40 protein-coding genes, 5 tRNA genes, 1 pseudogene and 2 riboswitches are annotated in these 49,267 nt (G+C 59.7%); of the genes and pseudogenes, 23 read left to right on the plus strand and 23 right to left on the minus strand.

From position 1 onward, the window contains the following. The 9 genes and pseudogenes from AB5Y90_RS16125 to AB5Y90_RS16165 form a co-directional block, all read right to left on the minus strand. Window positions 1-128: pseudogene (locus tag AB5Y90_RS16125) on the minus strand (IS3 family transposase); the annotation flags it as partial. A gap of 114 nt (window positions 129-242) precedes the next feature. Continuing rightward, window positions 243-318, minus strand: a tRNA-Ala gene (locus AB5Y90_RS16130). A gap of 34 nt (window positions 319-352) precedes the next feature. Next, window positions 353-428: transfer RNA gene (locus AB5Y90_RS16135), tRNA-Ala, on the minus strand. Window positions 429-476: 48 nt separating this feature from the next. Then, window positions 477-552 (minus strand) — tRNA-Ala (locus tag AB5Y90_RS16140). A 63-nt stretch (window positions 553-615) separates the two neighbouring features. Continuing rightward, window positions 616-691, minus strand: a tRNA-Ala gene (locus tag AB5Y90_RS16145). A 28-nt stretch (window positions 692-719) separates the two neighbouring features. Further along, window positions 720-795: transfer RNA gene (locus AB5Y90_RS16150), tRNA-Ala, on the minus strand. 788 nt (window positions 796-1,583) lie between these two features. After that, complete coding sequence (locus AB5Y90_RS16155) at window positions 1,584-3,500, minus strand: glycoside hydrolase family 19 protein (RefSeq protein WP_368167240.1); 1,917 nt, start codon at window positions 3,498-3,500, stop codon at window positions 1,584-1,586. A 79-nt stretch (window positions 3,501-3,579) separates the two neighbouring features. Then, the gene (locus tag AB5Y90_RS16160) at window positions 3,580-6,561 is read right to left on the minus strand and encodes a M66 family metalloprotease (protein ID WP_368167242.1); all 2,982 of its coding nucleotides are present in this window, start codon (window positions 6,559-6,561) and stop codon (window positions 3,580-3,582) included. 73 nt (window positions 6,562-6,634) lie between these two features. Then, entirely contained in the window at window positions 6,635-9,247 is a 2,613-nt protein-coding gene (locus AB5Y90_RS16165) for a glycosyl hydrolase family 18 protein (protein WP_368167243.1), read from the minus strand. 104 nt (window positions 9,248-9,351) lie between these two features. Further along, a riboswitch (cyclic di-GMP riboswitch) is annotated at window positions 9,352-9,439 on the minus strand. Between the two features lie 315 nt (window positions 9,440-9,754). Here AB5Y90_RS16165 and AB5Y90_RS16170 point away from each other — a divergent pair. Continuing rightward, complete coding sequence (locus tag AB5Y90_RS16170; RefSeq protein ID WP_368167244.1) at window positions 9,755-10,990, plus strand: diguanylate cyclase; 1,236 nt, start codon at window positions 9,755-9,757, stop codon at window positions 10,988-10,990. A gap of 126 nt (window positions 10,991-11,116) precedes the next feature. Here AB5Y90_RS16170 and AB5Y90_RS16175 read toward each other — a convergent pair whose 3' ends face one another. Beyond that, on the minus strand, window positions 11,117-13,711 hold the full coding sequence (locus AB5Y90_RS16175) for a glycosyl hydrolase family 18 protein (RefSeq protein WP_368167246.1): 2,595 nt from the start codon (window positions 13,709-13,711) through the stop codon (window positions 11,117-11,119). Between the two features lie 102 nt (window positions 13,712-13,813). Further along, window positions 13,814-13,901: riboswitch (cyclic di-GMP riboswitch) on the minus strand. A 234-nt stretch (window positions 13,902-14,135) separates the two neighbouring features. Then, on the minus strand, window positions 14,136-17,591 hold the full coding sequence (locus tag AB5Y90_RS16180) for a PAS domain-containing hybrid sensor histidine kinase/response regulator (protein WP_342401009.1): 3,456 nt from the start codon (window positions 17,589-17,591) through the stop codon (window positions 14,136-14,138). 215 nt (window positions 17,592-17,806) lie between these two features. Here AB5Y90_RS16180 and AB5Y90_RS16185 point away from each other — a divergent pair, with 215 nt between their 5' ends. The 3 genes from AB5Y90_RS16185 to AB5Y90_RS16195 are packed head-to-tail and all read left to right on the plus strand — an operon-like array spanning window position 17,807 to window position 19,797. Next, on the plus strand, window positions 17,807-18,355 hold the full coding sequence (locus AB5Y90_RS16185; RefSeq protein WP_368167247.1) for a DUF2975 domain-containing protein: 549 nt from the start codon (window positions 17,807-17,809) through the stop codon (window positions 18,353-18,355). 7 nt (window positions 18,356-18,362) lie between these two features. Then, the gene (locus AB5Y90_RS16190) at window positions 18,363-18,572 is read left to right on the plus strand and encodes a helix-turn-helix transcriptional regulator (RefSeq protein WP_005335250.1); all 210 of its coding nucleotides are present in this window, start codon (window positions 18,363-18,365) and stop codon (window positions 18,570-18,572) included. 7 nt (window positions 18,573-18,579) lie between these two features. Next, window positions 18,580-19,797, plus strand: coding sequence for a hypothetical protein (locus AB5Y90_RS16195; protein ID WP_368167249.1), 1,218 nt, complete (start codon window positions 18,580-18,582; stop codon window positions 19,795-19,797). Between the two features lie 76 nt (window positions 19,798-19,873). On the opposite strand, the gene AB5Y90_RS16200 is transcribed toward AB5Y90_RS16195, so the two are convergent. After that, window positions 19,874-21,028: a 3-phenylpropionate MFS transporter gene (locus tag AB5Y90_RS16200; protein WP_368167250.1), complete on the minus strand. Its 1,155-nt coding sequence runs from the start codon at window positions 21,026-21,028 to the stop codon at window positions 19,874-19,876. A 289-nt stretch (window positions 21,029-21,317) separates the two neighbouring features. Next, window positions 21,318-23,423 carry a TonB-dependent hemoglobin/transferrin/lactoferrin family receptor gene (locus AB5Y90_RS16205; RefSeq protein WP_368167252.1) on the minus strand — a complete coding sequence of 702 codons (2,106 nt, stop codon included), beginning with the start codon at window positions 23,421-23,423 and terminating at the stop codon, window positions 21,318-21,320. Between the two features lie 193 nt (window positions 23,424-23,616). Here AB5Y90_RS16205 and AB5Y90_RS16210 point away from each other — a divergent pair, with 193 nt between their 5' ends. The 3 genes from AB5Y90_RS16210 to AB5Y90_RS16220 are packed head-to-tail and all read left to right on the plus strand — an operon-like array spanning window position 23,617 to window position 25,589. Further along, entirely contained in the window at window positions 23,617-24,588 is a 972-nt protein-coding gene (locus AB5Y90_RS16210) for a ChaN family lipoprotein (protein ID WP_368167254.1), read from the plus strand. Window positions 24,589-24,613: 25 nt separating this feature from the next. Beyond that, a complete protein-coding gene (locus tag AB5Y90_RS16215) occupies window positions 24,614-25,168 on the plus strand; it encodes a cysteine hydrolase family protein (RefSeq protein ID WP_368167255.1) in 555 nt (184 codons plus the stop codon). Window positions 25,169-25,205: 37 nt separating this feature from the next. Then, a complete protein-coding gene (locus tag AB5Y90_RS16220) occupies window positions 25,206-25,589 on the plus strand; it encodes a hypothetical protein (RefSeq protein WP_005335256.1) in 384 nt (127 codons plus the stop codon). Between the two features lie 87 nt (window positions 25,590-25,676). Here AB5Y90_RS16220 and hutZ read toward each other — a convergent pair whose 3' ends face one another. Both hutZ and hutX read right to left on the minus strand, forming a co-directional pair. After that, on the minus strand, window positions 25,677-26,234 hold the full coding sequence (gene hutZ / locus AB5Y90_RS16225) for a heme utilization protein HutZ (RefSeq protein ID WP_005335257.1): 558 nt from the start codon (window positions 26,232-26,234) through the stop codon (window positions 25,677-25,679). Continuing rightward, window positions 26,231-26,743, minus strand: a complete 513-nt coding sequence (hutX, locus tag AB5Y90_RS16230) for a heme utilization cystosolic carrier protein HutX (RefSeq protein WP_005362516.1) — start codon at window positions 26,741-26,743, stop codon at window positions 26,231-26,233. The genes hutZ and hutX overlap by 4 nt, the downstream gene beginning before the upstream one ends. A 170-nt stretch (window positions 26,744-26,913) precedes the next feature. Between hutX and AB5Y90_RS16235 the strand changes: the two genes are divergently transcribed. The 5 genes from AB5Y90_RS16235 to pepE all read left to right on the plus strand — a co-directional run bounded on the left by AB5Y90_RS16235 (window position 26,914) and on the right by pepE (window position 32,191). After that, entirely contained in the window at window positions 26,914-27,765 is an 852-nt protein-coding gene (locus AB5Y90_RS16235) for a hemin ABC transporter substrate-binding protein (RefSeq protein ID WP_075115016.1), read from the plus strand. Further along, window positions 27,762-28,793 carry an iron ABC transporter permease gene (locus AB5Y90_RS16240; RefSeq protein WP_331379059.1) on the plus strand — a complete coding sequence of 344 codons (1,032 nt, stop codon included), beginning with the start codon at window positions 27,762-27,764 and terminating at the stop codon, window positions 28,791-28,793. The genes AB5Y90_RS16235 and AB5Y90_RS16240 overlap by 4 nt, the downstream gene beginning before the upstream one ends. 11 nt (window positions 28,794-28,804) lie before the next feature. Next, window positions 28,805-29,617, plus strand: coding sequence for a heme ABC transporter ATP-binding protein (locus AB5Y90_RS16245; RefSeq protein WP_368167257.1), 813 nt, complete (start codon window positions 28,805-28,807; stop codon window positions 29,615-29,617). A gap of 230 nt (window positions 29,618-29,847) precedes the next feature. Next, a complete protein-coding gene (locus tag AB5Y90_RS16250) occupies window positions 29,848-31,209 on the plus strand; it encodes an endonuclease/exonuclease/phosphatase family protein (RefSeq protein WP_368167259.1) in 1,362 nt (453 codons plus the stop codon). A gap of 244 nt (window positions 31,210-31,453) precedes the next feature. Continuing rightward, complete coding sequence (pepE, locus tag AB5Y90_RS16255) at window positions 31,454-32,191, plus strand: dipeptidase PepE (RefSeq protein ID WP_368167260.1); 738 nt, start codon at window positions 31,454-31,456, stop codon at window positions 32,189-32,191. A 120-nt stretch (window positions 32,192-32,311) separates the two neighbouring features. On the opposite strand, the gene AB5Y90_RS16260 is transcribed toward pepE, so the two are convergent. From AB5Y90_RS16260 to dnaB, 3 genes are all read right to left on the minus strand, one after another. After that, the gene (locus AB5Y90_RS16260) at window positions 32,312-32,731 is read right to left on the minus strand and encodes a secondary thiamine-phosphate synthase enzyme YjbQ (RefSeq protein ID WP_047437090.1); all 420 of its coding nucleotides are present in this window, start codon (window positions 32,729-32,731) and stop codon (window positions 32,312-32,314) included. After that, window positions 32,731-33,804, minus strand: a complete 1,074-nt coding sequence (alr, locus tag AB5Y90_RS16265; protein ID WP_136501453.1) for an alanine racemase — start codon at window positions 33,802-33,804, stop codon at window positions 32,731-32,733. Before alr ends, AB5Y90_RS16260 begins: the two co-directional genes overlap by 1 nt. Window positions 33,805-34,003: 199 nt before the next feature. Continuing rightward, window positions 34,004-35,398, minus strand: a complete 1,395-nt coding sequence (gene dnaB / locus AB5Y90_RS16270; RefSeq protein ID WP_026035132.1) for a replicative DNA helicase — start codon at window positions 35,396-35,398, stop codon at window positions 34,004-34,006. A 363-nt stretch (window positions 35,399-35,761) separates the two neighbouring features. Between dnaB and AB5Y90_RS16275 the strand changes: the two genes are divergently transcribed. Continuing rightward, window positions 35,762-36,622, plus strand: a complete 861-nt coding sequence (locus AB5Y90_RS16275) for a Tim44 domain-containing protein (protein ID WP_005335275.1) — start codon at window positions 35,762-35,764, stop codon at window positions 36,620-36,622. A 425-nt stretch (window positions 36,623-37,047) separates the two neighbouring features. On the opposite strand, the gene slyD is transcribed toward AB5Y90_RS16275, so the two are convergent. Beyond that, complete coding sequence (slyD, locus tag AB5Y90_RS16280) at window positions 37,048-37,719, minus strand: peptidylprolyl isomerase (RefSeq protein ID WP_005348264.1); 672 nt, start codon at window positions 37,717-37,719, stop codon at window positions 37,048-37,050. A gap of 143 nt (window positions 37,720-37,862) precedes the next feature. Then, window positions 37,863-38,066, minus strand: coding sequence for a YheV family putative zinc ribbon protein (locus AB5Y90_RS16285; protein ID WP_005335287.1), 204 nt, complete (start codon window positions 38,064-38,066; stop codon window positions 37,863-37,865). Between the two features lie 39 nt (window positions 38,067-38,105). Here AB5Y90_RS16285 and AB5Y90_RS16290 point away from each other — a divergent pair, with 39 nt between their 5' ends. The 3 genes from AB5Y90_RS16290 (at window position 38,106) to AB5Y90_RS16300 (ending at window position 40,870) form a co-directional block, all read left to right on the plus strand. Continuing rightward, window positions 38,106-38,765, plus strand: coding sequence for a hypothetical protein (locus AB5Y90_RS16290; protein ID WP_368167263.1), 660 nt, complete (start codon window positions 38,106-38,108; stop codon window positions 38,763-38,765). Between the two features lie 152 nt (window positions 38,766-38,917). Beyond that, window positions 38,918-39,817 carry a chemotaxis protein gene (locus AB5Y90_RS16295; RefSeq protein ID WP_204380156.1) on the plus strand — a complete coding sequence of 300 codons (900 nt, stop codon included), beginning with the start codon at window positions 38,918-38,920 and terminating at the stop codon, window positions 39,815-39,817. Between the two features lie 66 nt (window positions 39,818-39,883). After that, window positions 39,884-40,870 (plus strand): hydrolase, encoded by a 987-nt coding sequence (locus AB5Y90_RS16300; protein WP_368167265.1) that lies wholly within the window; start codon window positions 39,884-39,886, stop codon window positions 40,868-40,870. Here AB5Y90_RS16300 and AB5Y90_RS16305 read toward each other — a convergent pair. Beyond that, window positions 40,849-42,000, minus strand: a complete 1,152-nt coding sequence (locus AB5Y90_RS16305; protein WP_368167266.1) for a membrane-associated sensor domain-containing protein — start codon at window positions 41,998-42,000, stop codon at window positions 40,849-40,851. The two genes, AB5Y90_RS16300 and AB5Y90_RS16305, sit on opposite strands and share 22 nt — an antisense overlap. A gap of 97 nt (window positions 42,001-42,097) precedes the next feature. On the opposite strand from AB5Y90_RS16305, the gene AB5Y90_RS16310 reads away from it, so the two are divergent. From AB5Y90_RS16310 to AB5Y90_RS16320, 3 genes are read left to right on the plus strand one after another with little or no spacing between them, the layout of a single operon-like run. Then, a complete protein-coding gene (locus tag AB5Y90_RS16310) occupies window positions 42,098-42,322 on the plus strand; it encodes a YheU family protein (RefSeq protein WP_005335298.1) in 225 nt (74 codons plus the stop codon). Window positions 42,323-42,374: 52 nt separating this feature from the next. Further along, window positions 42,375-43,244 carry a phosphoribulokinase gene (locus tag AB5Y90_RS16315; protein ID WP_005335299.1) on the plus strand — a complete coding sequence of 290 codons (870 nt, stop codon included), beginning with the start codon at window positions 42,375-42,377 and terminating at the stop codon, window positions 43,242-43,244. A 16-nt stretch (window positions 43,245-43,260) separates the two neighbouring features. Then, window positions 43,261-43,794: a DUF4136 domain-containing protein gene (locus AB5Y90_RS16320; protein WP_005335300.1), complete on the plus strand. Its 534-nt coding sequence runs from the start codon at window positions 43,261-43,263 to the stop codon at window positions 43,792-43,794. A 141-nt stretch (window positions 43,795-43,935) separates the two neighbouring features. Here AB5Y90_RS16320 and AB5Y90_RS16325 read toward each other — a convergent pair whose 3' ends face one another. Beyond that, the gene (locus AB5Y90_RS16325; RefSeq protein ID WP_040067985.1) at window positions 43,936-44,232 is read right to left on the minus strand and encodes an MliC family protein; all 297 of its coding nucleotides are present in this window, start codon (window positions 44,230-44,232) and stop codon (window positions 43,936-43,938) included. Window positions 44,233-44,325: 93 nt separating this feature from the next. Then, entirely contained in the window at window positions 44,326-44,730 is a 405-nt protein-coding gene (locus AB5Y90_RS16330; protein ID WP_076494982.1) for an OsmC family protein, read from the minus strand. Between the two features lie 300 nt (window positions 44,731-45,030). Between AB5Y90_RS16330 and crp the strand changes: the two genes are divergently transcribed. From crp to AB5Y90_RS16350, 4 genes are all read left to right on the plus strand, one after another. Further along, complete coding sequence (gene crp, locus AB5Y90_RS16335; protein WP_005335304.1) at window positions 45,031-45,669, plus strand: cAMP-activated global transcriptional regulator CRP; 639 nt, start codon at window positions 45,031-45,033, stop codon at window positions 45,667-45,669. A 125-nt stretch (window positions 45,670-45,794) separates the two neighbouring features. Next, entirely contained in the window at window positions 45,795-46,595 is an 801-nt protein-coding gene (locus AB5Y90_RS16340) for a putative RNA methyltransferase (protein WP_368167269.1), read from the plus strand. A 337-nt stretch (window positions 46,596-46,932) separates the two neighbouring features. Then, the gene (locus AB5Y90_RS16345) at window positions 46,933-48,057 is read left to right on the plus strand and encodes a porin (protein WP_368167271.1); all 1,125 of its coding nucleotides are present in this window, start codon (window positions 46,933-46,935) and stop codon (window positions 48,055-48,057) included. An 83-nt stretch (window positions 48,058-48,140) separates the two neighbouring features. Next, window positions 48,141-49,228 (plus strand): IS3 family transposase gene (locus AB5Y90_RS16350; RefSeq protein WP_368166423.1). Its coding sequence is split into 2 segments (ribosomal slippage): window positions 48,141-48,393 and window positions 48,393-49,228, totalling 1,089 coding nucleotides; the frame shifts between segments, so codons are not numbered across the junction. Window positions 49,229-49,267: the final 39 nt, after the last annotated feature.

Raw genomic sequence — 49,267 nt, forward strand, 5'->3', positions numbered from 1 at the left:
CGGCCCTGAATGCCATAACGCACCTGAGCCTGTTTGTAGGTGAGCTCGCCTTTTTCAATCTGCTCGACCAGCGCCAGTTTAAAAGTCAGCGAGTAATCGCGCTGTGTCCGTTTCACACCTTGTCCCATCGGGTTCTCCATTTATTGGGGGGGAAAGCGTGTAAACCATATTCAGGACGGGACAAGAGAAAACAAAAAGGCCACCGCGATGCGGTGGCCTTTTTGTTTCTTGTAACAACAATTTGGTGGAGCTACGCGGGATCGAACCGCGGACCTCTTGCATGCCATGCAAGCGCTCTCCCAGCTGAGCTATAACCCCGATTTTTGTGAATGACCGGCTGTCACTCTGAATTTGGTGGAGCTACGCGGGATCGAACCGCGGACCTCTTGCATGCCATGCAAGCGCTCTCCCAGCTGAGCTATAACCCCAAATTCGGTACTGAATAAATGGTTCTGGCGGCCATTCATCCTAAATAGTGGTGGAGCTACGCGGGATCGAACCGCGGACCTCTTGCATGCCATGCAAGCGCTCTCCCAGCTGAGCTATAACCCCACAAAGGTCGGCTTGGGTGATACACACCACACTGCCCTGGGTATTCAATCACAATCAAGAATCTGGTGGAGCTACGCGGGATCGAACCGCGGACCTCTTGCATGCCATGCAAGCGCTCTCCCAGCTGAGCTATAACCCCTTTGATTCCAGATTGTTCGAGGAGAATTTGGTGGAGCTACGCGGGATCGAACCGCGGACCTCTTGCATGCCATGCAAGCGCTCTCCCAGCTGAGCTATAACCCCAACTCACCTCGGCGCCACCGAAGTTATCTCCGGCAACGGAGGCGCATGATAGGCATCACCCGCTTTGCTGTCAACCCTAAAATAACCGCGACTGATTCGTTTAGTCAAAATTGCAGCAGTTCGCTGTTTTTACCAGCAAGACGCGTGCTATCTCTCTGTTTTATGTCACAAATCGGCTCAAGCACCTATAAAGGAGAGGCCGTGCAGCAAGCCTCTTTCCCCGTGCAACGCCCCCGCTCTCAGGCATCTTTTGCAGGCTGATCGTCAGCTTCTCCCCCGTCACCTCGGGAAAGCCTTTCCATAAAGGGCATTGCATTTGAAAACCCTTTCCATGATTTTTGTAAATTTACAACACGGAAAGTTGATCTGGCTCACAAATGACCATAGGATCAAACCGTGACCCAGGTCACATACCATAACCATAAATGACAGAGCGATGAGGTAAACCATGTTTGAGAATCTGGCAGTCCTGTTCCACCTGCGCGGTGCAACTACCAAGAACGGCGTTGTAGAGAAAGATGCCTATGCCCCCTCCACCCGTGAATACTACTTCCGCTACGGCAAGTAATTGCTGAAAGCCTTTCACGGAAAATGTAATAAAAAAACAACACACATCATCACACAGCCCTTTCGAGGCGCTGTCCTGTCCGGGCCAGATGTTCCACGGCCAAACCTGAACTCCACCAAACAAGAATGGGGCCCGCAGGCCCCATCTTTTATTGCTCCGGATTGTCATTGCACTGAATAGTGCACTGGCTTGTCGGCAAGCCTTGTAACCCTGAAACGGCTCAGAGCTTGATCCAGGCATCGGCCCAGGCCGTACCCTTGCCCGGCTCATAAGCCCAGGCAGCACCTGCACACCAGCCGGTGTAGGGGTGCGGTTTGCACTCGTAGCTGGCACCGCCGTTGCTGACCAGCTCGCCCGCCTTGTAGGGAGTCCCCTCTTTATAGGCCGGATAGTCAGGCGGCGTTACGCCCCCCTCCTCTCCTTTCACCAGCAGGCTATGGGTGGTGCTGCGGCTCAGATTACCTTCATCTGTGACCGTCAGTTTGATTTCCAGCTTGGTATCGCTGGCCGGCTTGGGCAGGGTCAACTCCAGAGTGACCTGATCCAGTGCCGGGGCAGAGGCTCCAGCCGGGATAGTCCAGGCATAGGAGAGCGACTTGCCTTCCGGATCGCTAGAGTGCTGGCCAGAGAGAGTCACCTTGCTGCCACCTTCGGCCTGCGCCGGGCCAGTGATATTGGCCACCGGCGGCAGGTTGGTGCCACCGCCGTTATCCTCGATCACCACCTCCGGATAGAAGTGCTGAACGCAGCGGCTGTAATCCCCTGCCTTGAAGGCGCTGAAACGGGTCTGGTAGCCCACCAGCTTGCACGCATAGCTCTTGCCACCGTTGGGGTTCTCTGCCACATAGCTCCAGTCCTGCTCCCAATAGATGGGCAAGGCACCGGCGCCATTGTCGTCAAACACCTTCATGTTCTTGCAACCCAGCACCTCATCGGATGGCACCGCCACCCCGAGGTAGTTGGCAAACTCGCGGTAGTAGTTGATGCGATTCTGGGACTGGGCGTGCTCGACCGGGCCGCCGCACTCCACCCCACCGTTGATGATCTGGGTGGTGACCCCGAAGCCCGGCACCAGACCGTTCTGCTTGTCATGGTCATTCGGCTGCCAGGTGCCATCGATGACATGGAGCATGGAGGGCTTGGGCGGCTGCGGATAGGTATAGAAGAACACCGCACTGGCGAGGTTCAGCCAGGTGTCGGCCACCAGATCGGGGCGGTCGAGCAGGGTGCGTACCGTGCCGAACATCGCCTCGGAGAAGGGGCCGTAGTTGTAGTTGTAGGAGAGCTGTTTGGCGCCGCGGCCAAAGTAGCTCTTGAACTCGCCATTGTCGAACGTACCGCACGGCCACTGCTGACCCTGCCACACATCGGGACGGCACTCGGCGTTGTAACCGCCGCGCATGGTCTCATTCCATCCCATCTCGCGCACGTAGACCAGCGCCTGACGCCACTCGGCTTCCGGGCGCCAGTGTTCATGGCCGCCGGTCTCCTGGGCGAAGTGGGCGAACATGGTTGCCAACGTCTTACGGCAGATGGCATCGGCATCGCGGCCATCGCTGTAGTCGCTGCACAGGGCCGGGAACTTGGCCGCCGCCTGCAACAGGCCACGATAGGTGTACTCGGGGGCGCGTAGCGGGAAGAGGTAGTTGAACTGGCTCTCGCTCAGAAGGCTTTCGACCCGCTTGACGTTGCCCAGGTTGTCGGCACGGCCCGGCTGTACCGCCTCGACCACCAGATTGTCCCGAGTAGCGATGGAGGCCTTGACCGCTTCCATCGCCGGGAAGTCGGTCAGCGCCTTCTCTTTGGCATCCAGCTCGGCCTGGCTCATATAGACGGGGGTGGTACTGCCATCCGGCGGGGTTGGCGTCGGCGGATTGGGCTTGTCATCGCCACCGGTGTCCGGCGGGGTCACTTCCCCTTCGCCGACAAGCTTCCACGGGGTATCCCACTCATTGGCGGCCGCCATGCCGGGAGTCTGACCCGGGTTGACCCACCACTTGGCCTCAAAAACCTGGCCGTTGTAATTGACCTGGCTGCCGCCCGGATAGGATTTGTTGATGTCGTATGCCTCGGCCGCCCACAGGTGGCCGCTCAGCATCATGCCGGCAAGCAGAAGGGTGATGCGGTTTTTTTTCATTATTGTTGCTCTCTATGGTTTTGTGGCAAAAGGCAGAGCCCGCCTGAACAGGCTCCGCCATCTTCATCATGGACTCAACCTAGGGGCAGCTTGCCGCCCCGACATCCAGCCAGACATCGTGCTTGCCCGGCTCGTTGCCTTGAGTCCACCACTTGGCCTTCCACTGACGGCCATTGTGGTTGGTCAGCTCACCGCCGCTGTAGGCAACGGCGGCGCTCCAGCCCAGCTCAACCTGACTCGCCAGCGCCCACTGATCGGCGGCGCGGCCCGGTTCATTGCCCTGAGTCCAATACTTGGCACGCCATACCAGCTGGTTATGGCTCACCTTGTCGCCGCCGTTGTAGACCTTGCTGGCCTGCCATGCGGGAACGCTGGCCGCTTCCGGATCTGTGGTGTTGCAAGAGCCGTCGACCACGGGCGCCAGCGTCAGCACGACGCGCCCTTCACTCTGATGTACCCCGTCCGAGACGTTCACACTCAGCTCATGCTGCTCGCTGGTGGTGACAGCCGGCGGTAACAGACGCAGGTTGGCACTGGTCTCGCCTTCCGCCTGCCAGCCCGCTGGGAAGTGCCAACGGTAGCTGAGCGCATCCCCCTCGGGATCCCTCGCCTCGGCAGTGACGGTCAGCCACTCACCGCCGATGCCGCCGAGCTGCGCCGGTACGGTCACCACCGGAGGCCGGTTCTCAACCACGCCCTGCTCCAGCGGCCGCCCGTTGACGGTAAAGGAGAGTGACTGCTGCGGTGGCAGCAAGCTCTGCTGTACCAGTGTCTGGCCACGGCACTGGATAGTGGCGCGACCTGGCTCGCTGGCGGTGGGCAGGTTGATGTGGAACTTGTTCATGACGCTGCTGGCCGCCCGGTGATTGGCCAGCCTGAAGCGCTGTAGACCATCGCGGGTCTCCACCTGCAACTGACAGTCATTGCCGGACAGGGTGCTGCTGTCATCCGGATAGGTGAAGCCGTAGGCACCGTGCAGCGCCGGATAGATATAGCTGCGCAGGGCTCCTTGCGGATCGTAATAGCCCACTAGGGTGGTCACCGGCGCGCCGAACTGCTCGGGCTTGCGCGCAACCTTGGTATCGATAGGGGAGACCTCCACCCAGCTCTGGCCATCCGAGGTGAAGCTCTTCTTGAAGCCCCTGCTCACCAAGATATCCTTGCCGTTGATAAAAAGGTGGCTGTTGTAACCGGCCCCGTGATCGATGGTCAGACTGCGCCCCCGGTTGTCCGCAGAGGCAATCGGCACCCGGATATCACGGGTCCAGCGACCATCCCACATGGCGACCCTGACCAAGCCGTAATCCGCCAGCAGGGCACTCAGTCCTGCCTCGCTCAGGGCATCCATGGGGGCATCGACCTTCTCGATCCCCTCGATTGTGTGCTGATAGGGCTCCATCCTGGCCGTCGCACTGTTCCACTTGCTAAAGCCGGTGGCCGAGTTGGCATCGAACACTGCCTTGCTCTCCAGAAAACGCTGGATGATGGCGGCGGAATTGGGGGTATAGAGGGTGAAACGGTTGGCACCGGAGAGGGGGCGGCCGCCCGCCATCGCATCGTGGCCAAACTTGCGGCCATCGAACGGAGGCTGGCACTGGTCATCCAGACAGGCATCCTCATTGGTGCGGGTCGGCGAGAAGTTGGGGATGAAACGGTGTTTGTCACTGTCCCAGCCCCAGCTGGAGTTGAGCTGATCGGCACTGCGATGAACCGAGCCGCGGAAACCATCCACATAGTGGCCAAGGCCGAAGTTGTGGCCCACCTCGTGGCTGAACTCGTTGCCCAGCGAATCATCCAGCGTGACGATGCCACCGCCACCGGAACCACCGTGCACCTGAACTCCATTGGCATACTTGCCGCGACTGTTGTGCGCCGTCAGCTGGGCCACCACAAAGGGATGGCTTCCCTCCCCTTCACCGGCGCTGCTGTTGATGCCGTAGTTGGCATTGTCGATCCCGTGGGAGATAAGCTCCTTGCCGATGCGCTGACGCATGGTGCCGCCATGCCAGCCCCCTTCGCTCGGGTCAAAATCGGTCAGCAGGGTGCCGTTGGGCAGCATCACCTCAGGCAGGGAGAGCGGTGCATACTGACTGACAATCATCCGGCTGGCCGGAATGGTCTGGAAGTATTCGCGATGGGCTTCCTTGTCATTGGCAAAGGCAAAGCGATCCCGTGGTGTGGTGAGCATGCCGATGTCGATGGTGTGCAGCAGCAGCTCGCCGGGGGCGCCGACCTTGATGTCACGCAGTTCACCACTGAGATTGCCCTGACGAACGGAGAGGGTCAGTCCGGGCTGGATCCACTCGGCAGGCAGCTCGCCGCTCCAGGTATCCGCTGCATAGGTGATGCGGTTGTTCTCCAGCTCCCCCTCGCGGAACCACTGCCCATTGGCAAACTTGAATTGCAGGGTCTGGCCACGGGAGACGGTCACCTGTCGCTCGCCATAGAAGGCCGTCGAGTTATAACCGGCGCTGGAGCGGATCCGCACCATCTTGCCCTCCAGCTCCGGGCTCACGGGCAGGTAGATATCCCGAACCCAGCGGCCGTCGGCAGTCTGGATCTCCACCAGCGCGCGACCAGTCAGCCGATCCTTGAGAAAGGCGCCGCTCTTGTCGTTCAGTTTGGCCAAATCAGCACTGCTGCTGATGACGGCAGTGGTGCCGCTCTCCGGGATGAAACTCACTCCCCCTTCTGGAGCCCCCGCGAGATGGTAGACCGTCTCTGGCAGCGCCGATGGCGGCGACAAGGTCAGGGTGCCAAGCAGCTTGCCGCTGCCGTCACGGGCCTCCACCGTTATGGGGGTCACCCCGTCGGCCTGGAGTGGTTTCACCAGCAGCAGGCTCTTGCGCAGGCTGGTCAGGATGGGTTGGCGATCCCCCTCCTTGGGATGAGACGGCAGGATCTGGCTCTGGGCAAACTGCACACTGGCAGCCAAGCTACCCGCCAGATCGCTTTGCGGTGTCGTGTCATTGAATATCAGGGGCGAGGTGGCGGCAGACAGGGGGCCAGCCGCCAGGGTTGCCATGATGAAGGCAGCGATTCGGGTCACATTTGTGGTCATTGTCGGGTTCTCGTTCATATTGCTACCGGGAATGAGGGGCATGTCGCCATGCCCCGTCATCGGTGAGGAGGCCTCAGTTACAGCTTGCTGCCCCGATATCCAGCCAGACATCGTGCTTGCCCGGCTCATTGCCTTGAGTCCACCACTTGGCCTTCCACTGACGGCCGTTGTGGTTGGTGAGATCCCCGCCGTTGTAGGCAACGGCTGCGTTCCAGCCCAGATCAACCTGACTCACCAGCGCCCACTGATCGGCGGCTCGGCTCGGCTCATTACCCTGAGTCCAGTACTTGGCACGCCATACCAGCTGGTTATGGCTCACCTTGTCACCGCCGTTGTAGACCTTGCTGGCCTGCCATGCGGGAACGTTGGCTGCTTCCGGATCTGTGGTGTTGCAAGAGCCACCCTCACCACCTTCGTTGATTGGCGTGACGGTGAGACGGGTGGCCGCGTTGGCATCGAGTGCGCCATCGGAGACGGTCACAGAGAGGTCATAACCGGTTTCGACATCCACCGCCGGGCCGGTGACCACCAGGGTGGCGCTGTTCTGGCCGGTCGCCGTGATACCGGCAGGCACTTGCCACTGGTAGATCAGCTCGTCGCCATTGGGGTCGGATGCCTTGGCGGTGATGCTCACCTGCTTGCCCTCTTCCACCTTGACGCTGGCGGGCAGAGTGACCACTGGAGGCAGGTTGGGCTGCGGCGCCTTGTTGGTCACCACCACCTGATCCCTGGCGGTCAGTTGATGGTCATCGGTCACCGTCAGCTCGAACACCAGATTGATGTCGGCGGACACCGCATCGAGTACAACCCGGGCCTTGGCCTGAGTGGCATCTAGCAGGGCTGCCTGCGGGCCGGAGACCTGCTTCCAGCTATAGGTGAGGGTGCCATTTTCCGGGTCGTGGGAGGCGGAGCCGTTCAGCGTCACCTCGGTCGGGCCGGTGACACTCAGATCGCTGCCCGCGTTGGCTACTGGCGGCTTGTTGGCTGGCGGAGTGACCCCTTCACCGTGACCGAGACCTTCATGCATGGCGTTAAGGATGTCGCCGTTGTCGGCATCGATCTCCCAGGAGAAGAGCCCGCCCAGCTTGTTGGCCAGCACGTATTGGCCTTTCGCCTTGACCGAGCGCTCGTCGTCATAGGTGATCAGCTCGCCGGTAGAGGGCTTGAACAGGGTGGCCGCTTCGGCAGTCTCGTCGTAGTTGTACTCCCAGCCTGCGCCCATATGGCTGTTGACGATGTGGCGATAATCCAGCACGCCATCTTCCCAGGTGCCCTTGATCTTGCCGGTGGCGGTGCCGGTGAAGGGATCGTTGCCCTGATATCCGCTCACCCCTTTCCAGCCGCGACCGTAGGCGGCGGCACCGATCACCAGCTTCCCGGAGTCGACCCCCTGCGCCAGCAGTTGCTGCACCGCTGCATCAGTGTTGTAGCGCTTGTTGGCCGAGCCGTTGGTAGCCTGATAGAGGTTGGCCTGATGACCCAGGGAGGTATTGCTCCAGGCACCGTTGTAGTCGTAACTCATCACGAAGAAGTGGTCCATGTACTGCTGGGCAGCCTTGTAATCCACATCCTCAATCTTGTCGTAACCGGCACCGATGGCGGAGGTGAGCTGATAGGTGCGACCGGTCTCGGCCTCCAGCTCGTCGAGCATGGCGCGCAGATCCTTCATGATCAGCACATAGGTTTCACCATCTTTGGTCTTGTCCCCCAGATTGGGGTTGGCGCCATCGCCCCCCGGGAACTCATAGTCGATATCGACACCGTCGAAGAACTTCCAGGTCTGCAGGAACTCTTTGACCGAGGCGACGAACACGTCACGCTTGACCTTGTCATGCATGAAGAAGAAGGGGTCGGAGAGGGTCCAGCCACCGACGGAGGGGAGGATCTTCAGGTCAGGATAGGCCTGTTTGAGGGCCATCAGATTGCCGAAGTTGCCCTTGTAGGGCTCATCCCAGGCGACCAGTGACCCCTGCCCTTTTTGCAGCGCGGCCCAGGGATCGTGAATGGCGACCTGGAAATCCTTGCGCCCGGCACAGGCACGTTGCAACGCCTGGAAGCTGCCAGAAATCTCTTTGAGGCTGTCGTTGAGGCCATCACCGCCACAGATCGGGGTGAAGCCATAGAGGATATGGGTCAGGTTTTGGGCCGGCAGCTTGTCCACGGTGAAGTTGCGATCATAGACCCCCCACTCCACATAGTAGGTACCGACCACCTTGCCGGACTTGTTGACATAGGGTTTGTTATTCTCCTGCAGAGCAGGCTTGAGCGGCGCAAGGTGGCTGCCATCGGTATCGGCGACCACGATCTCCTTGGCATCAGACAGGGTACAGCCATCGCCGTTGCACAGCGCGACCTGCATCTGATAGCGCCCCCCCTTGTGCACCTTGAAGGTGGCGGTACCCGCGGCGGAAGAGGGACCGGACCACACCTCCTTGCCATCCAGCAGCACCTTGGCACTCTGGCCAATATCGCCGTTCCAGAGATTCCAGGTGACGGTCACATCGGCGCCATCCTTCACCTTGACCAGCTCGTTATAAGCGGTCGCGGACTGGCTGACTTCGACGATGGCAAACTTGGTGGGACCCCAACCGATGGCGGGTTTGCCGGGAGCTGCCGCATAAGCGGCGGAGGAGGCGAGCAGGGTACCGACCATCATGGCCAGCAGTGCGGGTTTTGGACTTAGCATATTGCTTTCCTTTTCGTTTCGTTATGGGAAAAACGAAAGGGCAACGCAACACGACAGGTGACACAAAAACGGCCACCCCTTGGCAAAGGCAGCCTGCATTCTACTGTGGTGGCCCCGCTATCCTAGGTCGTCTTGACCCTTAGACCGGAAGCTTTGCGTCCCGACTTTTCAATCGGTTTGCCCTTGTCACAACGTTATTTCTGGCGATAAATAATCGCCGATTGACTGTAGGGTAATTCTGATAAGTAAGCAAATCGGACCATTGCCAGCCCACCAGTTACCAACCCCGACAATTACCCACTTTAAAGAAATTAATGTTTAAAAAACAGCCGGATATGCAGAGATAATCTCATCACCTCCAACCAGATACCTCACACCATTTTTTTGATCTGCATCACACCAAATTGAGAAAAATCAATGAGTAAGAACAATATGCGACAAAAGACCCATCTGTATCGCAACTAATGAATTTATAATCGCCGCTTTGCATGGCCAGCAGGTGTCTTCATGCCCAACGAACTGCCCTCACGCACCCGGTTATCCAGATACGACAAATTTGTTCGTTTGACGATTTATGCCTTGCCACTGGCCGGGATGATCTGGCTTATCAACAGCCTCAATGGCTGGCAAAGGGCGCCGCTTGCCAGCACCTTGCTAGTCCAGAGCTACCTTATCTGCACCTTCTGGCTCTATCGCCACTACCGCTACCATCTGCACCGCCAGTGGCAGCATCTGAGTGAGGCGCTCAAGATCAACGAAACCACCGCCGAGCTGGCCCGCAACTCGGCGCAATACCAGACCGAAGAGGCCTTTCTGGAGGATCTGCTCAGACGAGCCGTAATGTTGATCCCGGGAGCCGAGATGGGCTGCCTGATCAAGCTGCTGCCGGGCACAGGCATGTTGAGATATGAAGCGGCCATCGGCATGGATCTGGTGAAACTGCGGCGGATCAATCTGCCGCTGGAGCACACCTTTCAGTACAAGCTGACTCAGGGGCGCTGCAACAAAACACTGCTGATCAACGACCTGTCGAAGATAAATGCCACCATGCCCCTGTCCGAACAGGACAGAGAGCTGCTGGTCAACTGCACCGACCTGCCAATCCAGGCCACGCTGGCGACCCCGATCCATATCGATGGTCAGCTCTACGGCATGATCAATATGGACAGCAGCAAACGTAATGCCTTTACCCGCTACGACAGCCACCTGATGGCGATCCTGGCGCGGGATATTCGCCACGCCATCACCATCTATCAGCAGTCCCGCCGCATCTATCAGCTGGCCAATACCGACCAGCTGACCGGGCTCGCCAATCGCCAGCAATTCGAACTCGCTCTGCAAGCACAGCCAGAAGGCACCCTGCTGCTGATCGACATGGATAATCTCAAACAGCTAAATGACAGCAGTGGCCATTTGGCGGGTGATCAGGCCCTGCGCCTTATCGCTGCAGGCATACGCCAGCACTTTGGTCAGGGGGTGATTGCCGCCCGCTTCGGCGGGGATGAGTTTGTGCTGCTCACTACTATGACACCGACCGAGCTGCGACAGGCGATGGCTGGGCTGACGACCATGCTGGCCAGCGCCTCCCCCACTATCTCGTGCAGCATGGGGATGGCCCCCTATCGCGGCGACTTTGCCGCTGCGTTTGCCAGAGCCGATGCCGACATGTACCAACACAAGCGGCACCACAAAGAGCAACGTGCGGCACAGATGCCAGCTATCGGGGAGAGCATTAATCACTAGGCAAGAGTGAGCACTTTGCAGGGACACGAGAGAAGCTGGGGAAACCGGTTGGCAGACCCGCCAGAATGTGGCGAAGCGGGGAGAAAAAACGGGGCATGACTGGCATGCCCCGCCACCATTCAATGCTTATTTACAGCTGGCGGCTCCCACATCCTGCCAGACGTCGTGTTTGCCAGGCTCATTGCCCTTGGTCCAGTACTGCGCCTTCCACTGACGGCCGTTATGGGTGGTGAGCTCGCCACCGTTGTAGGCCACATTGGCATCCCAACCCAGTTGCACCTTGCTCACCAGCAGCCACTGATCCGCGGTGCGGCTAGGCTCGTTGCCCTGGGTCCAGTACTTGGCCTGCCATACCAGCTGGTTGTGGCTCACCTTGTCGCCGCTGTTATAGGTGCTTGCCGCTTGCCAGACTGGCCAGTTGGCCGCATCCGGATCGGTCGCCGTGCAACCACCGCCGCTGCTGGCCGGTTTGACCGTCAGACGGGTTGCCGCGCTGGCATCCAGCCCGCCGTCGGAGACGGTGACGCTCAGGTCATAGCCGGTGTCGCTGGTTACGCTCGGGCCGGTCACCACCAGAGTGGCGCTGTTCTGACCCGTTGCGGTGATGCCTGCCGGCACACTCCACTGATAAGTCAACGGATCACCGTTCGGATCAGAGGCGGTCGCCTTGATGGTCACCTGCTTGCCCGCCTCCACAGAGGCCGTAGCAGGTAGACTCACCACAGGCGCCAGATTGGCCTGCGGCGCCTTGTTGGTGACAACAACCTGATCCTTGGCACTCAACTGCTGGTCATCGGCCACCGTCAGCTCGAACACCAGATTGATGTCGGCGGACACGGCATCGAGTACAACACGGGCCTTGGCCTGAGTGGCATCGAGCAGGGCAGCCTGCGGGCCGGAGATCTGCTTCCAGCTGTAGCTGAGCGCGCTGTTTTCCGGATCGTGGGAGGCCGACCCATCCAGCGTCACCTCGGTCGGGCCGGTCACCTTGAGGTCACTGCCCGCGTTGGCCAGCGGCGGCTTGTTGGCTGGTGGAGGCGTCCCCTCGCCGTGGCCTAGCCCCTCGTGAATGGCGTTGAGGATGTCGCCGTTGTCGGCATCGATCTCCCAGGAGAAGAGGCCACCGAGCTTGTTGGCCAGCACATACTGCCCCTTGGCCTTGACCGAGCGCTCGTTGTCATAGGTGATGAGGTCGCCAGTCGCCGCCTTGAACAGATAGGGCGCCTCGGCCACTTCGTCGTAGCCCTTCTCCCAGCCCGCCCCCATCCGGTTGTTGACGATGTCGCGGTAATCCACCACCCCGTCCTCCCAGGTGCCTTTCACCTTGCCGGTCGCCTTGCCGGTGAAGGGGTTGTTGCCCTGATAACCGCTCACCCCGGTCCAGCCACGGCCATACATGGCGGCACCAACCACCAGCTTGCCCGGCTCAACCCCCTGCGCCAGCAGCTGATTGACCGCCTTGTCGGTGGTGTACTTGGTATCGGGATCCCAGCTCGCCGCATAGAGGTTGGTCTGGTGGCCCAGCTCGGTGTTGCTCCAGGCACCGTTGTAGTCGTAGGTCATCATGAAGATGTGGTCCATGTAGGGCTGGGCCGCCTTGTAGTCCACATCCTGGATCTTGTCGCCCCCCGCTCCAATGGCGGAAGTGAGCTCATACTGGCGACCGGTCTCGGCCTCCAGCTCGTCGAGCATGGCTCGCAGCTCCTTCATCAGGGCCACATAGGTGGCACCATCGCTCGGGCTGCCCAGTTTCGGGTTGGCGCCCTGTCCGCCTGGGTACTCCCAGTCGATATCCACACCATCGAAGAACTTCCAGGTCTGCAGGAACTCTTTCACCGAGCCGACAAACACATCGCGCTTGGTTTTGTCACCGAGGAAATAGAAGGGATCGGAGAGGGTCCAGCCGCCGACCGAGGGGAGGATCTTGAGGTTCGGATAGGCCTGCTTGAGCGCCATCAGAGCGCCAAAGTTGCCCTTGTAGGGCTCATCATGGGCGGTGAGGCTGCCTTGCGGCATCTGGATGGCGGCCCAGGGATCGTGCATCGCCACCTTGAAGTCAGCCCGGCCGGCGCACGCCCGTTGCAGCGCCTGGAAGCTCCCTTCGATCTCCTTGAGGCTGTCGTTGAGGCCATCCCCGCCGCAGATGGGGGTGAAACCATAGAGGATATGGGTCAGGTTCTGGGCCGGGATCTTGTCAACCGTAAACTTGCGGCCATAGACGCCCCACTCCACATAATAAGTCCCCACCACCTTGCCGGACTTGTTGGCGTAGGGCTTGTTGTTCTCCTGCAGCGGCGCCTTGAGTGGCGCCAGATGGCTGCCGTCGGTATCGGCGACCACGATCTCCTTGGCATCAGAGAGGGTACAGCCATCGGTGTTGCACAGCGCCACCTGCATCTGGTAGCGCCCCCCTTTCTTCACCTTGAATTTGGCGCTGCCCGCCGCGGCCGAGGGGCCGGACCACACCTCCTGACCATTGAGCAGCACCTTGGCACTCTGGCCCAGATCGCCGCTCCAGAGGTTCCAGTTCACCTCCACATCGGCGGCATCCTTTACCCTGACCAGATTGTTGTAGGCAGTGGCTGCCTGATCGACTTCAACGATGGAAAACTTGGTGGGGCCCCATCCGATGGTCGGCTTGCCGGGCGCCGCAGCATAAGCGGACGAGGCGCAGCACAGACCGACCGCGAGGGCCAGCATGGTAGGCTTTGGACTTAGCATTATTTTATTTCCCTATTTCGTTATGTTGGCAACGAAAAGGGCTACGCCCTGACAGGTAACGCAGACGGCAGTGCGGCCTCTTGGCAAAGGTGCACAACAACCTGTGGTGGCCCCGCTATCTCAAGTACGGCTCATCCCTGGACCGGAAGCTTTGCGTCCCGATCTTGCGATCGGTTTGCCCTTCAGTTACTTCATTTGCGATGCAAAAAATCGCATCCCGACTATAGAGTGAGCCAATCCGGTCTGCCACTGTCGGCGTTCACCGACAGTGGCAAGCCAATACTGTAACTGGCGGCGATTGCGCAGGGAGATGAAGAGATCTTCGCCAATAAATCTCTGTTTTCGACATTCATCCATGACCACGGGCCACAGGATCATTCTACGGTTTTGTGAGCCGGTTCACGGCTAGCCGCCCCGGATGCGGCTAGCGCAGCAGCAGGCTGTTCATCAGGGCCCGCAGTTTGAGCGGTTTGACCGGTTTGCTGATGTAGCCATACCCCCGCTCGCGGATCTGCGCCTGCAACTCGCTCTTGCGATCAGCACTGATGATGATGCCTCCCAGCTCGTCGCCACACACCCGTTGCAGGGCAGCGAGCGCCTCCAACCCGGTCTTGCCATCGTCGAGGTGATAGTCGGAGAGCACCAATCTCGGCACAAACCCTTGTGCCACCAGCTCCTCGGCTTCGACCAGATCGACGGCGCAGCGCACCTCGCAGCCCCAACGGCCGAGCAGGGTGCTCATGGCGGTCAGAATGTCCCGCTCGTTGTCGATACAGAGCACGGCGACTCCTTCCAGCTGGCTGTCACGCACCACCGGCGCCGCCAGCTGATGGGCCGTGACCGGCCGGGTCGCCAGATTGAGGGTCACCGCAAAGACCGATCCCTTGCCCGGCCAGCTCTGCAATGTGAGCTGATGACCGAGCACCTGCGAGATGCCGCGGGCGATGGCGAGCCCCAGACCCAGCCCCTGCTCCTTGGCGGTGCGGGAGTGATCGAGGCGGGAGAACTCGTCAAAAATAGCTTCCTGCTTGTCCTGCGGGATGCCGGGGCCGTTGTCCCATACCTCGATGCGGATCTTCTCCCCCATCCGGCGACAACCGAGCAGCACCCGGCCACCCGGGTTGTAGCGAAACGCATTGGTGAGGAAGTTCTGCAGCACCCGGCGCAGCAGCCGCACATCGCTGTGTACCGCGTGCTTGCTCTCCACCACCGAGAAGTGGATCCCCCCCGCTTGGGCCAGCACGCCAAACTCCGCCTTGAGGTTGTCGAGCAGATCGCGCAGGGCAAAGTCGAGCTTCTTGGCCTTGAACTTGCCCGCTTCGAGCCGCGAGATATCGAGCAGATCGGTGATGAGATCCTCGGTCGCCCCCAGTGCATCATCGATATGGCGGGCGATGCGGGCCTGCTCGCCAGCATCGGGCAACATCTCCAGCAGGGAGGAGGTAAACAGCTTGGCGGCATTGAGGGGCTGGGTCAGATCGTGGCTGACCGCCGCCAGAAAACGGCTCTTGGATTGATTGGCCCGCTCCACCTGCTGGTTCACCAGCAGCAGTTGGCGGTTGAGTTCGGAGAGCTCACGGGTGCGCTCGGCCACCCGTGCCTCCAGATGTTCGTTCGCTTCGCGCAGCACCCGCTCCGCATCGCGAAACGGCGTGATGTCGGTAAAGGTCATAACAAAACCGCCGGCGGGCATGGGGTTGCCCTGCATCTCGATCACCCGCCCATCCGGGCGCTCCCGCGCCGAGATATGGGCGCTGCCCCGCTTCATAAAGGCGACCCGCCGCGCCACGTGATCCTCGATATCGCCGGGGCCACAGAGCCCCTGCTGGGCGTTGTAGCGGATGATCTCTTCAATGGGGCGCCCTGCCTGAATAAGCCCCGGCGGATAGTGGAACAGCTCGATGTAACGGCGGTTCCAGGCCACCAGCCGAAGCTCCCTGTCCACCACCGAGATCCCCTGCCCGATATGCTCGATCGCCCCCTGCAGCAGGCCGCGGTTGAAGCGAAACACGTCGGAGGCCTCATCGACTATGGTGGCGATCTCCTCGAGCTGCATATTGCGCCCCTGCAGGGCAGAGGCAAGCACCAACCGCGCCGAGGAGGTGCCAAATACCCCCGCCAGCAGCCGCTCGGTGTGGGCAATCAGTTCGGCCGAAGCCTGCATCTGGGGCGCCAGGGTGCCGCCCCGCTCACCGGCGAAGCGACCAAACGCACGCTTGACCCGGCTTGAGCCGACAAAGCGGGCCGCCAGCATCTCCAGCTCCTTGACCGAGACCCGCGCCTGATAGAGGGCGGCGGTATCGCGGCTCGGCTTGCCGACAAAGTTGGCCGCCTGCAGCCGCTCGCTCACCGCAGGGCGCGACAGCAGCGAGCCCGCCACATAACCGAGCAGGTTGAATAGCAGGCTCAGGAAGATGCACCAGGCCCCGAGACTCAGCTCGCGAAATGCGGGCCAGTCCGGCGGTGCCAGCAGTTCGGCCAGCGGTGAGCCGGCCAGCAGCCCGCTCTCCACCAGCAGGGTCACGAACCAGAGGCTCACTCCGAGGCTCAACCCAAGATAGACCCCCTTGCGATTGCCGTGACGCCAGTAGAGGCCGAGCAGCAGGGCCGGCGCAAACTGGGCCACCGCGCCAAAGGAGAGATAGCCGATGCGCGACAAGCTGGTGAGATCGCCGAGCCAGAGGTAAAGCCCCCAGGCCGCCAGCAAGATCAGCAGGATGGCGCCACGGCGCACCTGCAACAGCAGCCGTACCAGCCGCTCGTCGCGCCCCTGCCGCCAGAAGCGGCGCAGCAGCACCGGCAGCACCAGATCGTTGCTCACCATGATCGCCAGTGCGATGGTGCAGACGATTACCATGCCGGTGGCCGCCGAAGTGCCGCCGAGAAACGCCAGCATCGCCATGCCATCGAACCCGAGGGCCATCGGCAGGCTGATCACATAGGTGTCAGAGGCCATATCGGCACCCACCCACTGCTTGCCCGCCAGCGCCAGCGGCCAGATAAAGAGCCCCATCACGAACAGGTAGAGCGGGAAGATCCAGCGCGCCCAGTGCAGATCCTGCCCCTGATTGTTCTCCACCACAGTCACATGAAACTGGCGCGGCAGGCAGATGACGGCGCACATCGCCAGCACCGTATAGATGGCAAGCTCCAGCAGGTTGCCGGGGCTCACCGCCACCACCTGTGCAAAAAAGTCGCGGGTCACCTGCTCGTGAGCCTCGCCCGGTTTGCTCAGGATCAGCCAGAGGGCGAAGCCCCCCACCGCGATAAAGGCCAGCAATTTGACCACCGACTCGAAAGCGATGGCCACCACCATCCCCCTGTGGTGCTCGGTGGCATCGAGATGGCGGGTGCCGAACAGGATGCTGAACAGCGCCAGCAGCAGAGTGACCCCGAGCGCCAGCTCGCTGGTATTGCTGGTCGGGCTGATGCCGCCGCTGTTGACCATCAGCAGATCCAGCCCGGTGACGATGGCTTTTAGCTGCAACACCAGATAGGGGAGGATCCCCATGATGGCGATGAGGGCGATCACCATGGCGAGCCGCTGGGATTTGCCGTAACGGGCGGCGATAAAGTCGGCGATGGAGGTGATGTGCTCGCGCTTGGCCACCAGAATAAGGCGGGCCAGCAGCCGCCAGCCAAACAGAAAGACCAGCATGGGGCCAAGGTAGATGGGCACCGGCGACCAGGGGGATTCACTCGCCTGCCCCACGGTGCCGAAGAAGGTCCAGGAGGTGCAGTAGACCGCCAGCGACAGGCTGTAGAGCAGCGGTTGCCCCTTGAGACGGTGCCGTTTGTGCTTGTCTGCCACGAAGGCGATCAGAAACAGCAGCCCCAGATAGGTGAGCGACAATCCGATCAGCAGCCATCCCTGGTGCATCGATAACTCCTTGTCCATGTTGAGTTTTTGTATACAGTCTCGCCAGTCTAGAGAGGCAGCAGCCAAAAGTCATCCCCTTCGGACAGATTGAAATTATCGTTTTTCAATAAGTTTTATCTTGACTGTATATCGCAAAACAATAAACATTGCCGATATGAATATTGATAAACGATAAACTTTACCTTTCAGATAAAACCATCACAGTGAGGAATGAGATGATCTCCAACAAACTCGAACGCTCGAGCATGCTGATCGAATGGCTGCTACTGCTGGCACTGCTGGCTACCCCTTTGATCACTTTGCTGGAGGTGTGGACCCCCTTCGGTGGCGCCGATTTTCTGCAGGAGAAGCTCAACACCATCTTGAGCCGCCCCGGCATCAATCCTGCCGACTATCCCCTTCACTTCTCCACCCGGCTGCTCGGCACCCTGGTGCAGCTGTTGCCGGATCTGGTCTTTATGATGATGCTCTGGCAACTGCATCAGCTGTTTCGCGGCTACCGCGCCGGTCTGCTCTTCACCTTCGAGCAGATCCGCCGCTACCGGCAGATCGGACTGCTGCTCTGTACAACTTTCCTGGTCGAATTGATCCTGACCCCCTTGCTGGATACGGTGCTCACCATGAGAGGCCCGGAAGTACTCGGTACCATAGCGCTGAGTACCTCAGATTTCCGGGTACTGCTGGCGGGACTGATCGTACTGGCGCTGGCACTGGTCATGCGCGAGGCCAAACTGCTGGCCGATGAACAGCAACTGACGGTGTGAGGAACGTATGCCCATTATCATCCGGCTCGATGCCCTGCTGGCCGAGCGCAAAATGACCGCCCGCGAGCTTGCCCAGCGCATCGACATCACCGAGGCCAACCTCTCGATCCTCAAGAATGGCCACGCCAAGGCGGTGCGCTTCTCCACTCTGGAGGCCATCTGCCGTGAACTCAAATGCCAGCCCGGCGATCTGCTGGGCTACGAGCAGGAGCGCTAACCCTCTTATGAGTCGTCATATCACCCTGTTTGCCCTGTGGCTGCTGCCGCTGTGGGCCTGCGCTGGCAATGACGCGAACGGCCCCCGCTACCTTATCGAGCAGGGCGCCAGCGCCAATGTGCTGCAAGTGCACCTCACCATGCAGGGCAAACCTCCCTTTACCCTGCTCCCCGCTCGTCAGTTGCCGGGCAGTGCCACGCCGGTTTCCCCCGCGCTGGTCTGCCTTGCAGACAACCAGCCGGTTGCCCTCAACCAGCCCTTCTCCTGCAAAGAGATCGGCTGGCAGATCACGCTCACACCGGCTCCGACAGTGGGCGCTGATGCCTCGGCCCAACAGTCGCTGCTGTTTGCTCCCAACCAGTGGCTATTGACCGAATGGGGTAACTTTGTGCGCCAGATGGGGAGTCGCCAAGGAAAGGTCTGTCTGCCGGATGGCAGCTGCCAACCACTGCCGGATGTCAACCAGCCGCCGCTGATCCTGCCGTTTGGTCTGGACACAGTGCCCGTCACCAAGCCGGATCCGCGGCTGGTGCTGAGCCATGACGAGACCGCCAACCAGCTCGATCTGCCGGCCTTGCAGCAGCAACTGAATGAGATCATCGACTATCTGGCCTTCCAGCTCGATGTGGATCCGCCCACTCACCCGTGGCAACTGGTGTGGCTGGGGCGGGATGTGGCGACCCGCTCCCTTGGCGGCGCTGCTGGGGATCAGGTGTTTGTCGCCAACTACCCCACCGAGGCTGGCAAACCGACGCCACAGGCCCCCTTGCGCCTGCTGCGCACCTCGGCCCACGAGGCGGTGCATATCCTCAGCGCTCGCCGCACAGCTCCACAGCCCACCTGGGTCAACGAAAGCCTCGCCGAGTACCTCGCCATCAAGGCACTGCGCCGCTTTCGGCTGCATCAGGTCACGGCGGTCAACGAGCTGGCCGAGCGGGGCAAACAGCTGCCCCATCGCGAGAGCGGCCTCTATCGGGCAGCTCGCGAGGTGATGGCTGGCGATCGCTCCTACTACCCGCTCTTTTACGTCAAGGGGAGCGCCTTCTGGGAAGCGCTGGAGCGGGAGCTGCAGCACAATGACGTGACGATGGCGCAACTGCTGCCCCAACTGGGCTGGCTGCCGGATGGCCGCTTTGATGCTGCATCCAATGAGCTGCTTGCCGGCACCATCGGCTCGGATACCTGGCGCCGCCTCAGCCGCCTCTATCTGGGCGAGCAGCAGTAACAGCGCAACCGCGACAACGAAAAAGGGAGAGCCGTGGCTCTCCCTTTTTCCAGATGATGATTCAAATAGAGCTGTATCAGGCTGGAGCCCTCTCCTGCGCAGAGGGCGCAAAGGGGCGCAGCCGCAGGAAGAACACCGGCAACACCACCAGCACCATCAGGAAGAAGATGCCGCCGCCAAGAGGCTCGAACAGCACGCCGCAAAGTGCCATCAGGGCCGCCACCGTCATGCCGAGGCCAAGGGCCGCATAGAGTGCCTGAGTCGGGATCAACTGCTCGGCGGGCAGCTGGCGGGTCATGAAGCGCACAGCCCCCAGATGGCTCATGCCAAACGTCACCGAGTGGAGCAATTGCCCCAGCACCAGTACCCACAGCTCGGTCGAAGCCCCCAGCAATACCCAGCGCACCACGCAACCGATGGCTCCGGCGATAAAGAGACTCTGGGCGCCAAAGCGCTGCAAGAAACGCTTGTCGGCGGCGAACATGCAGATCTCGGCCACCACCCCGAGCGCCCAGAGATAGCCGATGATGGTGCCGCTATATCCTTGCGCCTTCCAGTAGATGGCGCTGAAACCGTAATAGGCGGCGTGGCTCCCCTGCAGCAACGCCGTCAGCAACAGGAAACGGCGCACCGGTGCGCTGCGCAGAGTCGCCAGCAAAGAGGCCTTGGCCCGCTCGCCCTGACTATCCTGTGGCGCCGGATAAAGCGGCAGCCAGCTGAGCAGCAGCATCAGCACCAGCCCCGCCACCATGGTGTGCAAAATCCAGTCGCTACCGAAGTTGCCCACCAGCGCCCCCACCAGGGTCGAGGCAACGATAAAGGCAAAGGAGCCGCACAGTCGCACCTTGCCGTAATCGAGGTGCGCCTGCACCACCATGCGGGTCGCCAGCGCCTCCCCCACTGGCATCAGGGTCGGATAGATAAAGTTCGCCAGCAGGGTCAAACCCACCAGCCACCAGAGGTTATGACTGAGATAGAAGCCGAGAAACGCCAGCAGACTGAGCAGGGAGAGCAACCGGGTAACCGGCAGCAGATGGCCCGCCCCCTTGATCTGCCCCATCACCATCAGGTTGCCGGCAAAACGGATCGCCATCCCCGCCCCCAGCAGGAGACCAATCATCTCGGCGCTGACGCCCCCCCCCTCCAGCCAGAGCGACCAGAACGGCAAGTAAGCACCGTAGACAAAATAGAAGGCGCCGAAAAAGAGCGCTAACCAGGAGAACGCGGGCATAGATCCTCTGCAACCGGATGACGGGAGCAGAATGATAACCCATCCGCCCCCGCAGATCCCGATGGAAACCCTGCGCAGAAAACGAAAAAACTCCAATAAAATTGAACTATTACCGAAGAGGTGGGGTCTACTTGGTAACACCTCCTCCTGGTTAGTGTTGCAATCCTTCAACCCGCCCATGGCGGGTTTCTTTTTTAGGCAAACATCTGCTCTGCTCCATCGTCACAACATGGCGGCGACAAAAAAGGGGCCGAAGCCCCTTTGATCATCTGCGTCTGTTGTTTGCTCTTTAGAATACGTATTTGACCCGTGCACTCAGGTTGCGGCCCGGTTCGGTCATCATGCTGTTATCGGAGCCCTCGGCACGACCGGCGATGCGCTCGTAGCTGGTGTACTCCTTGTCAAACAGGTTGAAGACCCCGACGTTGAGCTGCAGGTCGGTCATCGGGTTGAACTGGGCGTACATATCCACCACACCCCAACCGGCGCTCTTCACGTAATCGTTGCCTTTGCTGTCTTTACGGACTTTGTCCATGTCGTCAGCAAAGCGCAGCGCGGTGTTGAAGTTCCATTGGGACTGTTCCAGACGCACACCGACGGAGCCGTTCAGCGGGCTCAGGCTGTTGATGTAGTTGCCATCCCCATCCTTGCCTTCGATGTAGGCGAGGTTGCCCCATACATTGACGATGTCGTTGAACCAGTAATCCGCCTTGGCTTCGACCCCTTTGGTGGTCGCCTTGCTCAGGTTCTGGTACTGGTAGACGGCGGTGCGCCCCTCTTTGCCCACTTCCACCATCTCGATGAAGTCTTCAAACTTGTTGTAGAAGCTGGCTACTTCATAGCTGAAGCCGTTGCTGCTGCCACGCACGCCGAGATCGATGCCGTCGCTGCTCTCCGGATTGAGGTTCGGGTTGGGCTCGATGCGATAGCCGTACGCCTGATGGTTCAGGGTAGAGAAGGCACTGTCATACATGGGGGCCTTGAAACCGTGGCTGTACTGGGCGAACAGGTTAGCCGCCTCGTGGGCCTTGAACACCAGACCCAGCTTGGGTGACAACTCCCCTTCGGAGAACTTGTGCAGCTTGTCGCCGGTGTAGGCCGGATCGTTGTCCGGGGTCATCCGGTAGTAGTCATAACGGGCACCCGGGGTCAGCACCCAGCGCTCGCCAAACTTGATCTCGTCAAAGGCCCACAGGGCGCTGCGCTCGCTGGTAGTAGCCGGGAAACTCAGCTCGTTGTAGCCGACAAAATCACCGGGAGTCGTCGGCCCCTTGTAACGGGTACGTTCGTTGTCGGTGTGCTCGTATTCAGCCCCCCAGGCCAGGCGGTGGTTGGCGACCGCCTTGTGGAACTGCAGCTGGGCGCCGATGTTCTTCTGATCGAACACGTTGTGATCCAGCGAGTTTTTGGTCACATAGGGGTTGCCGGGGCTGACCGGATACTTGGATGAGGCATACTGATCCAGCGTCTGCTTGGTGCGGGCAAAGTAAACCTTGCTATCCATCCGATCGGCCCAACCTTGATTCAGCGCGATGCCGTGATCCAGCACCACAGAGAGGTTGTCGGTCTGCTTGTCGGTGATGGGCTGATCAAAGACACGGGCAGTACCGGTACCGACCTTGTTGAGCTTGACCGCATCCGGCTCCTCGCCATCGGTCAGGTAGTCGACGGTCAGCTTGAGGAACTGTTCATCGGAGAGATTCCACTTGCTCTTGAGCAGCAGGGCGTGGGTACCGATATCGAAGTCGTTTTTGGTGGAGTCGAAATTCTGGGTCACACCGCCATCGCGCCAGGTGTAGCGCAGCAGGTTCTCCACTTCACCAGTGCGCAAGGCGCCGGTAAAGCCCGCCATCTTCTGGTGGCTGCTGGAGGCGTAACCGCTGGTCACATCCAGATAACTATCCTTGCCCTTGAGGAAGTCGCTGGCATCCTTGGTGGTGATGGCAATTACGCCACCCAGCGCATCGGAGCCGTAGGCGGCAGACGCTGGCCCCTTTGCCACTTCTACCTGCTTGATCATGTCGGTATCGAAGTAGCTCTGGCCAACCCCGCCCTTGCTGTAGGCATCGTTCTGGCGCACACCGTCGCGCACCACCTTGACCCGGTTTTCCCCCATGCCGCGGATGATAAAGGTCTGCGCATCCCCCTGACCGCCGAGCACGGTCACACCGGGTTCGTAGCGGAACAGGTCGGCGACGTTGGTGACGACCTGTTCTTCAATCTGCTTGGCGGTGATCACCGAGATGGGGCCGGAGACATCTTCCAGTTTTTGCTCCATCCGTGAGCCGCTGACGACCACGACTTCATCCGCCTTCTGGGTGGCAGCAAAGACCTGGGAAGAGAGACCGGCCGCCACGGCGAGGGCAACCAGAGAGAGTGCGTTATGATGGGTCACAGCGAATCCTTATTGAGAACTGTTATCAAACAGGCCGCATATTACCCGGCTCTCGACAAAGATCAACAAGAAACGAAATCATTCTCATTTGTTTTGAACCAAATTGGTTTTACACTGTCGCCCTGTGTTGCCCTTATTCTCTATTAGCCCCCCGAGATGCACCGGCATCCGGGCATATCAGCCGTGAGATCCCATGATTAGACGACTTCCCCTGCTCGCCCTGCCGCTGCTGCTGGCAGCCTGTGCCACCCCCACCCAACCGACCCAGTCATCACAGTTGCAGACGCTCTATGACTACCGGCTAAGCAGCGAGGGAGACGCAGACCTGACGCTGGAGCAGGCAATCGCGCGCATTGCCGACGCCGACATCATTCTGGTGGGTGAGCTACACAGCCATCCCGCCGTGCATCTGTTGCAATCGCGCCTGCTGAGCAGGCTCTACACCGCAGGTCAGCAGCACGGTCGGCCATTGGCCCTCTCCATGGAGCAGTTCAGCCGCGCCGACCAGAAGACGCTGGATGCCTATCTGGCGAACCAGATTGGTGAAGCGGCCTTGATCCGCGAAGGCAACGCCTGGCCCAACTATCCGAGCGACTACCGCCCGCTGGTAGAGTTTGCCAAGGCTCACCAGATGCCGGTGATCGCCGCCAACGCTCCCAAACCGCTGGTGAGCTGTGTCGGTCAGGAGGGGCCTGAGTGGCTCGACAAACTGCCCGCGTCGCGTCGCAGCCAACTGGCCCGCCAGCTGACGCTGGGGGATGACCCCTATCGCCAGAAATTTATGGCCTCCATGCACCACGGCGATGCCGACAGCAACGCCCGCCGCTTCGCCGCCCAGACCAGTTGGGATGACACCATGGCCGAGAGCATGGTGGATTATCTCGTCAAGCACCCGGGCCAGCAGATCATGCATATCGCCGGCAATTTCCACGTCGAGGGGGGGCTTGGGCTCGCCAGTCGCATCGCCCGCCGCAATCCTGCCCTCAAGGTAGCGCTGGTCGTGCCCCGCACAGATGAGACCTCTGTTGCAGATCCCGCAGCCGATGTGCAGGTAACCATCATGCCGCTGCCTAAGCGCTGGCAAAACAGTGACGAGATGAAGCAAGATATGGGCGCGCTGCATCAATCCCGCAGTCGTGACTGCAGCCAGTGGCTGCAACCCTAATCTTCCAGGAAACGGCGGGTAAAATATGGATGTGTTACTGATCATCGATGTGCAGCAAGGCTTGTTCAACGAGCCCCGTTACCGCCAGGAGCAGGTGCTGGCCAATATCAATCGGGCTGCGGCCCATGTCAGGCAGCAACAGGGACGGGTCATCTATATCCAGCATGACTCGCCCCCCGGTACCGAACTGGAACCGGGCACCCCGGGTTGGCAGTTGCACAGTGCGCTGCAACCGGCCAAGGGAGAGAGCCGGGTGCGCAAGACAGCATGTGACAGCTTTCTCGATACCGAGCTTGCCTTCCTGCTGGCCGAGCAGCCGGTCGATCGACTGCTCCTCTGTGGCTGCGCCACCGATTTTTGCGTCGATACCACGGTGCGCAGTGCGGCCTCCCATGGGTACGAGGTGCTGGTGTTGAGCGATGGTCACACCACCGCCGATCGCCCCCACCTGAGCGCGGCCCAGATCACCGAGCACCATCACTGGATGTGGCGCCACCTCAGCCTGCCGGAGGGGCGCAGTGTGACCCTGCTCACCACCGACGAGCTGCTGGCAGTAACACCCGCACTGCAGCCGTGCTAATCTGCGAGCCTCGCCTCGTTTCTCACTGGAGTCTGTCGTGCGCCTGTTGTCTGCCACCCTGTTGTTGATTGTTCCCCTGCTGTCGGCCTGCTCCAGCTTGCCCGGACAGAAGTATGACGGGCCGGAACCTCTTTTTCTGACCCACATCAACGAGGAGGGGAGCAAGCGTTTCACCTTTGAAGCCGCGCCCAACGACACCTTGCCACGCGGCCTCTCGGCGGCCCAGAGCCAGCGGCTGCTGGAACAGCGGGAGGCGTTGCAGGAGAATCTGCTGACCGAGACCCTGGCGACCAAGCAGTATTGCCGCCAGGGATACATCGTACTGAGCCAGACCTCCTGGAAGGTGCGGGGGGAGTGCAACGAAACGGCCACCGACGCCGATCGTCGCGCTTTTCCCAACAAGGCCAGCTGGCAGGATTGAACAGGCCGGATGAGATAACGCAATAAAAACGGGCAGCCCAGTGGCTGCCCGTTTTGTTATGACGGCTGTTGTGGTCGACAGGGATTATCAGACCGGCGCATCGGCCGGGCTGGTGAGCTCGGCACCGTTGTCGATGCGCTTGTGCCCCTCCACCAGATGGACGAAATCCACCAGCTCGTCACCGGAGACCGCGAACGCCTGGCCGAAGCCCTTGACGAACAGCCCCTGCTCCGGCTTGAGGCGGAACAGTTTGAAATCCTTGAGGTTGGAGAGACCCTTGATGATCTCGCCAAAACGCCCCTCCAGCGCTGCAACCGCCTTGCTCCAGCGCGCATCGTCACGGGCCACCACTTCGGCCACCGCATCGAAGGTGAGGCGCTTGCGGGCAAACAGCTCGCGGGCACCGCTCTCATCCTCGATCAGCATCAGGGATACTCGCGGCACCTGTTGCAGGTTACGGGCGTGGCGAGCGATCTCGGAGATCAGCACATAGTAGCCATCTTCCTGCAGCACAAACGGGGCATAGCTGGCGTTGGGATTGCCTTCACCATCGACGGTGGCGAGCTGCAGGGTACGGCAGCTGTCGCGAAACTCGCGGATCTCCGGTTGCAGGCGGTTCTGCAGACGCTCCTGACGTTCACTCATGCTTTGACTTCCTCTTGAGAGTTGTGGCGCAGCGCCATAAAACGGGTGACCTGATCGGCCAGCAGCTGGCGTTTCTCGTCGCGACCCAGATAGACCTTGAAAATGCAGCGGCCGGAGTGACCGAAGAACTGGAAGGAGTGCCCCTCCTTGCCCATGAACAGCTTGCTGACCAGCGCAATCCCCGCCACGTTGTCGAGCTTGAGATGACCATGCAGCTCACCGTCGCGGCCCATCAGGTTGTAGTAACCGCGTGCGTCCTTGCCTTTCGGGAAGGGGGCTTTTACCTCGAAGATGGATCCTTCTGATTCAACGATGGTGGTCACCGGGCCCCAGTCGGCCAGATCTTCCAGCAGACCTTGTGCGCGATCGGCGGGTAGCAGGGTCACCAGCTCGGCGGGCAGATGGCGAACCACCTCCCATTCGCTGATGGCAAGCTGGGCCGCAAGGGTGGACGGATGAGCGCCGGGATCCTGCTCCAGCAGCGCGTGAATGCGTTGTGCAATGCTCATGTTTTCTCCCTCTGCGGGACCATGTTGTCCCGCTGTTTATCATGGCGGCTACTCTAATAAAGCACCGAAACCAATGCAATTGATAATTGCTATCATTATCAGTGCATTTTTTCCAAAGCCTTGATATTCTCGGCGGCACACCCGTTTCATTCACCCCTTCGGAGGTTAGCATGGGCCGTCGTCTTGCCCTCGCCATCACCCTGCTCTGCAGTTCACTCTCTCCCTTCTCTGCCGTTGCCGCCGACGGCCAGAAAGAGCGTATCGTCAGTATCGGCCCGGCCACTACAGAACTCATTCTGGCACTTGGCGGTGAATCGAGCCTGATCGCCACCGATGTCAGCAGCCCCTTGCCAAAAGGGTTGCCCAAGGTGGGTTATCACCGGGCACTGGCCGCCGAAGGTATCCTGAGCCTCTCCCCCACCCGACTGGTGGGCAGCGACGAGATGGGCCCGGCCCCGACCCTGGATCAGCTGCGCCGTGCCGGGGTCAAGGTGGAGGTGCTGGATACCGCGCCGACTCTCGCCAACCTCAATCAGCGTATCGACACCCTCTCCAGCCTGCTGGGCGACAAAGCCGCTGGCGATCGCCTGAAGGCAGAGATCCAGGCTCAGACCGATCAGCTGGCGACGCAAGCCAAACAGAACAAACCGCTCAAGGTCGCCTTCCTGCTGCTGCACAAGGGGCAACCCACCAGCATCGCCGGGGGTGACACCACCGCCAGCGCGCTGATCTCGCTGGCAGGCGGCATCAATCCGGTCGCCGAATTACGCAACTACAAGCCGGTATCCGCCGAATCCCTCATCGAGATGCAGCCCGATCTGGTGCTGGTCAGCGGTCGTGACTGGCAGCAGTATGCCGACCCGGCCAAGGTGCTGGCAGAAGTGCCCTCCCTAGCCGCCACCCCGGCTGGCAAGCGTAACGCCATTCACGCCATCGACGGCCACGCCCTGCAAGGGGGCCTGAGCCTCAACTCCCTGCAGCAGGCGAACCAGATCGCCCAGTGGATCAAGCAGGGGTCATGATGCGGTTACCCCTCTCCTGGCTGCTGGCCTTTACCACGGCCGCACTGGCACTGTTGCTGCTCGGTTCGCTGGCAACCGGCCCCATGACCCTCACCCTGGGCGAGAGTCTGCGGGCGCTGTTTGCCGGGCAGGAGAGCGGGATAGAGTCGCACAAGCTGCTGATCGTGCAGGAAATTCGCCTGCCTCGTACCCTGCTCTGCATCGCAGTGGGGGGGATCCTCGGGCTATGTGGGGCCGTGATGCAGGGACTGTTTCGCAACCCCCTGGCTGACCCCGGCATCATAGGTGTCTCCGGCGGTGCGGCGCTCGGTGCGGCGCTCGCCATCGTGCTGCTGGCCCCCCTCGGCCAGCAGCTGCAAGCCACCATAGGGGTTGGTCTGCTGCCGCTGCTCGCCTTTCTCGGCGGCGCGCTCACCACCACCCTGGTCTATCTGCTCGGCACCCGTGAGGGGGGCACCTCGGTCACCGTCATGCTACTGGCCGGGGTCGCCATCACGGCGCTCTCCGGTGCAGTGATCGGCCTGCTCACCTATCTGGCGGACGATCAGATGCTGCGCAACCTGAGCCTGTGGCAGATGGGAACGCTGGCGGCAGGCAAACCGGCCGATGTGGCGCTGGCCCTGCTCACCCTGGCGGCCCTGCTGTGGCTCTTTATGCGCGATGCCAATCCCCTCAACGCCCTGCTGCTGGGTGAAGGGGAGGCTCGTCATCTGGGGGTCAATGTGCAATCCCTCAAACGTCGCCTCATTCTGCTCACCGCCGCGGGCGTCGGGGTGGCGGTGGCGGTATCGGGGATGATCGGCTTCGTCGGGTTGGTAGTGCCCCATCTGGTGCGCCTGCTGGCAGGCCCCAACCATGTCAGGTTGCTGCCGCTATCGGCCCTGCTTGGCGCTGCCCTGCTGCTGGCGGCCGACATGCTGGCGCGCATCCTGCTGGCCCCGGCCGAGCTGCCGGTGGGCATCATCACCGCCCTGCTCGGCGCCCCCTTCTTCATCTGGCTGCTGGTAAAAGGCCGCCGCGCCCTGTGATACGGACTGTTATGCAACCACTCTCATCCTCACTCTCCTCCCCCATGTTGAGCTGCACCCGACTCAGCCTGCGCCGTGGCCAGCGCCAGATCCTGGATGGGCTCAATCTCGACCTCGAGAGCGGCACCCTGACCGCACTGCTCGGCCCCAACGGGGCGGGCAAGAGCTCGCTGCTCAAGTGCCTGACCGGCGAGCTGGAATATGAGGGTTCCATCACCCTGTTTGGCGCAGATCGCCAGCAGTGGGACAGCAGCCAGCTTGCCCACCGGCTCGGGGTATTGCCGCAAAGCTCCTCCCTCAACTTCCCCTTTCTCTGCGAAGAAGTGGTCGCCATGGGGCGCTTGCCCCATAGTGAACCGGCGGTGCGGCGTGACGAGATTGTGGCGGCGGCCATGACCCATGCCGGGGTCGAGCATCTGGCCAAACGGCTCTATCCCGGGCTCTCCGGCGGCGAGCGGCAGCGGGTGCAGTTTGCCCGGGTGCTGGCGCAGATTTGGCAGGCTCCCTCCCCGACCGAGCAAGCCGAGCAACCGCGCCTGCTGCTGCTCGACGAACCCACCTCGGCGCTGGATCTGAAATACCAGCACCAGCTGCTCACCATGGCGCGCGCCCTCGCCAGCCGCAATACAGCTGTGCTGGTAGTGCTGCACGACCTCAATCTGGCGGCGCGCTATGCCGATCGGCTGGTGATGCTGGAGCGGGGCAAGCTGATGGCCGATGGCACACCTGCCGAGGTGCTGACCCCCGAGCTGATTGCCCGTCTCTATGACTATCCGGCACAGGTGATCCACCACCCCGAGAGCGGCCTGCCGATGGTGGTGTGACAAATTCAGAGTGCGGTAACGGCAGGAAGCGCGCCATTCATCCCGGAAACTGCAGCGTATAAACCGGTTTTTCACACCCCATATCGCCCTGCTAACATTCATCATCGCCAGATATGTGGTGTGAATATCCTCACACTTTGCTCAGGCAAAATCCCCGCAGCATCGCCGTCTACTTATAATGGCGCCGCCTCACAGAAGGCATAACTCATTGATGCTACGGAATAATTACAATGAAGAATATCAACAAGACCCTACTGGCTGCCGCAATTTCCCTCGGGATGCTGGCTGGCTGCAACAGCGACAACGACTCAAAGGCAGCTGATCCCATGGTTCGTTTTGCCACCTTCAACCTCTCTTTTGACCGCACTGCCGCCGGTATGCTGAGCGGTGAGCTGGCCTTGACCCGCACCGAGCAGGATGCCCTGCTGGCCCGCCTCGCCGAAGGGAGCCTGAGCGGCGCCACTGAAACCAAAGCCAAGAACGTGCAGCAGATCCGCAACGTGGCGGAAATCATCCAGCGCACCCGCCCGGATGTGTTCCTGCTCAACGAGTTCGACAACGACGGCAAAGGCGAGAGCACCGCCGACCTGAAAGCCTTCAACGACAACTATCTGGCCCACGCCCAGCATGCCGAAGTGACCGCCATCAGCTATCCGGTGATGCAGAACTTCGCCACCAACACCGGCCTGATGAGCGGTTATGACCTCAATCTGGATGGCAAGGTCAACAGCGGCCCCGACGATGCCTGGGGCTTTGGCAACTACCACGGCCAGTACGCCTTTGCGGTGATGTCCAAATACCCCATCGACACCAAGCAGATCCGCACCTTCCAGAACTTCAAGTGGAAGGATATGCCGGGCGAGCAGAACCCCATCATCGATGACTGCAACAATCCCAAGGTCAAGATCCCGGCCAGCCGCCAGTGTGGCGATGCCTGGTATTCAGACGCAGCCTGGCAGCAGTACCCGCTCTCCTCCAAGAACCACGCTGATGTGCCGGTACGGATCAAGACCGAGAAGGGGGAAGAGGTGATCCACTTCCTGATCTCCCACCCGACCCCGCCGATTTTTGCCAACGCGGCGCGTCACACCGTCAAGCACAACCGCGCCGAGATCGCCTTCTGGAACGACTACGTCAAGGGTCTCAACTACATGACCGATGACAAGGGCACCAAGGGGGGGCTGGCCAAAAACGCCAAGTTTGTCATCGCGGGGGATCTCAACGCCGATCCGCTCACCGGTGACGGCGACCTGACCGCCATTCAGGATCTCCTTAACAACCCGCTGATGAATCAGGCCATCACCAATGGCACCCTGATCCCGGTCAGCGAAGGGGGCCCGGAGTGTGTCAGCAAAGGGGCCGACTGCAAACGAAACCTCACTCGCCCCAACCCGGAGCGCATCACCAACTCCAGCGTGCTGCAGCTGGATCACGTCATCCCCTCCGCCAACCTCAACGCGGTCAAGAGCGGCGTCTTCTGGCCTGCCAGCTTCGAGGCCGGTTATCACCTGGTCTATGATGCGAAACTCGGCATCGCCAAGGGAGTCAGTTCGGATCACCGCATGGTGTGGGTCGATCTCAAACTCGACTAACTCTGCCATGACCCCGCTGCGGCGGGGTCTTTTATTGGCAATGGGCGACGAGCTGACCACTACTCATTGATCCACCAGCTTGCATTGAGTTATCCATCCATAACTCCTCCATAGCCGTTGAATGGGCCTCGCGATCACAGAACCGCCGCGCCAATGGTGGTAGCATGCCTCCTCTTGCCATCCGGCCGCACGGCGGATCCGGTGGCCCTCCCTCCTCCGCTTTCACTTTTTGAGGAACGATTTGATGGAACTGCTTCTGCTTAGCAACGGTAAAGCCAACGAATTTCCGGGTCTGCTCGGCTGGGCCCGGGATCGGGTGCAGAGCCTGCTGGCTCGCAAACAGGTCAAGCGCATCCTGCTCATCCCCTACGCGGTGATCCGCAGCGACTGGGATGCCCGCGCCAACGAACTTACCGAGAGCCTCGGGATCGAGACCATCAGCATTCACCACTTCGATGATCCGGTCGCGGCCGTCAATCAGGCCGACGCCATCTTTATCAGTGGCGGCAACACCTGGCGCCTGAATCAGCTGCTGCATGAAAACGGCCTGATCGTGCCGATCCAGCGTGCCGTGCGCGAACGGGGCGTCCCCTATGTGGGCTGGAGCGCCGGTTGCAACGTGGCGACCCCGAGCATCCGCACCACCAACGACATGCCGGTCTGCAACGCCGCCGTGCTGCCGGCGCTGGGCCTGTTCCCGCTGCAGATCAACCCGCACTATCTGGACGCCAGCATCAGCGGCCACATGGGCGAGACCCGCGACGAGCGTCTGGCCGAGTTCTGCGCCATCAACCCGAGCGAGCACGTGGTGGCCCTGCGTGAAGCGAGCCTGCTGCAAATCACCGGAGAAAACGGCAGCGAGCGTCTGGAGTACTGGAGCGCACGCGAGCAGGACTTCAAGATCTTCAAACAGGGTCAGGAGCCGCAAGCCTTTATGGACGCCGCCCCGCTGGCCGAGCTGACCCCCTTCAAGGTCGGCTGAGCCACGCAGAGCGCCATGCCACTGGCCAGCGGATAGCTCGCGAAAGCGTAAAAACGAAAGAGGGATGACTCAATGCCATCCCTCTTTTTTATCGTCATCTTTCAGCTGGTTGCAGCCTGATTACTCACCCTGCAGGGTCACCAGCACCTTGCGGGCACCGCCATCGACACGATGCTCGCCAAGCCAGATCCCCTGCCAGGTGCCGAGCGCCAGCTGACCATCGCGGATCGGCAGTTGCAGGCTCACCCCGAGCAGGGAAGATTTGATGTGGGCGGGCATGTCATCCGCCCCCTCATAAGTGTGGCGATAGTAGGGGGCATCCTCCGGCGCCAGACGGTGCAGATGGGCCTCCATATCGCTGCGCACGCTGGGGTCGCAATTCTCGTTGAGGGTGAGCGAGGCAGAGGTATGTTGCAGCAGCAGGTGCGCCATGCCAATCCGGTAATCCGCCAGCATCGGCAGCTTGGCCACCAGCTCGTCCGTCACCAGATGAAAGCCCCGCGAACGGGGCTTCAGAGTCAGCAGGCACTGCTGCCACATCAGACGTACTCCATAAAGACGCGGGAGGTGAGCTTGGTGATGAGCTCGTAGGGGATGGTGCCAATCTCGTCGGCCACCCGCTCCACCGGTAGCCCCTCGCCCCACAGTACCGCCTCGTCGCCAGGCTTGTCGGTCGCGCCCGGGCCCAGATCGACCGTGCTCATATCCATGGAGACACGCCCCACCAGCGGCACGATGCGGCCGTTGATCAGCACGGAAGTGCCATTGGGCGCCATGCGCGGATAACCGTCACCGTAGCCGATGGCGATCACCCCGAGCCGAGTATCGCGATCCGACACCCAGTTGGCGCCATAACCCACCGGCTCGCCCGCCTTGTGATCCCGCACAGCAATCAGCTGGGTCTTCAAGGTCATCACCGGCTGCAGGTCATAATCGGCCGCTACCGTGTTGGGGAACGGGGAGACGCCATAGAGGATGACACCGGGGCGAACCCAGTCGCAGTGGGAGTCTGGCCAGGCCAGAATGCCCGCCGAGTTGGCCATGGCCCGCTCGCCCGCTAGCGGTGCGGTCAACTTGCTGAAGAGGTCGATCTGCTCGCGGGTGGTGGGCTGCTCCAGCTCATCGGAGCGGCTGAAGTGGGTCATGATGTTGAACGGCTGCACCACGTTCTTGCACTTGCCGAGTCGTTCGATAAAGGCGGGCATCTCGTCGGCACGCACCCCGAGCCGGTGCATGCCGGTGTCGAGCTTGAGCCAGGCCACCACGGGTGCTGGCAGCTCGACCTGCTCCAGCGCTTCGAGCTGCTCCCAGGTGTGAACCGCCGTCTGCAGGTTGTTGGCCGCCAGCACCGGCAGGTCGTCGGCGGAGAAGAAGCCCTCCAGCAGCACAATGGGTTTGACCACGGCGCAGGAGCGCAGCATCAGCGCCTCTTCGATACGGGCCACCGCATAGGCATCCGCATCCACCAGGGTGCGGGCGACCGGCAGCAGTCCGTGGCCATAGGCGTTGGCCTTGACCACAGCGATGATCTTGCAAGCGGGGGCGTGGCGCTTGACCACGGCGAGGTTGTGGCGCAAGGCCGCAGTGTTGATTTGGGCAGTAGCCGCTTTCATGGTTTTCCCTTACGAGGGCACAAATGGCCTCCCCCTCATCGGGCAGAAGACCGCCACTCACTTATCGTCGTCGAAGGCCGGACCGGCATAATTGTCGAACCGGGAAAACAGGCTCTGACGGGCTGCCTTGCAGTGAATGGCAAGCGGGTCAGAGCGGTGGTGGCAATCCTGACCACAGGATTGCCATGATTGTTACTTATCAATAATCGTCGTCAAACGCCGGACCGGCGTAGTTGTCGAACCGGGAGAATTGACCCTGGAAGGTGAGACGCACTCTTCCGATAGGGCCGTTACGCTGCTTGCCGATAATGATCTCGGCAATCCCCTTGTCCGGGCTGTCATCGTGATAAACCTCATCACGATAGATAAACATGATCAAATCCGCATCCTGCTCGATGGAGCCCGATTCACGAAGATCCGAGTTGACCGGGCGCTTGTCGGCCCGCTGTTCCAGACTTCGGTTCAGCTGGGAGAGCGCCACCACAGGGCACTGCAACTCTTTCGCCAAGGCCTTGAGGGAGCGGGAGATCTCGCCGATCTCCAGGGTACGGTTGTCAGAGAGCGCCGGCACCCGCATCAGCTGCAGGTAGTCCACCATGATCATGGATAGGCCACCGTGCTCGCGTGCCACCCGACGGGCACGGGAGCGTACATCGGTCGGGGTGAGGCCGGAGGCGTCATCGATATACATCTTGCCCTTCTCGAGCAGCAATCCCATGGTGGAGGAGAGGCGAGCCCAATCCTCGTCATCGAGCTGACCGGTACGCACCTTGGTCTGGTCGATGCGACCAACCGAGGCGAGCATACGCATGATGATCTGCTCGGAGGGCATCTCCAGCGAGAAGATAAGTACCGGCTTGTCGGCAGTGAGGGCCGCATGCTCACAGAGGTTCATGGCAAAGGTGGTCTTGCCCATGGAGGGACGGGCCGCCACGATGATCAAGTCCGAACGCTGCAAACCGGCGGTCATCTTGTCGAGATCGTTGTAACCGCTCGATACCCCGGTAACACCGTTGTGCGGCGTCTTGAACAGCTCTTCAATCTTGTCGACGGTCTGCTCGAGGATGAGCTTCAGGGGCTGGGGCCCCTCGTTGGCGCTGGTGCGCTGCTCGGCAATCTTGAATACCTTGCTCTCGGCAAGATCCAGCAGATCGCCGGAGGTACGGCCCTGTGGCTCGTAGCCTGCTTCGACGATCTCGTTGGCGACCGAGATCATCTCCCGCACGACCGCCCGCTCGCGCACGATTTCGGCGTAGGCGTTGATGTTGGCGGCACTCGGGGTGTTCTTGGCGATCTCCACCAGATAGGCGAAGCCACCCGCCTCTTCCAGCTGTTCGGAGCGCTCCAGCTCCTCCTGCAGGGTGATAAGGTCAATGGGGTTGCCCGCGTTGGAGAGGCGGGTCATGGCCTGGAAGATCAACCGGTGCGGACGGCTGTAGAAATCCTGATCGATCACCCGTTCGGCAACCCGATCCCAGGCATCGTTATCCAGCATCAGACCGCCCAGTACGGACTGTTCGGCCTCAAAAGAGTGGGGAGGAACTTTCAGCTGTTGTGTCTTGGCGTCTTTTTTCGCCGTCACTTGCTCTGCCATACACATAAAAACCGCAGCGGGAAGGGGACGGGAATTTTACAAAAGAAAGCCAACTACGGCGAGCCCTATCTGGCGGCTCATACCATCATAAAGGGCCAAACCAGAGTCTGCTCTACCTTGACCATTTTGATTTTGCTTCGCATTTTGCGCTCCTTGCGACTCAATCTTCTGCTTTTCATCGGGTTTACTCCTCTTGTTTGACGCCGCATCGCGGCAACCTCGTTCATGAATAATTCATGCCAGAGGTGATATTGATGAATACAAGCTGCGACACAATTAGGGACAGGCAGCCTGCCATGCGCCTTGCTGAGCTTGCCAAAGCGGAGCATGCCCCACCCACAGACGAGAGTGAAAAGAGTCAAAATGAAAAAGATGCTGACCCTGTTTGCCGTGATCCTGGCCATTGGCCTGGGGGCACCTCACGCCGAAGCCAAGAAATTTGGCGGCGGCAAATCCTTTGGTAAAAGTTACAAAACTGCGCCGGCCCAGCCTGCGGCCAAACCGGTCGACAACAAGAATCCGACACTGAATGCCCAGACTCCGCCGAAAAAGAGCGGCATGATGGGCGGCCTGCTGGGCGGCCTGCTGGCCGGTGGCCTGTTTGCCTACCTGCTGGGCAGCGGTGCCTTTGAAGGTCTGCAAGGAATGGACTTCCTGCTGATCGCCCTGCTGGCGCTGGGTGCCGTGTTCCTGATCCGAACCCTGCGCAAGGGCAAGGTCGCGACGCCACAGCCACAACAGGCGGCCTATGCGGGCTATCAGCCACCGCAATCCGCGGCCCCGCAACAGTTTGAGCAGAGCAACAGCGCACCGCAAGCCACCGGCTTTGCCGACAGCGACGTGCCGTTCCGCCTGCCGCCGGGCTTTGACATGAACAGCTTCCTGGCCGGTGCCCGCGATCACTATCGCACCCTGCAAGAGGCGTGGAACAAGAACGATCTGGAAAAGGTGCGCGAGTACGTCAGCCCCGAGCTTTTTGAGCAGCTCAAAGCCGAGCGCGCCGAACTGACTGGCGACCAGCACACGGAAGTAATGTATGTGGATACCCAGCTGGTACGCGCCGACTACGGCAGCGACTGGGCTCAGGTGAGCGTGCGCTTCAGCGGCCGCTACATGGACCGTCAGGAGCAGGTCGAAGAAGACATCAAAGAGGTGTGGCACCTCGAGCGCGATCTGGCCAAGAACAATGCCCCTTGGCATATCGTCGGTATCGAGCAGCTGTAAGGCTTCACGCCAATCAGTTAGTCACTAGACACAATAGCCAGTCAGTTAAGCCTGACTGGCTTTTTTTATAGGGCACAACGAGACCAAATAGAGACTGACGCTGGCTCGTTATAGCTGTTGGGGCATGAAGTAACTTGGTCATATTGTGCTGATGATGACACCGATTGATGACTCGTTTGCAGATGGTGTTTGCGCTCCGTACAAAAGCCCCATCGCGGACCCGAGAGGGAATAATGTTGAGCATTAACCAAAAATAAGCAGCCCTGTTAGCTTGGGAAAAGCCGCGAGCCTATTTGACAGACATAAAAAATCCGAAGCCAGAACAACCGGCTTCGGATTTCATCATCGAAGGAGGAGCAATTAATGAGCATTAATTGCTCGGTATGACTCCTACGGCAGATTTTTTATCATCGGCATGGCCGTGATCAGTGGTGATGGCCCTTGCCACCACAACCGCCGCCACCGCAGCAGCCGCCGTGACCATGGTCGTCACCGTGGTCGTGGCCATGATCGTGACCGTGGCCAGCACCGCCGCAGCAACCGCCCTGGCCGTGATCTTCATCATGGTCGTGACCATGACCGCCACAGCAGCCGCCGTGATCGTGGTCATGACCGTGATCGTGACCGCAACCACCGGCACCGTGAACGTGGCCGTGAGCCAGCTCTTCGGCAGTGGCAGCACGCACGTCCTTGATCTCGACCTTGAAGCCCAGAGTCACACCAGCCAGCGGATGGTTGCCATCCACTTTGACGAACTCTTCGGACACTTCAACCACGGTCACAGGACGGTGGCCATCGTCGGTTTCAGCCACAAAAGTATCCCCTTCGGAGACTTCCATGCCGTCGAACAGCTCGCCCGGTACTTCTTGTACCAGGGTCTCATCATATTCGCCGTAGGCCTGGCTCGGTGCCAGAGTCACTTCGAAGGCTTCACCTACCGCGCGACCTTCCAGCTCGGCTTCCAGGCCTGAGACCAGGTAACGGGTGCCGTGCAGATAGACCAGCGGCTCTTTGCCGACAGTGCTGTCGATGACTTCACCGTGCTCGTCGGTGACTGTGTATTCCAGCGTAACCACGCTCAGAGGAGCTACTTTCATGTCAGGATCCTGCGGATAGAAAAAAACGGGCTCAGAATACCCTAAAAAGCGGGCCGCGCATATGCCGTGCGGCGCCACTGAGTGACGAAAAAAACGGCAGCAGCGTCAGCAAGGAGACCCGCATTCCACCCGCAGTTCCCTTATCAGGGGCGAAACACCCCGATCACCTCTTCCGCCTCGCGAGTCTGCTTGTCGACCTCGGCAGGCGTTTGTACCTGGGTATCGCCACAGGCGACGCAGGTCACCTTCTCGACTCCATGCTCCAGATACAGCATCATGTTGTCCAACTTGCCGCACGCCGGGCAAACTGCACCGGCAATGAAGCGTTTTTTACGTCTGGTTTCCATATTTGTTACCTCCAGGCAGCATCATATCAGGGTTTTTACATGCATCACGCCATCGAGTATCACCATTTTTCCTGCCAGGGCCTGCACGCCGGCAACCGCAAACGAACTCCGGTCGGGCAGCTGTTGCGGATCACCCGGGGCGCCGCGCTGCTGAGACTGGGCCAACATGAGCTGTTGCTGCCGGCAGGCAGCAGCTTCTGGCTCTGCGCCGATGCCCTCGCGGCCTTCAGCCCCCTCAGCGGTTGCGAGTACGATCAGCTGAATGTCTCTTTGCGCGTGGCTCAGCCGCAGCAGGCTGGCTGGCTGCAGACCACCCCGCTGCTCGATGCCCTGCTCGACTCGCTGGCCCGGTGGCATCGTCCGAAAGAGTGGCAAGGGGCCTACGGTCAGCGACTGCAGGTGATCCTAGATGAGCTGCAACAGTGCGCCATCAGCCAGCAGGGTCACGGTGAGCTGCAAGCCTGCTGGCAAGCGCTGGCCAATGGCCAAACGGAGTCTCTGCAACTGTGGGCACAACAAGCCGATGCGCCGGTGGAAGGGAGTGAATTGCAACAACAGTGGCAACTGCTGCAGGCGCTCAGATTGCTCAAGGGCGGCAGCAAACCCGCGCAGGTGGCCAGCAAGCTGGGTTATGCCGATGAGACCGCATTGCAAGCGGCCTGCCAGCAGTGGGGCGTTGGCGAGGATGGCAATCAATAACCGGACGCCGATGGAATACGCCAACGAAATTGGCTGAATGAGTCCAGTTTTTTGCCAGATGGTCGTTAACAAGGAAGGGCCATTCCCCCCGTAATCCTTTATGCTAGAGGCCTGAAGTGACTGCCAACGTTTCGACCAACAGGACATCTGCCATGACGAGCAAAGCCAATCAATCCCAAGGCATGTTGCTGTTTCACCTTTCAGCCAAACAATCCTTTGCCATCGGTACCCTCAAGGTGAAGGAGATAGTGCCCTACACCCAGCTGACGGCAATGCCGCACTCGCACCCGACCGTGTTGGGAGCTGCCAATATGCGCGGCTCCACCATTCCGGTAATCGACATGGCGATGGCGGTGGGCTATCGCCCCATCAGCAAGGAGGAGATGCCCCACTGTTTCATCATCATTACCGACTGCCGCCGTACCCTGGTGGGCTTTCTGGTGCGAGGCATCGATAAAATCACCGAGTGCAACTGGCGCGATATCGAATCGCCCCCCGCCTCCCTCGGCCACAATGTGTTTGTAACCGGTGTGACCCGGGTCAATGACCAGCTGATCCAGCTGCTGGATGTGGAGCTGATCCTCTCCCGGGTCTATCCGGACGATCCGAGCCACCTCTATCCGGTACTGACCGATGTGCAGCGGGAACGGATCAAGCCGATGCGGATCCTGCTGGTCGATGACTCCTCGGTCGCCCGCCGTCAGCTGATGGCTGCCCTCGACTACATCAATATCCCCTATGAGGTCTGCACCAATGGCAAGGATGCACTGACCCTGATGCAGGAGCGGGCGAGCCAGAAGACCCCCATCGACATTCTGGTGAGCGATATCGAGATGCCGGGGCTCGATGGCTATGAGCTGGCCTTCGAGGTGCAGAGCGACAGCAAACTGGCGGGGGCCTACATCATCCTGCACACCTCACTCTCCAGCGAGATCAGTGTGGAGCGGGCCCATCAGGTGGGTGCTCATGAGGCGCTGACCAAGTTCGAGGCCAACGAGCTGATCCAGGCCATGCTGCGCGGCGCCGAACATCACGATCGCCTGCTGAAATAAGCCAATGACTGGCGGGAGGAACACGCCTCCCGTCCTCCTTATCTTCGACCCAGACCGACTGACCCCATGCTGACCGAGAGCCACTTCCACGCCCCCTGGTGGGCACTCAATCCTCATCTGCAGACCATATTGCCCAAATGGCTGCGCCGCACCCCTGCCCGTTTTGTGGCGGAGCGGTTTGAACTGCAGGATGGGGACTTTGTCGACCTCGCCTGGAGCGGGGAAGTCAGCCTTGATGAACGGCCGCTGATAGTGGTGTTTCACGGGCTGGAGGGAAGCATTCACTCCCACTACGCCAAGGGATTGTTCGCCCACCTGCAGCAAGAGGGCAGAGAGGCCGTGCTGATGCACTTTCGCGGTTGCAGTGGCGAGCCCAATCGCCACCTGCAGGCCTATCACTCCGGCGCCATCGGTGATGCGCAGGAGCTGATTGCCGAGCTGAGCCAACGCTTCCCAGGCAAACCGCTGATCGCCATCGGCTTTTCACTGGGTGGCAATATGCTGGTCAACTTGCTGGCACGGGCCTGTCCTGCGGCATTGAAAGCGGCAGTGGTAGTCTCGGCCCCGCTGCAACTGGCCAGCTGTGCCGAACGGGTCAATCAGGGTTTCTCAAAGGTCTATCAGAACTATCTGCTGCGTACCATGCGCCGCAATTTGCTCAGCAAGATCAGCCAACAGCAGAAAGCGAGTGAACGCTGGCAGCCCCGGCAAGTGGAGCAGATTGCCACCCTGCGCGATTTTGACGAACTGGTCACCGCGCCGCTGCACGGCTTTCACAGTGCCAGCCACTACTACCAGAGCTGCTCGGGACTACCGCTGCTGGCTCAAATCCCCATCCCGACCCTTATCCTGCACGCCGCCGACGATCCCTTTATGTCACACGCAGTCATTCCCCGACCGGATCAACTCTCGCCCACGGTGCGCTATGAGCTGAGCCAGCGCGGCGGCCATGTCGGCTTTCTGCACGGCACTCCGTGGCGTCCCCGCTTCTGGCTGGATGAGCGGATCAGCCGCTGGATTGCCGAAAAGAGTCACTCTGCAACACAGAACTGATTGCGTCCCGACTCCTTGGCCCGATAGAGCGCCTGATCGGCCCGCTCCAGCAACTGGCTAACCCCTTCGCCAGACACTGAGCAGGCAATCCCCTGACTCACCGTCACCCAGGGGGCAACATCGGACGCCAGATGCTCCAGCTGCAGGCTGGCCAAGCCATCTTGCAGCCGCTGCGCCACGCTGGCCGCCGCCTGACGGCCGGTATTGGGCAGCAGCAGCACAAACTCCTCTCCGCCATAGCGGGCAACCAGATCAGATGGCGTGCGTACCGCACGGTTGAGCGCTTGTGCCACCTCCTTGAGGCACATATCCCCCACCTGATGGCCGTAGTGGTCGTTGAAGCGCTTGAAATAGTCCACATCGATCAGGATGAGCGATAGCGGAGCGCCGCTCTCCTGGCTATGGGCTAACGCGCGATCCAACTCGATATTGAAATGCCGCCGGTTGGCGACACCGGTCAGAGGATCTTGCTTGGCGAGCTGATCAAGTTTGCGTAGCAGCGTCAGATTTTCATGCTCCCGCATGATCGCCAACTCAAACCAGCGGTGCAGCATGCGGCGGCCGATCTCCAGCGCAATCACGCCAAACAACACGCCAAGCAGGTAGATCTGTGGAAAATCGACGCGTAAAAAGAGTTCCAACCCCACACCCACCGTCATCGGGCCCAAGAGATAGCCATAAAACACCTTGCGATCGGGATAAAACGCAATGAGCGCAGCCAGCAGGTTGAGCCGCATGATCCCGTTGGCATAGCTGACCCCTCCCCGCAGCTCCACCTGACCAATCGTGTAGATGTGCAGCGTCCAGAGTCCGCCCCATAGCACCATCACAAGCGCAGCCATCCGTAACCAGAGGCGATCCTGCAGATGGTCACAAAAGAGGCTGACAACAGGTAGCAGCAATAGCACCACCATGACCAGGGCCAGCTCACTCTGAAAGCGCCAGGGCAAGCTGTCATCACTGGCTAGCCCGACCTGGCTGTAAACCTCGTAGCGTATCGAAAGAAACAACACCACCAGCCAGTTCAACAACCAGAACCACACCATGCCTCGGGCGATCGCCTCTCGACGTGCGCTGTCCAGATGCTCAGTCAGGGTTAACGGCGCGCTGCGCTGCGCTTCAGACAACATCTCTCAGACTCCGGTGAAAAGGTAAAAAGTGATTGCATTCGCGGGATTCAACACAACAATAGCCTGACGATCACCTCTTTTGCTGTGAGACCTTTAAATGATCATTCCCTGGCAAGAACTGGACGGCGACACCCTGACCAACCTGATCGAACACTTTGTGTTGCAGGAAGGAACCGAATATGGAGAGCAGGATGTACCGCTTGGCGTCAAAGTCGATGCAGTGAGAGAACAATTACAGCAAGGCAAAGCTGTCATCGTCTATAGCGAGCTGCACGAATCGGTGAATATCGTGATGAAAGACCGCTTCATCGAGCAGTCTTGACCCAACCGCAATCCGGACCTTATAACGGAATTCCCAAGGAAGAGAGAATCCCATGTCGGCCAAGCACCCCATTATTGCTGTTACCGGTTCGTCCGGTGCCGGCACCTCCACCTCCACCAACGCCTTTCGCTCCATGTTCCATCAACTGGGATATACCGCGGCTGTGGTGGAAGGTGACAGTTTTCACCGCTACACCCGACCGGAAATGGATGTAGCGATCCGCAAGGCGCGCGAACAGGGGCGTCATATCAGCTATTTTGGCCCTGAGGCCAATGACTTCGGGCTGCTGGAGAGCTTTTTTCAGGGCTATGGGCAGGATGGCAATGGCCAGTATCGCCGCTACCTGCACAGCTTTGACGAGGCGGTGCCCTTCAACCAGATGCCCGGCACCTTCACCCCCTGGCAGCATCTGCCCAGCAATACCGATCTGCTGTTTTATGAAGGGCTGCACGGCGGTGTGGTTACCGAGGATCACAATGTGGCGCGCCACGTGGATTTTCTGATAGGTGTAGTACCCATCGTCAACCTGGAGTGGATCCAGAAGCTGATCCGCGATACCTCGGAGCGAGGGCATTCTCGCGAGGCGGTGACCGACTCCATCGTTCGCTCCATGGATGACTACATCAACTTCATCACCCCGCAGTTCTCGCGCACCCATATCAACTTCCAACGGGTGCCGACGGTGGATACCTCCAACCCCTTCAGCGCCAAGGTGATCCCGAGTCTGGACGAGAGTATGCTGGTGATCCGGTTTCGCGGTATCAAGCAGGTGGATTTCCCCTACCTGCTGTCGATGATCGATGGCTCATTCATGTCGCGGATGAACACCATAGTGGTGCCGGGTGGCAAGATGGGCTTTGCGATGGAGCTGATCCTGCGCCCGCTCATCCAGCAATTGATCGAAACCGGCAAAATAACCTGATTCAAAGGAGTTCACGATGCGGCTTGCTTATCTCTCTGTGGCACTGCTCGCCCTGCTTGGCGGTTGCAGCAGCGGGCCGGCGGCCCCCACGCTGGAGTCCGGCACCATGCTGGTTCGCCCGATGGGCAACTGGACCTATGGTGCAACCCCGCGCTACGCCCTGGCCGAACAGTATCAATTTGCCGGTGAGTTGGCGGAAGGGTGGCTGGAGCCGATGCAGCAGGCGGTAAGCCGGGAGCTCAATGGCAAGGGATGGCAGAGTGCACCGCTCGACGAGGCGGATCTCTGGGTCGCCATCGGCGTCGCGGGCGGCAAGGATATGAGTGACGGCGAGATTTTCGCCCGCCTTGGCATGACACCCGGGGTATATGCCTCGGCCAACCAGCGCAAAGGGTCGCTGGCCATCGTGCTGCTCGATCGTAAAACCCAGAAAGCAGTCTGGAGCAGCATCATCCAGCTGACCAGCGACGTGAGCATTGCAGATAGCCAGCGCCAGGCACTCAGCCAGCAGCTCGCGGCCGAGCTGCTCAATCGCGTCCCCACCAACTAGCGCTTGTTTAGTGATAACGGATGGATAGAAAAACGGCTTGCCTCCCGGCAAGCCGTTTTTTGTGGTCTCAACCTCTTGACCCAATCCGGCCTAGGCCAGACCCGGGCATAAAGCCGCACACCTTCAGCTATCTGTGGTCACTTATTTAAGCGTACAGGTCAGCAGTGTGACCCCTTTCTGGGTGAGGAGAGCCTGTTTGTCCTGATTCCAGAAGGTGGTGACGCTGTCGGAATATTTGGCGCCAGACTCTGACTCCACACGCGCCAGCTTGTGGTAAACCCCGGCATAGGGGAACTGCACCATGTCAGCCTGAGCATCATAGGTAACGGCCAGCATCTCTTCGCCACACTGGTATTGGCTGTATTGATACTGGGTAGGTTGCGGGCTGCTGCACGCCGCCAGACCCAAAAGGGGAAGCAGAGCGATCAATTTTTTCATTGCACTTTCCTTATGTAATGGCTTTATGTCATGGCCTTGTGCAGTGGCCTTACGTAACGGCCTTATGCCAGGGTACCAATGAAACTATCGTTATCAAGCTTCAACAATTTGATAACTATGGGTAATTTGTACCGCTTTTTCCAACATCAGGGAAACAGAACAGTATTTTTCCATCGACAGATCCACCGCTCTGGCCACCTGTTTCTCTGCCAATCCCTTGCCCGTCACCACGAAGTGCAGATTAATCTTCTCGAAAACCCGGGGCACGCTATCGACCCGTTCGCCACTGACATCGACATGGCATGCGGTCACCGACTGGCGCGCTTTTTCGAGGATGGAGACCACATCAATGGAGCTGCAGCCACCGACCGCCAGCAGGATCATCTCCATCGGGCTGGCCCCCTCACCGGGGTTGGCACCATCCAGGATCACCTTGTGACCGGATTCACTCTCACCCACAAACTTCATCCCTTCCATCCAGCTGACCTTGGCTTTCATCTCGCACTCTCTCCTGTTAATCATGATGATGGATCCCTAGCATAACCCAGTCGCTTATCTCTGCCGAACAGGGGGAGTTGGGATGGAAATAGATCAAAATCAACATATCCGACCTCTATCTTCCCTAGAATGGCCGAAGCGGCGCAGCAGGCATTACTCAAAGGGCTCTGTCAAAAGCCCGCAAAGCCTTGTCAGCACAGGCAAAGGCTCTTATCCTACTGCGACCAATACAAGGAATGGCAAGATTGGCAGCTTGCCCGGACGCACAAGTCCATAAAAAGACACTACAGAGGAATTCTCATGGTCATTGGCAAACCGCAAAGCGATCCCACCCTGGAATGGTTCTTGTCGCACTGCCACATTCATAAGTATCCCGCCAAGAGCACCCTGATCCATGCGGGTGAAAAAGCGGAGACCCTCTACTACATCGTCAAGGGCACTGTGGCCGTCTTGATCAAGGACGATGAGGGCAAAGAGATGATCCTCTCCTATCTGAACCAGGGTGATTTCCTGGGCGAGATGGGGATGTTCGAGGAGAACGAGAACCCCGAGCGCTCCGCCTGGGTTCGCGCCAAAGGCTCTTGCGAAGTGGCAGAGATCTCCTACAAGAAGTTCCGCCAGCTGATCCAGGTCAACCCGGACATTTTGATGCGTCTCTCTGGCCAGATGGCCAAGCGCCTGCAACACACCAGCCAGAAAGTGGGTAACCTCGCCTTCCTGGATGTGACCGGCCGGATCGCCCAGACCCTGCTCAACCTGGCCAAACAGCCGGATGCCATGACCCACCCGGATGGCATGCAGATCAAGATCACCCGTCAGGAGATCGGCCAGATCGTCGGCTGCTCTCGTGAAACCGTGGGCCGCATCCTGAAGATGCTGGAAGAGCAGGAGCTCATCTCTGCTCACGGCAAGACCATTGTGGTATTTGGCACTCGCTGATGACCCGTCCGCAGGCCTGACTGAGGCCTTGGGATAAAAAAGGCTGCTACGGCAGCCTTTTTTGATCCTCTCCCCTATAATCCCGAACGCCCTTCACTGTTCCGGCATTCGCCCAGAGAGTTACTATGCACCTTCAATGTCCCCGCTGCCGCAGTCCGCTCCATCTTCATGAAGCCTCCCAGGGGCGCTATTGCGACAACAAGCATCACTTCGATCCGGCACCGGAAGGTTATCTGGATCTCATCCCCGGCAAGAAAAACCCCAAAGACAGCGACAGCCGTGCCCTGATGCGCGCCAAGCACCATTTTCTGGAAGCCGGCCACCAATTGCCGCTGGTTGAGGCCATGGCCGGCCTGCTCGCTCCGCTGGCCCCACAAGAGCTGATCCATCTTGGGTGCGGTGAAGGCTACTACTGCCGCGCGCTGGCAGAGCGCCTGCCCGGCTGGCAGTTTGCCGGGGTTGATATCGCCAAGAACACCATCTTTGCCGCCAAAAAAGCGCAGCCGGACGGCCAGTTTGTCATTGCCGATCCCGCTCGCGCGCCGTTGCAACCGGGCTCTGCTCAGGTGCTGCTGGTCAACGATCTCAAGGTCAAGACTGAACAGCTGGTCAGCTGGCTGGCCCCCGGTGGCTATCTGCTCTATCTGCAGCCGGGTCCCCGTCATCAGTGGCAACTGCGGGTCAGCCTCAATCCGGTGAGCATGGAACACCCTCTCAGCTGGCCAACCCTCGGCGGCCTCAATCCGGTGACTCAACAGCGCTGCCAGTTCAGCCTCATCATGGATCAGGCAATGCGCAGCTTTATTCTGGAGACCAGCCGTCTTGGCTGGCGGGCAACCGGTGAGCAGCGTCACGCTTTCGCTCAACAGGGCCCGAATGAACTGGAACAGGATCTGCTGCTGACCCTGTGGCAAAAGCCCATCTGATCACTGGGGGGAGCCTTGCAAGGCTCCCCACGTTTTTTCCCCGCCCCCATTCTCCCCTGCGTGATCTAGCTCACAACTTGAGCCATCGACCTTGTTGCTCAGAACAGCCTTGATGTCAAAAAAGTCACTAGAAAATAATTCATTGAATTTAATCTCTTTTTATCTTGTCAAAAACCGTCACACCCAGTTTTGATAACGACCTTGTCACCTCAATTAAACAACGATGGATTCAGGCCCAGTCAAGGTTGGGACGCCTACCGTGTGGCTATCGGACCATTTCCGATTTCACAGAACCGACAACAAGTTCGGAAGTGTTTACATCAGAGGAATAACGCATATGAAGAAGTCTGCACTGACTATTGCCATCTCCAGCCTACTGCTGGCGAGCGGCGCCCATGCTGCTACCGTTTACAACCAGAACGATACCAAGCTGGAAATCGGCGGCCGTGCTCAGGGTATGTACTACGGTACTGATGACAACGGTTCCGAAGGTGACCAGAGCTACTTCCGTCTGCACGTTGCTGGCGAGACCAAGATTGCTCCCGAGATGAAGGCGTTCGGCTTTGCCGAGTACAACCTGCCGACTTCCGGTTCTGACAACGACGAGCTGCGTTATGCCTATGCCGGCATCAAGCACGACCGTTTCGGCGCCTTCAGCTATGGTCGTCAGGATGGCCTGTTCACCAAGGCCGTCAACAACTATACCGACGTCCTGCCTGAGTGGGGCGGTGACGGCCTGGGCAAAGATACCGAAGTATTCGGTACCGGCCGTACCAACGGTCTGGCCCAGTACATCTACACCTATCAGGGTCTGACCCTGGGTGCCCAGTTCACCGGTAACAATGATCCGCAGAACTCTGGTCGCACTGCGACTGATAAAGATTTCAGCGTTGACCACGTAGACGGAACCACTATCGCTGATAACGCAACCTGGAATAGCACTGGCTCCAAAGAGGGCTTCGCAGTTTCTGCCAACTACGATTTCGATATGGGCCTGAGCCTGGGTGCTGCCTATAACCAGGCTGGCAAGACCGACGAGCAAGCTCGCTATGCAGCCTTCGGTGGCGACAAGGATGCCAAGCTGATGGGCTTTGGTGCCAAATATGCAACTGGCGACCTCTACCTGGCTGCAACCTACTCCCACGGTGAAGACCACCTGTTCGCCAAGAACGGTTACGCCGAGAAGATGGATGGCTACGAAGCCGTTGCCCAGTACAGCATTGGCAAGTTCAAGCCTTCTCTGGCCTACCTGCGCACTGATGTAAAAGACACTGCTCACGGTATCGATGATACCTACACCGAGTACGTATCTATCGGTGCCTGGTACAACTTCACCGAGAACTTCAACGCCTACGTTGATTACAAGCTGAACCTGCTGGACTCCGTAAATGGCAAGTCCACCAACTCTCTGGGCCAGAACACCGACGACGTAGTCGCGGTTGCCCTGCAGTACAACTTCTAAGTAATTGGAAGTGGTAATCCCCCCGAAAAACTGGGGTGCTCATAAGTAGAATTTTCTCGTATCTTGAACGCAGGAGGTTCTACATGAAAACATCACGCTTTAGCGATGCCCAAATCATCGCCATTCTCAAGCAAGCCGAGTCCGGTTCACCCGTCCCCGAGCTGTGCCGTGAGCATGGCATCAGCTCCGCCACCTTCTACAAGTGGCGCTCCAAATTCGGTGGCATGGATGCCTCCCTCATGGCTCGCCTCAAAGAGCTGGAAGAGGAAAATCGTCGCCTCAAGAAAATGTATGCCGAGGAGCGCCTCAAGGCCGAGATCATAGCCGAGGCCATGGCAAAAAAGTGGTAACGCCATCTGCCCGCAAGGAGATGGCTACCAAGGCCGTAACGCACTTCGCCATTTCTGTCCGGCAGGCCTGCAACCTCTTCAAGGTCAGTGAAGGCTGTTATCGCTATCAACCCGTGCTTGCCGATGAAAACCTGCTTATTGCGGATTGGTTGCTGCGTATCACCGACAGCCAGCGCAATTGGGGCTTTGGCCTCTGCTTCCTCTATCTACGCAATGTCAAAGGGTTTGGCTGGAACCATAAGCGGGTCTACCGGATTTATCGGGAGCTTGAACTGAACATGCGGATCAAACCCAAGAAGCGACTGGTGCGTGAAAAGCCGGACGCATTGGCCGTGCCAGACAAGCCCAATCAGTGCTGGTCGATGGATTTTATGCATGACCAGCTCAGTGATGGCCGGTCGGTGCGACTGTTTAATGTGATCGATGACTTTAATCGCGAGGCGCTGTGCATAGAGGTTGATTTTTCATTGCCAGCCTCGCGGGTCAAGCGAGCCCTGGAGCAGGTGATCGAGTGGCGTGGCAAACCAGCGATGATCCGGTGTGATAATGGCCCGGAATATATCAGCGAGGAGCTCAAGGAGTGGGCGATGAAACAGGGGATCACCTTGGGGTATATCCAACCTGGCAATCCCCAGCAGAACGCGTACATAGAGCGGTTTAACAGAACGGTGCGTTACGATTGGTTGGCTCATCACCTGTTTGGCACACTGGAGGAACTACAAGAATTTGCAACGCAATGGCTGTGGGTTTATAACCATGAACGGCCCAACATGGCGCTAGATGGCTACACACCGAAACAGCATCTGGCAAAGGCTGCATGACCTCTACTTTTGAATGCTCCTAAAAATGGGGGGATTACC

The sequence above is a fragment of the Aeromonas sp. R4-1 genome (assembly GCF_040908325.1).
GTDB lineage: Bacteria > Pseudomonadota > Gammaproteobacteria > Enterobacterales > Aeromonadaceae > Aeromonas > Aeromonas veronii.

What these genes read in the sequence shown, in the direction of transcription:
- AB5Y90_RS16155 (WP_368167240.1), bottom strand. Translation starts at nt 3,500, where the DNA reads ATGAAAAAAAACCGCATCACCCTTCTGCTTGCCGGCATGATGCTGAGC.
- AB5Y90_RS16160 (WP_368167242.1), bottom strand. Translation starts at nt 6,561, where the DNA reads ATGACCACAAATGTGACCCGAATCGCTGCCTTCATCATGGCAACCCTG.
- AB5Y90_RS16165 (WP_368167243.1), bottom strand. Translation starts at nt 9,247, where the DNA reads ATGCTAAGTCCAAAACCCGCACTGCTGGCCATGATGGTCGGTACCCTG.
- AB5Y90_RS16170 (WP_368167244.1), top strand. Translation starts at nt 9,755, where the DNA reads ATGCCCAACGAACTGCCCTCACGCACCCGGTTATCCAGATACGACAAA.
- AB5Y90_RS16175 (WP_368167246.1), bottom strand. Translation starts at nt 13,711, where the DNA reads ATGCTAAGTCCAAAGCCTACCATGCTGGCCCTCGCGGTCGGTCTGTGC.
- AB5Y90_RS16180 (WP_342401009.1), bottom strand. Translation starts at nt 17,591, where the DNA reads ATGCACCAGGGATGGCTGCTGATCGGATTGTCGCTCACCTATCTGGGG.
- AB5Y90_RS16185 (WP_368167247.1), top strand. Translation starts at nt 17,807, where the DNA reads ATGATCTCCAACAAACTCGAACGCTCGAGCATGCTGATCGAATGGCTG.
- AB5Y90_RS16190 (WP_005335250.1), top strand. Translation starts at nt 18,363, where the DNA reads ATGCCCATTATCATCCGGCTCGATGCCCTGCTGGCCGAGCGCAAAATG.
- AB5Y90_RS16195 (WP_368167249.1), top strand. Translation starts at nt 18,580, where the DNA reads ATGAGTCGTCATATCACCCTGTTTGCCCTGTGGCTGCTGCCGCTGTGG.
- AB5Y90_RS16200 (WP_368167250.1), bottom strand. Translation starts at nt 21,028, where the DNA reads ATGCCCGCGTTCTCCTGGTTAGCGCTCTTTTTCGGCGCCTTCTATTTT.
- AB5Y90_RS16210 (WP_368167254.1), top strand. Translation starts at nt 23,617, where the DNA reads ATGATTAGACGACTTCCCCTGCTCGCCCTGCCGCTGCTGCTGGCAGCC.
- AB5Y90_RS16215 (WP_368167255.1), top strand. Translation starts at nt 24,614, where the DNA reads ATGGATGTGTTACTGATCATCGATGTGCAGCAAGGCTTGTTCAACGAG.
- hutZ (WP_005335257.1), bottom strand. Translation starts at nt 26,234, where the DNA reads ATGAGTGAACGTCAGGAGCGTCTGCAGAACCGCCTGCAACCGGAGATC.
- hutX (WP_005362516.1), bottom strand. Translation starts at nt 26,743, where the DNA reads ATGAGCATTGCACAACGCATTCACGCGCTGCTGGAGCAGGATCCCGGC.
- AB5Y90_RS16235 (WP_075115016.1), top strand. Translation starts at nt 26,914, where the DNA reads ATGGGCCGTCGTCTTGCCCTCGCCATCACCCTGCTCTGCAGTTCACTC.
- AB5Y90_RS16240 (WP_331379059.1), top strand. Translation starts at nt 27,762, where the DNA reads ATGATGCGGTTACCCCTCTCCTGGCTGCTGGCCTTTACCACGGCCGCA.
- AB5Y90_RS16245 (WP_368167257.1), top strand. Translation starts at nt 28,805, where the DNA reads ATGCAACCACTCTCATCCTCACTCTCCTCCCCCATGTTGAGCTGCACC.
- AB5Y90_RS16250 (WP_368167259.1), top strand. Translation starts at nt 29,848, where the DNA reads ATGAAGAATATCAACAAGACCCTACTGGCTGCCGCAATTTCCCTCGGG.
- pepE (WP_368167260.1), top strand. Translation starts at nt 31,454, where the DNA reads ATGGAACTGCTTCTGCTTAGCAACGGTAAAGCCAACGAATTTCCGGGT.
- AB5Y90_RS16260 (WP_047437090.1), bottom strand. Translation starts at nt 32,731, where the DNA reads ATGTGGCAGCAGTGCCTGCTGACTCTGAAGCCCCGTTCGCGGGGCTTT.
- alr (WP_136501453.1), bottom strand. Translation starts at nt 33,804, where the DNA reads ATGAAAGCGGCTACTGCCCAAATCAACACTGCGGCCTTGCGCCACAAC.
- dnaB (WP_026035132.1), bottom strand. Translation starts at nt 35,398, where the DNA reads ATGGCAGAGCAAGTGACGGCGAAAAAAGACGCCAAGACACAACAGCTG.
- AB5Y90_RS16275 (WP_005335275.1), top strand. Translation starts at nt 35,762, where the DNA reads ATGAAAAAGATGCTGACCCTGTTTGCCGTGATCCTGGCCATTGGCCTG.
- slyD (WP_005348264.1), bottom strand. Translation starts at nt 37,719, where the DNA reads ATGAAAGTAGCTCCTCTGAGCGTGGTTACGCTGGAATACACAGTCACC.
- AB5Y90_RS16285 (WP_005335287.1), bottom strand. Translation starts at nt 38,066, where the DNA reads ATGGAAACCAGACGTAAAAAACGCTTCATTGCCGGTGCAGTTTGCCCG.
- AB5Y90_RS16290 (WP_368167263.1), top strand. Translation starts at nt 38,106, where the DNA reads ATGCATCACGCCATCGAGTATCACCATTTTTCCTGCCAGGGCCTGCAC.
- AB5Y90_RS16295 (WP_204380156.1), top strand. Translation starts at nt 38,918, where the DNA reads ATGACGAGCAAAGCCAATCAATCCCAAGGCATGTTGCTGTTTCACCTT.
- AB5Y90_RS16300 (WP_368167265.1), top strand. Translation starts at nt 39,884, where the DNA reads ATGCTGACCGAGAGCCACTTCCACGCCCCCTGGTGGGCACTCAATCCT.
- AB5Y90_RS16305 (WP_368167266.1), bottom strand. Translation starts at nt 42,000, where the DNA reads ATGTTGTCTGAAGCGCAGCGCAGCGCGCCGTTAACCCTGACTGAGCAT.
- AB5Y90_RS16310 (WP_005335298.1), top strand. Translation starts at nt 42,098, where the DNA reads ATGATCATTCCCTGGCAAGAACTGGACGGCGACACCCTGACCAACCTG.
- AB5Y90_RS16315 (WP_005335299.1), top strand. Translation starts at nt 42,375, where the DNA reads ATGTCGGCCAAGCACCCCATTATTGCTGTTACCGGTTCGTCCGGTGCC.
- AB5Y90_RS16320 (WP_005335300.1), top strand. Translation starts at nt 43,261, where the DNA reads ATGCGGCTTGCTTATCTCTCTGTGGCACTGCTCGCCCTGCTTGGCGGT.
- AB5Y90_RS16325 (WP_040067985.1), bottom strand. Translation starts at nt 44,232, where the DNA reads ATGAAAAAATTGATCGCTCTGCTTCCCCTTTTGGGTCTGGCGGCGTGC.
- AB5Y90_RS16330 (WP_076494982.1), bottom strand. Translation starts at nt 44,730, where the DNA reads ATGAAAGCCAAGGTCAGCTGGATGGAAGGGATGAAGTTTGTGGGTGAG.
- crp (WP_005335304.1), top strand. Translation starts at nt 45,031, where the DNA reads ATGGTCATTGGCAAACCGCAAAGCGATCCCACCCTGGAATGGTTCTTG.
- AB5Y90_RS16340 (WP_368167269.1), top strand. Translation starts at nt 45,795, where the DNA reads ATGCACCTTCAATGTCCCCGCTGCCGCAGTCCGCTCCATCTTCATGAA.
- AB5Y90_RS16345 (WP_368167271.1), top strand. Translation starts at nt 46,933, where the DNA reads ATGAAGAAGTCTGCACTGACTATTGCCATCTCCAGCCTACTGCTGGCG.